Raw genomic sequence first — 43622 nt, 5'->3', positions numbered from 1 at the left:
AAGCCAGTTCAACTGAACTTGGCTTTTTAAAATACGCGATAAACATAAGGGTTGTCAGGCTGTCCGACCTCTTTGACCTCAGTCAAATTAAGGATAGGAAGGCTCTGTTTGAGATTTTGATAGTAATCCACAGTGATGGTACCAGTGACTTTCACCCAGGTATTGTCCTTAAAGGTTTGGTCACTTCCTGTCGTCGCCAGTCCGTAAACACCTGAATCGGCGATACAGTGGATAATTCCGAAACGGAAGATGAACTGATAACCCTTGGTTTGTGGGTCATTGTAAACAAAGCCGGTATAGGTGACCTTCTTGCCTACGAAATCGTTAGGATAGAGGTAGATGAGCTCCATGACTTCCATGTAATTTTCCGTGGTAATCTGGATGGTCTCACGTCCCTTGTACTTGGCGAGCTCTCTGGTCATTTCCTTCTCATAAGCTGAGGAGGTGAAGTAGGAGCTGGTGTCTGGCTTCAAGTACTGGATAGTCGTTCCCTCTTGGTCGGCCTGATTAGGATCGCTCCCTGCCGCCAGTGGAAAATGATAGCCCTTAGCTGACACGGTATTGGCATCCAAGGTTACTGTTGGCACCAAGAGCCCCGTGAGGACTGGAAAGGCCAAGAGAACGATGCTGGCTACCTTGGCTACTCGACCTGACAAATGTGAGTGAACCTTCATCTGCTTCATCCAAACGATGAGTTGAACCACAGCAAGGATAAAGGACAGCACCATGGAAATGTAGGCCAAGTAGGAGTAGTGGATGTTAATGTACTGGTTGAGCTTGCCAGAAACTTGCAAGTACATGACCAGCTCAAAATACCCAGATAAGATGAGAAAACGTAACATTAAATCACCCCCAATAGCAGACAGTAAATGATTGTCACCAGACTAGCAGTTCCTACAAAGAGACCGACAAAGCGTGTCTTAAACTGGTGTTTCATCATAATCAAGTTCTTGATATCAACCATAGGACCAATGATGAGAAAGGCAACCGTTGGTGCCACTCCGAAACTAGAGAGCAGCGAAGCCCCGATAAAGGCATCGGCCTCTGAACAAAGCGAGAGGATGAAGGCCAAGAGCATCATGATCAGGATAGCTGTCACTGAATTATGACCGATGGTTGTGAGGATTCGGGTTGGTAGGTAGGTCTGCATACTTGCAGCCACCAAGCTCCCGAAAATCAAGTAACGCCCAGTGTCGAAGAACTCGTCAACCGCATGAACCAGAGCTTGAAAGACTTTCTTACCAGCTGACAAACCACTATAGTCGTGCACATGACTAACCTTACGGTTGTCCTTGAGAATCTGGTCATCCACCACAAAGCCCAGTAAAATTCCCAAAATCATGGCAATCAAGAAAGCCCCGACGAAACGTAAAATTACGTAGTACCAAGAGTTCCCAAAGGCTGTGTATGTCGCAAAGAGAACAACTGGATTAATGATAGGAGCAGTTGCCATGAAAGGAATAGCCGTGTAGCTAGGCACTTTTTTCTCTAAAAAGCGCGTGATAATTGGAACAATCCCACACTCACAAGAAGGGAAAATAAAACCAATCAGGGTTCCAAAGAGAATAGCCAGGACCTTGTTTTTAGGAAGGAAGTTTTGGACCTTTTCAGGAGTCACAAAGACCTCGATAAAGCCAGACAGGATACTTCCCAGCAAAACGAAGGGTAAGGCTTCAATAATAATCGATAGAAAAACTGCCAGAAGCTGCAGAACGCTATCTGGTAGTTGATGAAAAATAGCCATAAAAATTATTTCTTCTTATCTTCTTGAAGACGTTTGTCTTTCTTAGGATCAGTTCCCGCCTTTTCAAAATCAGGGATAGCCGCAAAAGATGCCATCATGCTTTCAAGTTCATTTGTTTTTTTCTGAATAACTGCCATAAAAAGCCTCCGAGTTAATTAAGATACTAAGGGCGTTATTTCTGACAGAAAAGAGGGCATCAGACGAAGAAGCTCTGCTTCTAGGAGGATGCATCTATTTTCCGAAAGAAATAGCCCCTAACAATAGGTTTACTTTTCTATTATACTACCTCTTGCTTAAAAATTCTCGCTTCAGCTACAAGGTTTTCTGCCCAAGCAAATCTCCTCTCGTGGTATAATAGAACTTATGGAAAATCGTAATTTAGAGACTTTGGCTCAGGAATTGGGCCTAAAAAAACAACAAGTTGAAACTGTTTTGGAATTGACCGCAGAAGGCAATACCATCCCCTTTATCGCCCGTTACCGTAAGGAAAAAACAGGCAATCTGGATGAAACGCAAATCAAGGCCATCATTGATATGGACAAGTCCTTGACTGCTCTTCAAGACCGTAAGGAAACAGTTCTGGCCAAGATTGAGGCTCAGGGCAAATTGACCGACCAACTCAAGGCAGCTATTGAAGCTGCTGAAAAACTGGCAGATGTGGAAGAGCTCTACCTTCCCTATAAGGAAAAACGCCGCACTAAAGCGACGGTTGCCCGTGAAGCAGGTCTTTTCCCCTTGGCTCGTCTTATCTTGCAAAATAGTCCAAACCTCAAGTCTGAAGCTGAAAAGCTGACATCTGAAGCCTTTCCAACAGCTGATAAGGCTCTTGCTGGTGCTGTGGATATTTTGGTTGAGGCCTTTTCTGAGGACAATAGCTTACGCTCTTGGACCTACAACGAAATCTGGAACAACAGTGACATCACTTCAACCCTCAAGGATCAATCTTTGGATGAAAAAGAAACTTTCAAAATCTACTATGATTTTGAGGACAAGGTGTCTAAACTACAAGGTTACCGTACCTTAGCCCTTAACCGTGGGGAGAAACTAGGCGTTATTAAGGTGGCCTTTAAGCACAATCTTGAGAAAATGCACCGTTTTTACAGTGCTCGTTTCAAACAAAAAAATGATTATATCGAAGAAGTTATCAACCAATCTCTCAAGAAGAAAATCATTCCAGCCATGGAGCGTCGTATCCGTAGCGAGTTGACTGAAGCAGCAGAAGATGGTGCGATTCAACTTTTCTCTCAAAATCTTCGCAGCCTTCTTCTAGTATCGCCACTTAAAGGTAAGATGGTTCTTGGTTTTGATCCTGCCTTTCGTACAGGGGCTAAGTTGGCCGTGGTTGACCAAACAGGGAAACTCATTACAACGCAAGTTATCTATCCAGTGGCTCCAGCTAGTCAGGCTAAAATCGCACAGGCTAAGAAAGACTTGGCTGACCTCATTAAAAAGCATGCCATTGAGATTATCGCTATTGGTAATGGAACAGCCAGTCGTGAAAGTGAAGCTTTTGTGGCAGAAGTTCTCAAGGATTTTCCAGAGACTTCATATGTCATTGTCAATGAAAGTGGTGCCTCTGTTTACTCTGCTTCAGAGTTGGCCCGTCATGAGTTCCCAGACTTAACGGTCGAAAAACGCTCTGCTATTTCCATTGCCCGTCGTCTCCAAGACCCATTGGCTGAGTTGGTTAAGATTGACCCTAAATCAATCGGAGTAGGCCAATACCAGCATGATGTTAGCCAGAAGAAACTCTCTGAAAATCTTGACTTCGTCGTCGATACCGTGGTTAACCAGGTTGGTGTTAATGTCAATACGGCAAGTAGTACCCTCTTGTCACACGTGTCAGGACTCAACAAGACCATCTCTGAAAATATCGTCGCCTACCGTGAGGAGAATGGTGAGATTGCATCGCGTGCTGAAATCAAAAAGGTCCCACGTCTTGGTGCCAAGGCCTTCGAACAAGCTGCAGGTTTCCTTCGTATTCCAAATGCCAAGAATATCTTGGATAATACAGGGGTCCACCCAGAGTCTTACCCAGCGGTAAAAGCCCTCTTCAAGAAGTTGGCTATCACAGACTTGGACGACTCTGCCAAGGCAAAATTGAAGGCCCTTAATCTTAAAGAAACAGCAGAAGAGCTGGGACTTGGACAGGAAACCCTCAAAGATATCATTGCTGACCTTTTGAAACCAGGCCGTGACCTCCGTGATGATTTTGAAGCACCTGTGCTTCGCCAGGATGTTCTTGAACTCAAAGATTTGTCAGTAGGACAAAAACTTGAAGGAACGGTCCGTAACGTTGTGGACTTTGGTGCCTTTGTGGATATCGGTGTCCATGAGGATGGTCTTATCCACATCTCAGAGATGAGTAAGAGCTTCGTTAACCACCCAAGTCAGGTTGTCTCTGTTGGGGACTTGGTTACCGTGTGGGTATCAAAAGTTGACTTAGAGCATGAAAAACTTAATCTCTCCTTGGTGAATCCGCGTGAATCTAACTGATTATGTTAAGACTGTTTCTATAGAAGATTTTGGTTGGGAATTTAAGCATCAAGCCTTGTGGAACAAGCGTCTCCGAACCACTGGAGGTCGGTTCTTTCCCAAGGATGGTCATTTAGATTTTAACCCAAAACTCTATGAGGAACATGGTCTTGAAACCTTTCGAAAAATCGTCCGCCACGAACTCTGTCATTATCACCTCTATTTTCAGGGCAAGGGCTACAAGCATGCGGATAGAGATTTCAAGGACTTACTAGCTAAGGTCGATGGCCTTAGATACGCTCCAAAGATGCAAGGTCAAGAGGAGAACTACTACCTCTATCAATGCCAATCCTGTGGTCGTATTTACCGTCGCAAACGCCGTGTCAATACACGGAAATTTGGCTGCGGTTTGTGTCGAGGAAAGCTCATTTTTCTAAATCAGTCCTAGGGCTGATTTTTTTAGTTTAAAAAAATCATATAATTAAATCAAAGAAATGATGGGAGAAGAAGACCATGTCAAATCGTTTTTATAAGACACGAAAAAATAGACTCGTCGCCGGTGTTGTTGCAGGTTTGGCAGATAAGTTTGGCTGGGACCTAGCTCTAGCTCGTATCTTGGCTATTATTCTCATGGTTTCAACGCAGTTTGGAATTTTTCTATACTTGGTTTTAGCCTTTCTCCTTCCTTACAAAGAAGATATTTATCCCGAAATCAAACTCAAGGATGGACGCAAACGTAAAAACGCTGAACCTGTCGAAGACGAGTGGAACTGGTAAGTAACTGTTAATATGACCTGTGATTGGCCCTGGTGCTTGTCACAGGTCTTTTTTGTTTTGAGAACCGCATTGAAAACCTTTTTATGATACAATAAAACTAGTAAATAATCGGAGGAAATAACATGACAGTAACCGTTAAAATGTTGGTTGACAGGCTTAAACTCAAGGTTGTCTATGGGAATAAGGAGCTTTTGGCAAAACCGATAACAACTGCTGATATCTCTCGTCCTGGTTTAGAAATGACAGGTTATTTTGACTATTATTCACCGGAACGACTGCAGTTGGTTGGGATGAAGGAGTGGTCCTACCTTAAAACCATGACTGAAAATAACCGTTATTCTGTTTTTACTAATATGTTTAAAGAAGAAACTCCAGCTGTTATCGTGGCGCGTGGTCTTAATATTCCGGAAGAGATGCTTCGAGCTGCTAAGGAAAATGGCGTAGCAGTTCTTCAAGGACGAAACGGCACATCGTCACTTTCAGGGGACATGTCTTGGTATCTTAACTCACAATTAGCTGAACGAACTAGTGTCCATGGTGTTTTGGTAGATATCTACGGGATGGGTGTTCTTATCCAAGGAGACTCTGGAATCGGTAAGAGTGAGACAGCGCTCGAGTTGGTGAAACGTGGGCACCGTCTAGTCGCTGATGACCGTGTGGATATCTATGCTAAAGATGAGGAAACTCTCTGGGGAGAACCTGCAGAAATTCTTCGCCATCTTCTTGAAATCCGTGGGGTTGGTATCATTGACGTTATGAGTCTTTATGGAGCCAGTGCTGTCCGTAATTCATCTCAAGTTCAGTTGGCCATCTATCTAGAAAATTTTGAAGACGGTAAGGTCTTTGATCGTCTTGGAAATGGGAACGAAGAAGTTGAATTGCAAGGCGTTAAGATTCCACGTGTCCGCATTCCTGTTAAGACAGGCCGTAACGTATCAGTCGTTATCGAAGCTGCAGCAATGAACTACCGTGCTAAGCAAATGGGATTTGATGCAACCAAAACCTTTGAGGAACGTTTGACTAACCTCATTAGTAAGAATGGTGAAGACTAATGTTAGCTACTATTGACCCTATTGCTCTAAGACTTGGCCCCATTAGTATTCATTGGTATGCCATCTGTATCGTATCTGGTCTCTTACTTGCCGTTTACCTGGCTCAGCGTTGGGCTCCCGAAAAGGGAATCGACCCTGAAAACATCCTAGATTTTATTCTTCTTGCCTTTCCTATAGCCATTGTTGGTGCTAGGCTCTATTATGTGATTTTCCAGTGGGCTTACTACAGTCAAAATCCTTCAGAAATTTTTGCGATTTGGAATGGTGGGATTGCCATCTATGGTGGCTTGATTGCTGGAGCAGCTGTCCTCTATTGGTTTGCTAAACGTCATGCCATTGCTGTCTTGGATTTTCTAGATATCGCGGCACCTGGCGTTATGATTGCTCAGAGTATCGGTCGCTGGGGAAACTTTATTAACCAGGAGGCCTACGGAAAAGCAGTTAGTCATCTGAATTATGTCCCAGAATTTATTCGCCAACAGATGTATATTGATGGTAGTTATCGTGTACCGACCTTTCTTTACGAAAGTCTCTGGAACTTGGTCGGATTTATCATTATCCTAGGACTAAGACGCTTTAATAAGAAACTGCGTCAAGGAGATGTGACCTCATTTTACCTTATCTGGTATGGTCTAGGACGTTTTGTCATTGAAGGCATGCGTACGGATAGCCTCATGTTTGCTGGCTTGCGTGTTTCTCAATGGGTCAGCATCGCCATTATCATCTTAGGTGCTACCTTGCTCTATTTGCGAAAGCAACGCCCAGAGGCAGATTATAAAATGAAAAACTAGTCATACCGCTCAGACTTTGTTATAATATAATGAAAATTATCATAACAAAGGTTACTGGAAACTGAAGAATCTATTTCAGTTTTCTTGTAGTGACCTTTTAAAAAGGTCAAAGGAGTCCTAAACTATGGCAGAAATTGCATTTCTTATTATCGCAATCGCACTTGCTGCGTTCCTCATTGCATTAATCCCTACCCTACTTCGTACCCGTCATGTGGTTAAAGAAGTTGAAGAAACAGTTGCTGTGCTTCGTACAGATATTAATGTAACCCTTCATCAAACAAATGAAATCTTGGCTAAGGCAAACGTCTTGGTTGAAGATGTTAATGAAAAAGTTCAAACCATCGATCCTCTCTTCGTAGCAGTAGCTGAGCTTTCAGAAAGTGTTTCTGACTTGAATACTGAAGCTCGTTACCTCGGTGCTAAAGCAAGTGCAGCAGGAGCAAGTGTCGGTAAGGCAGGTTCAGCCTTTGCTATCGGTAAGGTTGCTTCAAAACTATTTGGTAAAAAAGACAAGAAAAAATAAGGAGGTCTTTTCATGAGTAAATTTTTAAACACCCTAATCATTGGTGCAGCTTCTGGAGCTGCAGCAGCTTACTTCTTTACAACTGAAAAAGGTAAAGCTGTTAAAGCACGTATTGATGAAGAAATCGCTTCATTCAAAGAAGATCCAAAAGCTTATCAAAATCAAGTGGTGGAAAAAGCTAGCGACTACAAAGATTTGGCAGTCGATACTTTCCAAGACTATAAAACAAAATTTGAAAATGGCGACATCACTGCAGATGATTTGACAAAAGCCGTTCAAGAAAAAACAGCTCAGGTTGCTGACTTCGCAAAAGAGAGCTTTGAGCTCATCAAAGAAAAAACAGCTCAAGTAACTCCTGAGCAAGCAGATGTTGAAGCAGAAACAAAAGCTATCGTTGATGACATCGTGATTGATATCAAAGACATCTCTGAAGAAGCAGCAGAAGCAAAATAAAAAAGAAAGCCCTTGAGGCTTTTTTTAGTACGAAAAAAACGTTGACTCGAAAGTCAGCGTTTTTGTGCTTTATAATATTCGATTAGGACATAAATGCCTATCTGACCAATGACGCTGATGGTAATTGCCCAGAAGAAGGCCCAGAAGGTAGCCACCTGTGCTACCAAGAAAAGGAAGGCAACTAGGACTGTTGAAACACAGAAGCTTGAGATACGTCCAAAGAAAATCATATCTTGTAGCTTAATACTATTACTATTTAAACCTTGATAATCTTGGTAATTCGTCGTTTGAAGACGCTCAGTCTCGAAATCTTCGATGTGATCAAATTGACGGTGTAAGTTGTCAGCCATGTCTGCCTCCTTTCTATATAAAATATCTAAATCACTTTTTCGTGTAGGTTAAAATACTTAGTCAGTATTTCACTATTTAGAATCTCATTAATAATACCATAAAAAATTTATATTGCAAAGTTTTTTTTGATTTTTGTGAAAATTATAGTATTTAAAAACTAATTTAAAATATTGAGATACATAGTTTTGAACCTAAAAATTCTAAAAAAATCAAATCATTTGTGCTATAATGTGAGTTATGGAAAAAATTGTAATTACAGCGACTGCTGAGAGCTATGAGCAAGCACGTGAGCTCCTAGAACTTGGCGTAGATCGTATTTATATCGGCGAAAAAGCCTTTGGCCTTCGTTTGCCTAAGCCTTTTTCATTCGCAGAAATGCGAAAGATTGCAGAGCTGGTACATGAGTCAGGCAAGGAATTGACTGTTGCCGTTAACGCCCTCATGCACCAAGGTATGATGGATGCTCTTCCAGACTACCTTGATTTTCTTGAAGAAATCAAGGCAGATTATATCACGGTTGGTGATGCAGGAGTTTTCTACATCTGTAACCGTGACAAACGTCCCTTCAAAATGATTTATGATGCTTCAACCATGGTAACCTCTAGCCGTCAGATTAATTTCTGGGGCAAACAAGCTGGAGCTTCTGAAGCTGTTTTGGCTCGTGAGATTCCGTCTGCGGAACTTTTCGTCATGGCTGAAAATCTTCAAATTCCAGCTGAAGTTTTGGTTTATGGTGCAAGTATCATTCACCACTCAAAACGTCCGCTTCTTCAAAATTACTACAACTTTATCAAAACGGATGAAGCTGTTACCAAAGAACGTGACCTCTTCCTTTCTGAGCCAGGAGATCCAGATTCTCACTACTCAGTTTATGAAGATATGCACGGGACACATATCTTTGCCAACAATGACTTGGATATGATGACTAAACTTTCAGAACTCGTTGAACATGGTTTTGACCACTGGAAGTTGGACGGCGTTTATTGCCCAGGTGAAAACTTTGTAAAAATCACTGAGTATTTTGTGAAGGCTCGTGACCTCATCGAGGCTGGCGAATTTTCACAAGACCAAGCCTTCCTTTTTGATGAGGCTATTCATAAATTACACCCAGCCAACCGTGGTTTGGACACAGGTTTCTACGACTATGAACCTGACCGTGTAAAATAAAAACCCTTCCTCCTTCGTTTGAGAGTTTTCCATTTTCAGGGAACGAAGGAGCCTTCTAAAAACTAAAATCGACAATCTTGCAAATTGGAGAAATTATGACTACAACTAAAAAACGCCCAGAGGTTCTGGTACCTGCTGGGACTTTGGAAAAATTGAAAGTCGCTGTAAATTACGGCGCAGATGCTGTTTTCGTTGGTGGACAAGCCTATGGTTTGCGTAGCCGTGCCGGAAACTTTACCATGGATGAGCTTCGAGAAGGTATCGAATATGCTCACGCTCGTGGCGTTGATGTGCACGTTGCATCAAACATGGTTACCCATGAAGGAAATGAAAAAGGTGCTGGTGAGTGGTTCCGTGAATTGCGTGATATGGGACTCGATGCTGTTATCGTATCTGACCCAGCCTTGATTGAAATCTGTTCAACCTACGCACCAGGACTTAACATCCACTTATCTACACAAGCATCTGCGACAAACGTTGAAACCTTCCATTTTTGGAAAGAGTATGGTTTGACCCGTGTCGTTTTGGCACGTGAGGTTACCATGGAAGAGTTGGCTGAAATCCGTAAGCGTACGGATCTTGAAATTGAGGCTTTTGTCCATGGCGCTATGTGTATCTCATACTCAGGTCGCTGTACCCTTTCTAACCACATGTCAGACCGTGATGCCAACCGTGGTGGTTGTTCACAGTCTTGTCGTTGGAAATATGACCTTTACGACATGCCATTCGGCCAAGAACGTAAGAGTATCAAAGGTGAAGTTCCTGAAGAATACTCTATGTCAGCCGTTGACATGTGTATGATTGAAAATATCCCAGACCTTATCGACAATGGTGTTGACAGCCTTAAAATCGAAGGTCGTATGAAATCTGTCCACTACGTATCAACAGTTGCCAACTGTTACAAGGCTGCTTGTGACGCTTACATGGAAAGTGCAGAAGCCTTTTATGCCATCAAAGATGATTTGATTAACGAACTCTGGAAAGTTGCCCAGCGTGAATTGGCAACAGGTTTCTACTACAAGACACCAACAGAAAACGAACAACTCTTTGGAGCTCGTCGTAAGATTCCACAATACAAATTCGTTGGTGAAGTCGTAGACTTTGATCCAGCAACTATGACAGCTACTATCCGTCAACGTAACGTTATCCTCGAAGGTGACCACGTTGAATTCTACGGACCAGGCTTCCGTCATTTCGAGTGTGATATCAAAGACCTTCACGATGCCAATGGTAACAAGATTGACCGTGCACCAAACCCAATGGAACTTCTTACAATTACCGTGCCACAAGAAGTTAAACCTGGTGACATGATTCGTTCAACTAAAGAAGGTTTGATTAACCTCTACCAAAAAGACGGTTCAAGCAAAACTGTTCGTGCCTAATGACAAGTCAAATCAATGGGCTCCTGGTAGATGATCAGAGTAGGTGTCAACACTACCATTCTCCACTAGATATAGTTGCCCTAAAATGCTTCGAGTGCCAGAAGTATTATGCCTGTTATCAGTGTCATGATTGCTTAGAGAAACATAGCTTTCGAGCTTATCCTTGTCAATTGAAGCAGGACAAGGTCCTTATCTGTGGCGTTTGTAGGCATGAGATGACAATTGAGGAGTATCAAGATGTAGAAGCTTGTCCCAATTGTCACAGTGCCTTCAACCCAGCTTGTTCAAAGCACTATGATATTTATTTTGAAAAATAAAAAGATTGAAGATTCTGTTCACATGAACAAAGTCTTCAATCTTTTTTAGTTAAAGTAACTATGATTTTTAAGAGCTTTTAAGACTGGCTTAGTCACCAAAGCGACGATGAGACCTTTTAAGAGGTCAGGAATAATAAAGGGTGTCAAGCCAACAGCTACAGCTGCAGACCATCCCATTTTTCCGAGAAAGTGCAGGCTGAGGATACCACCAACAAAGACAAGTGCATCTCCCAAAACAAAAGCCACAAAGATTTTCCAGATAGGAGTCTCAGCATGAGTTAGTTTTGAAGTGACAAAGGCGAAAAATGGATAGGCCAACAAATAGCCAGCTGAAGGTCCAAAGAAGGATTGGAGCCCACCGCCTCCACCTGCAAAAACTGGTAGACCAATGGCGCCTAGAATCAGGTAGAGGGTAGCAGCAAGTGTCGCCTCTCTTGGCTTAAGGATAGCAGCAACAAGTCCGACAGCAAAAGTTTGCAGAGTAATGGGAACTGCACCGATAGGAATAACAATTTGAGCTAGGGCAGCAATGATGGCAGCACCAAAAGCTGGAAGAATAAGTGACAGTGTACGATTTTGTGTCATTTTTAGTTAACCTTTCGTAAATAAATAGTTAACTTATTATAGCAAGTGGTTTCAAAAAAGTCAACCTAATAATAAAACGAGGTTAACTGATAAACTTAACCTCGTTGTGATATGATTTTTAGACGTTTGATTTCATCAAGTTCAATCATGCTGATGATCTTATCCTGCTCGATAAAGATGGCTTGTCGCTCCCTGTCATAACGGTTGATGTAGCCCTTATAGGTCTTCTGATTGGATGTCAGCATGACCATTTGATTATGATCAATAGCATGATAGATATCGTTAATAAGTTGATTCTGCATTAGGTGGACAGGTTTGCTGTGACCTATTTCCACAAACTGATGAAGCTGATGCTTTACGGCTTCTAAAAAGTTTATCATGGTCATTTCCCTCGTTTCTTGATAAAATAATTATAGCATGAAAGGTGAATTTTTGTGGATAACTTCATTCTAAAACAGACAATTTTCACAGAAAAAAACGAATAAAGCTAGTGGAGGTAAGCAAATGGCAGAATTTTCATTTGAAATTGAAGAAAAACTCTTGGTCTTGTCTGAGAATGACAAGGGTTGGACTAAGGAACTCAATCGTGTGAGTTTCAATGGCGCACCAGCTAAGTATGACATCCGTACATGGAGTCCAGACCATACCAAGATGGGCAAGGGGATTACCCTCAGCAACGAAGAATTCCAAGTTCTCGTTGACGCCTTCAAAAACTAAAACAAGGTCAGCATGGCGCTGGCCTTATTTTTTTGTTTAAAACGTATCAAAGATAAGTTTGAGATTGAGAATGGTTAGGACAATAGCGATGGCATAACCAAGGAAGGTATTCCACTTGGCATTGACGTGTTTTCCCATGAGTGATTTCTTAGAAGTGTAGTAAATCAAAGGGAAGATAGAGAATGGCAAGGCAATTGAAAGGAATACTTGTGAATAAACCAAGAGTTGATCCAGGGTCTTTTCTTGATCGCCGTAGAGAATGGCTACAACGATAACAGGAAGCAGTGCAAAGAGACGTGTGAACAAACGAATAACCCACTGAGGTAACCTCATGTGGAGGAAGCCTTCCATGACAATTTGACCAGTTAGGGTACCAGTAATGGTAGAGTTTTGACCACTAGCCAAGAGTGCCAAGGCAAAGAGGGTTGAAAGTGTTGAACTAGCAACCGCACCAGCAATCTTAGAGTCCTGAAGGGCATTGTACATTTGTGAGAAAGCTGAAATATCAGAAGCGTGGCCAAAGAAGAGAGCTGCACCCAAAATCAAGAGGAGGGAGTTAACCACAAAGGCCAAAGTCAACTGAATGTTGGAGTCCCAGGTCATGAAACGGACAGCCTTTGTCACATCTTTACCATCAGAATAGTCAACCTTACGAGTCTGTGACAAGGATGAGTGCAAGTAGAGGTTATGTGGCATAACGGTTGCACCCACAATCCCAAGTGCCAAAGTCAACTGGTTGGTGTGCCCAGCAGCATGTGGCTCAAAGAGCGCTGGCGTAGGGAGATAACCCTCGAGGATTCCCGTAATACTAGGCTCAGACAAGGCTACCAGGTAGACAAAGATAACCAAGATGGTCAAAATCAAGGTTGAAACAATAGCCTCGATTTTCTTGAATCCCAGCTTCATGATGAGTAGGAGTAGGAAGACATCTAGGACTGTCACCAGAATGGCAACCATAATTGGAATACCAAAGAGCAGGTTCAGTGCGATGGCAGAACCAAGCACCTCAGCCAAATCCGTCGCCATTAAGGCAAGCTCCAGAATCACCCAAAGCGTGTATCGCAACCATTTGGGCGAGTGGTAGGCAGTCGCTTGGGCCAAGTCCATTTGGGTCACAATCCCTAATTTCCCAGCCATTTGTTGCAACTGCATAGCGATTAAAGATGAAATTAAGATGACAAAAAGCAGACTATACTTGTAGGTCGCCCCACCGACGACACTGGTAATCCAGTTCCCTGGATCCATGTAACCCACGGCCACAAGAGCCCCAGGTCCCAAGAAAGCCTTAAGATTTTGCCAAAAACGATTATTATTTGGTGTATCTATGGATTGGTTTACCTCAGAAAGGGAAACCTTCTTTGAATATGTCATAAACACCTCTTTCTAAGTCATATCTGCCTAAAAGTGTATTATTTCTAGACAGACCGACATCTTTATTATAGCACCATGAGGAAGATGTGCAAGGTTTTGACTTATCTTACATTGGTGTCATAGAGGACTTTTCAGAATTGCCTTTTTATACTAAACTATATGAGTAGATTATTTCATAAATGAGGGAGAAAAATAATTGAAAACATTTCAACTAACAGCTAAGAAAAAGATTACCCTGGCACTCCTAGTTGTCATTGCGCTTGCTTTGGTTATCTTTATCGTTAACGTGCAGATGAATCAGCCTGATAACCTACCTGCCAATTACATGGAGCGCCTTAAAAATCCTGGAATGACGGGCGATTACATTGGCCTCTGGAAGTCTCGCTGGCATGAAGAAAACAAAGCCTGGCTTTATCCTACGAAACAATACGCTATCTATGCAGTAGTAGCCCTAGCTTGTCTATCAGCTTGGGTCGCAGCCTCAAAAGCAAAATTTTGGAAATAAGAAAATGCTTCTTTCGAGATGAGAGAAGTATTTTTAAATAACAAATTAAAGTTTGCTTGTCGTGATAGCTTTTTGATAGAATACTATCTGGAGGAATGTTAGATGTCTAAAAAAATCATTAATGTTGTGGCAGCAGCCATCGAAAAGGATGGCAAAATCTTTTGTGCCCAACGACCAGAAGGAAAAAGTTTAGGAGGATACTGGGAATTTCCTGGAGGTAAGTTGGAAGAAGGAGAATCACCTGAAGAAGCATTAATTCGAGAGATTCATGAAGAATTAAATTCTCAGATTGAGATTATTTCCTTCGTTAATGAAGCTTCCTATGATTATGATTTTGGAACTGTTGTTATGAAAACCTTTCATGCTAAACTTGTTTCTGGAAATCTAGATTTGTTGGAACATCAGGATTCAGCTTGGCTAGAGCCAAGTCGCTTGAAAACTTTAGATTGGGCACCTGTAGACCGACCAGCTGTAGAATTGTTATCAAAATAAGAGCATCACAAATGTGGTGCTCTTACTTATTAGTTATGTAACGATAAAGAGTATCAGGAACAGGATTATCTAGTTTGAAGTTCATAGTAACAATACTTTCATTGCCGCTTTCAAGTGGACGTACTAATTCTTCAACGGTTGATGGCACGATCGTCAGGTCACCTAAATAGTAAAAATCGCCACCCTCAGCATCATCTTTAATAATAAATAATTTTAGATCTAATCCATTTTCAGGTGAATTGATAATTGCTTTTACATCTGGCGACTCAAGTGTACGCTTGTTCTTAGAGAACCATTTTAGAGTAGTTTCGTTTAACAACTCATCTTCGTATTTAATCGTATCACTGATTTCATCATCTTTATGATAGGTGATAAAGATTGGACAAGTGTTAGTATTCTTATCGATTTTATAGCCACCAATATTAAGAGGAGGTTCATCTTTAGACCAATTGAGTAGTTTACAGACATCACGACGTGAATATTTTTGACCAATTGTAAATATTTCAGGATAATCATTCGCTTTGTAGAGTCCTGCCTCAATAACATCATTAAAAAGCAAGGCAAAATCAGAGTTCTTGAAACAATCTAGGACCTCAGGATTGAGCTTATAAACATTTTTTTCTAGAGTGACCAGAGGTTCAGTACCGAATTTTTTTACCTCTTGAGATTTAAGAAATTGAAGACTTAATACATTTTCAACGGAGGAGATGATTGAGTCTCTAGTAGATAATTGTTCAGTTTCCAGTATCTCAATAAATTTATCTTTCGAGACTTCCCCCTTTTTGATAAGTTTCTGAAGTAGAAGCAGCTCATGTTTTCGTTTACCAGGAAGAAGTTCAAATGTGATAAAACTCAACCAGTTACTCTCAGTGTCAGTGAGTTCTATTGACTTGTTTAAAAATTTGTTAATAACATCTGCATAGTTTTTGAAGCTATTATTGTTAAAAAATACTATTGGATCAATATTATCAAAGGTTAAATGATCGATTAGCATAGGAGTTCTACCAAGTTTATTTTCAAGATCTGTATAAGCATCTTTGAGAATTTTCATGTTAGATAGAACCGTATTTGTAATCGATTTGAAGATTTGTTCTTTAGCAACTTCCTCAAAGTTTACGGTTGTTAAACCACTCAAGATATTTGGTTCACGCAGTTCACGACGGTAATTATCTTTATTCATAGATTTATCACCGAATAATGCAATTGGAATCAGATAGTTATTTTTGTAATTACCAATAAAATCAATAATAGTAACGTAATCTTTGCTTTTATGCTTACGAAGTCCACGACCAAGCTGCTGAACAAAAATGATACTTGATTGCGTGTTACGTAACATAACTACCTGGTTTACGGATGGTATATCTATCCCCTCATTAAAAATATCAACGGTCAAGATATATTCTAGCTCTCCATCTTCTAATTGCTTAACAACCTTTTCACGATAGTTGATATCGTCATCACCAGTCAATGCGATGGTACGTTTTCCATGTTGATTAAGTTTTATTGATAACTCTCTGGCTTCTGCTTTTGATGAGCAAAAAATAAGTCCACGAACTTGATTATTACAAACACCATAGAAATCAATTTTATTTAGAATATGTTTGACACGCTCATCTGATGTAAGGTTTGTGATGTTTGATTTTTCGTCAATAAGTTTCCCATTAATTTCAATGTCTTTAACACCAAAATAAACGAATGGACAGAGCATGTCATTTTCTAATGCATCTTGTAGGCGAATCTCATAGGCAATATTATAGTCAAAAATCTCGTAGATATTTTGGCCATCAGTACGTTCAGGAGTTGCTGTCATACCTAGATAAAAATTGGGTGTAAAATAGCCCATAACTTTTTTGTATGAATCAGCCCCAGCCTTATGCACTTCGTCAATGAGAATATAGTCGAAGAAGTCTTTTGAAAATGCTTTTAAGTTGTCCTCGCGTGACAATGTTTGAATAGTCGCAAAAATATATTTTTTACCAGTTAAATCGTCACCCGAGTGATAAATATGTCCTTCAGATGGATTAAAGCCCAGAACTTTTTGAAAATCTATTAAAGATTTTTTGAGAATCTGTTCACGATGGACGATGAATAACATGCGTTCAGGATTATATTGTTTAACGTCAAAGGCAGATAAAAATGTCTTACCAGTACCTGTGGCACTAATAACGAGTGCTCTATCTTTTCCCTGTTCTCGAATATTTTTGAGCCCTTCTAGTGCGGCTTCTTGCATTTTATTAGGAACAATTTTTTCAGCTGAATAGGGGAGTTTCTCTTCATCATTAATCTTTGTGAGACTAATGACCTTCTTTCTCTTTTTAGCATAGGTATCAATTATTTCGGATGTTAGTAACTCTGATTGTTCCCAAATACGGTCAAATTCTGATTTGGTATTTTGAATGAACTCCCCGTTATGAGTAGAGGTCAGTTTGATATTCCACTCATAATTAATTTTTAGAGCTGTATGTGTGAGGTTTGAACTACCTGAAATCAGTACCTGTTTACCAGTATGTTCGAAAAGATAGAATTTAGCGTGCATCTGCATCTTTTCAGGCGTTAAACGAACTTCAACATTTTTAAGTTTTAGTAGCTCACGCATTGCATCAGGGTCGTTGAAATCTAGATAAGGAGAAATCAAGATTTTTCCTGGTACTTTCTTGTCCATTAAATCTGATAACTGAGACTTAATCATGGCAATTCCATTTTTAGTGACAAAAGCGACAGAAAAATAGAAAGCAGTACACTTACTCAATTCTTCCTGTAGGTCTGTCAAGACATAGCGCTTTTCATCGCTATTGTTCACAAGAATTTGGGGAGAATAACCACCCTCTTGATATTTAATGTTATCAACAAAACCAAACTTAAGTGATTTTATCAAAGTGTCCTGAAATAAATTAATTCCCTCTGGCATTGTATAATCCCTTTCTAAGAATACAAATTACTATCATTATATCAAAAATAAGCTTCTAAATAATTTGTTCAATTAGAAGCTTGCTGACTTATCTAGGTATAGTGATTCATTACGTAAGACTAAGTTATAAAAGTACATCATTTTTGTAATCGAAGAGAGCACTTATCGAGATTTTCCGATGTGAAAAAACATCTGAAATAATGTCTTGCTACTTCAAAAGCAAAATTTTGGAAATAAGAAAATGCTTCTCTCGAGATGAGAGAAGCGTTTTTCATATTAATTGATGTGAGTTTTATATTGACTGAACATCTCGTCGATATCATCTTCAACCAAGTGATAGATTTTCCAGTCAAATTCAGTTCTAGCAACATCATCAACCAAGACTGTATAACAAAAATCCATATAATCTTTATAAAAATCAGAGATGAAGGGGAGGAGTGTGTCACTAATATCAGATGAATAGAGTTTTTCATCAAGATGTTTAAAGAGATAGTCTGTACCCGTAATCGTTTCGTTTTTGAGTTTTTGTGCATCTTCAAGGTTAAATCCATCGCTTTGGGAATTCAGAAAATCATGTTTTGCTAGCCAAGCTACGAAGACACTGAGATGAAAGGCAGCTCTTTTGCTAATCTCTAGCATATCTGATTTGCTTAGTTTTTCTGACGGGATATTATTTTCTTCACAATAGAATACAAGTGCATGATCGAAAAAATAATCTGTGCGGTCTATGGGAAAGTCTAATTGACTTTCTTCTCTCTTTGTCTCAGGCTGTTCAACTACAGTTGATTTTTTCTTAAAAAGGGACTTCAATTTTTTAAACACGTTTATACCTCATATAAAAATATCCCATTATTCAAATAATGGGATATGATTATTATTTCATCGTTGGGAACAACAAGACATCACGGATGGTTGTTGTGTCAGTGAGGAGCATGCAGAGACGGTCGATACCGATTCCGAGTCCACCTGTTGGCGGCATACCGTATTCAAGGGCTTCAACGTAGTCGTAGTCGATACCTGTTGCTTCGTCATCACCGAGTTCTTTAGCAGCAGCTTGTGCTTCGAAACGTGACAATTGATCGATTGGGTCGTTCAATTCGGTGAAGGCATTTCCGTACTCTTTAGTCATGATGAAGAGTTCGAAACGGTCAGTGAAGCGTGGGTCTTCTGGGTTTTTCTTAGCCAATGGAGACACAGCAACTGGGTGACCGTAAACGAATGTTGGTTGAATCAATGTTTCTTCAACGAATTCTTCGAAGAAGGCGTTGATGATGTGACCAACTTCAGTGTAGTGTTTTTCAACTGGAACATTCTTTTCAGCAGCGATTGCTTTGGCTTCATCCAAAGTCATGTCTTGCCAGAAGTCAACGCCAGTGATTTCCTTGATAGCGTCAACCATGTGGATGCGTTTGAATGGTTCGTTGATCTTGATTTCAGTTCCTTGATAGTTGATAGGTCCGTCACCTTTAACAGCTTTAGCAGCGTGTTGGATGATGCCTTCAGTCAAGTTCATGATATCGTGGAAGTCAGCGTAAGCTTGGTAAACTTCGATAGATGTGAACTCAGGGTTGTGAGTGGCATCCATACCTTCGTTACGGAAGATACGTCCGATTTCGTAAACGCGTTCCATACCACCAACGATGAGGCGTTTGAGGTGGAGCTCAGTCGCAATACGAAGCACCATGTCGATGTTTTGTGCATTGTGGTGAGTGATGAAAGGTTTAGCAGCAGCACCACCAGCTTCATTGTGAAGGACAGGTGTTTCTACTTCAAGGAAACCTTGAGCATCGAGGTAGCGACGGATTTCAGAAATGATTTTTGAACGTGTGACAAAGCGGTCAAAGCTTTCACGGTTAGAAATCAAATCGAGGTAACGTTTACGGTAGATTGTTTCAACGTCTGAAAGTCCGTGGAATTTCTCAGGCAATGGACGAAGGGCTTTAGACAAGTGTGTGATATGAGTAGCTTTAATAGAAAGTTCTCCCATATCTGTACGCATAACTTCACCTTCGATACCGAGGAAGTCACCAAGGTCAGCTTTCTTGAAGATTTCGTAGTTTTCTTCACCGACAGCATCTTTACGCACGTAGATTTGGATTTGACCATCGCGGTCTTGGATGTGGGCGAAGCCAACTTTACCTTTACCACGTTTAGTCATCAAACGACCTGCGATAGTAGCAGTTTCGTTGATTTCGTGCAATTCTTCTTTTGTTTTGTCAGCGTATTTTTCTTTTAATTGACCAGATGTAGCTGTGCGTTCGAATCGCTTACCAAAAGGATCGATTCCTTGTTCAGCCAAGGCCGTCATTTTTTCACGACGGACAATCTGTTGATCGTTCAATTCTTCCATGTGTTGATTTGACATGTTAGTCCTCCATAAAATAGTCGTAATTATTGTATCATAAATCATCTTCTAAAGATAGGACAAATGATTAAATGTCAGATAAATAAAGCTAGGATTTGTCTATTTTTAGGACAAATCGCTAACTAGCATTAACCTTTGATTAGAAAGTTATAGAATTTATTGACAAATATAATAAAAAGGGTGTACAATAGCAAAGTAAGTTTCGTATGATATAAGGAGGAAATGCGATGAAAAAGAAAAATTATGTTAGTAAAGCCGTGATGCTTGGCGCTTTACTAGCACCCATTGGGATGCCTACGGTATCTGTGTTAGCAGATAGCTTTTATCAAAATCAAACAAGTGCTCACGCTGCTGATATTACAAACTGGATTGCCAGCACACCTGAACAAATTACAAATAATTTGACAACTCAGAACATCAATCCACAGCAGTTAGATGGCCAACAATACGTGATTCAATGGGGAGATACCTTGTGGGGAATCTCTCAAGCAACTGGAATTTCTATTGAAAAATTAGCCTACGATAACAATATTCAGAATATTGATCTTATCTTCGCAGGTGATGTCCTCATCTTGAAACGTGATGGTGATGTCCCAGCAGGTTACCATGTGACTGGTAACGGTTACCGTTGTGCACATTCTAAGATTGTTATCAACAACTACTACGGTGATAACAACCGAGTGATTATCAATAACAGCACATTTGTCTCTGATGACCATTCTAAGAATACAGTGATTTACGCTCCAGATAATTCTGACAATAGCGTTTCATTCTCAAACAACACGACTAACAATAACAACGATAAAGACAAAGATACTAAAGATTCTAAAGATGGCAAGGAATCATCTTCAACATCATCAGAATCTAAAGATGCTTCATCAAGCTCAACAAGTGGATCATCATCTTCTGCATCAAGCTCAACAGCAAGCAGTAGTGAAAGCAAAGCAAGTACAGAAAGTTCTAAGGAAAAAGAATTGACTGATGATGCTTTCCAAGATAAGGTTCAAAGTGAATTCGAACAAGTATATCAACAAAAACGCTCAGGTAGTCCTGCATGGACATTCTTCTCACATGAAGGTGATAAGAATGGTGCAAATGCTACAGCTAAGAAGGACACTGAAAGCAAAGCCCTTTACCTTGAAGGTGAAACGCCAAAAGCTAAAGATATTGTTGATGGACCTAAAGATGGTGCCAAAACGGAAGCTAATGCGAAAGCTCTCGCTGAAAAGATTTACGACACCCTTAGCAACGGAGGTAAGCTGTCAGATCTTATTAAGGCAAAATATGCTCAAATTCAGGTAAGTTATAAGGGTGATAAGTGGGCTTTCAACGTTGATGTTTACAAGGAAAAAGAAAGTTCATCATCAAGCACTGAGAAATCTTCAGAATCTAAGGCTTCATCAAGTGATGATTCTCAAACAGAAACACGCATGAGTTCAAGTTCATCAAGTGTTGAACGTTCATCATCAAGTTCTTCAAGCCACACTGAAACAGACTCAGAGGCAACTTTCTCTGACCTAACTGGTGACGAATAGAGAGGGGCAAGACATGTCAAAGAGAAATATCATTATTAGTGTTGTTCTTGCTTGTCTCTTGGTTACGGGAGCTGGATTTGGTGCTTTCTATTACTGGGGAACACACCATTTGGATAGTGTTGTACCTGGTAAGGTTTACCAATACTCAAGTACTCTAAACGGTGAGGTCAATAATCGTGTCATGTATGTAGCCTTCCAAGAAGGTGGGAACAAGGCACTTGTGAGTCAAGATCGTACGACAGTGGTTAATGCTGCTAAGAGTCAGACTGACTTTGACAAGGCCTATAATGACCAAACAGCTAAGTGGGAATACAGTGTGACAAAGACAACATTGACTCTTGGTAAAAAAGAGGATGATCAACTGTCACAATGGCAGTACAACAAGGTCTTTGCTTATGGTGACCACTTCACATCAAAAGATTTCTATTACCAGATTGCCAAGGGTGGTCAGGGTGAAGTCAAACAAAAAATGACCTTCAAAGAAATTAAATAAGTGTCTGAATATGACAAGATTCATTAGGTTTGGGACAAAATGTTCCAAACCCTTTTCTATCTTCAAAACACAAATAATCTTTTCTTAAGTGGGGTCAAAAATTGAAAAGAAAGGGCAAAAACGGTATAATAAGACTGTTTGGGCAATTGCATTCAGATAAAAAACAGACGAGTAAGATTGCCACAAGACAGTTGACTTAAAGCTTACTTTTGCAAGACTTAGTATTTCACTAGGAGTGTCTGATGTTTCAGTTTAGTTGTTAGACCCCTTAATTTACCTAAGTCTCTGACAAGAGAATGATATAAGAAAGAACGGACAGATGATTACCTCTATTGTTTTTGACGTTGACGATACTATTTATGACCAACAGGCACCTTATCGTATTGCCATGGAAAAATGTTTCCCTGACTTTGATATGAGTCACATGAATCAAGCCTACATTCGTTTCCGCCACTATTCTGATGTTGGTTTTCCACGTGTAATGGCAGGTGAGTGGACAACCGAGTATTTCCGTTTTTGGCGCTGTAAAGAGACCCTTTTGGAGTTTGGCTACCGTGAAATTGATGAAGAAACGGGCAACCATTTCCAAGAGGTTTACGAGCATGAGTTGGAAAACATCACCATGCTTGATGAAATGCGCATGACCCTTGATTTCCTCAAGGAAAAAAATGTGCCTATGGGGATTATTACCAATGGACCAACAGAGCACCAACTTAAAAAGGTTAAGAAGTTGGGACTTTATGATTACGTTGATCCTAAGCGTGTCATCGTCAGTCAGGCGACAGGTTTCCAAAAGCCTGAGAAGGAAATCTTCAACCTCGCAGCTGAGCAATTTGACATGAATCCATCGACGACGCTCTATGTTGGAGATTCTTATGACAATGATGTCATGGGGGCCTTCAATGGTGGTTGGCATTCTATGTGGTTTAACCACCGTGGACGTAGCCTTAAACCAGGTACTAAGCCAGTCTTTGACTTGGAAATTGATAGTTTTGAGCAACTCTTTGGAGCGGTGAAAGTCCTTTTCGACCTTCCAAATAACAAATATATCTTTGATATCAATGATAATGAAAATCCAGTACTTCAACTAGGTATCAATAATGGTCTTATGATGGCGGCTGAACGTCTTCTTGAGAGCAATATGAGTATTGATAAAGTGGTTATCCTTCTTCGTTTGAATGCGAACCAGGAAAAAATCCTTCGTATGAAATATGGAAGATAATAGAGCGGCCTCGTGTGGCCGTTTTATTGTCTAGAACGTGAGATAAGGAGTTTGAAAATGGTAGAAATCAACAACTTAAAACATGATATTGAAGCACTAAGTGCTGAACGTGAGGCTTTGAGAAAAGAGGTCGAATCACTCGAAGCCAAACGTGACGATCTCTTTGAAGGTGTTAGAGATGCAGAACAGATGAAGTGTCTTGCCTGGGATTCCTATAATGCATTATCAGACCACCTTAATACTGAAGAAAAGCAACGAGAGTTTGCTAACAACTATTGGGAACATGTTCATAGAACTGTCAAAATAGATATGGAATTTGTTTTGAGTCGTGGTCTTCGTTTTAAGCGTTTATTGTCTGAAGGACAGTATGATCTTGTCTTACAGGAACTAGACGTTTTCGAAAAGGAATTAGATGATTTGGCTCGAGGATTTGGTGTTGAATTAGACCGTTTGCCAGAGGAACCGAGTTGGAAATAATGGAAGTGAAGCTCTTGAAGTAGTAGGCTTTAAGGGCTTTTTGAGTGCAAAAAAGCGACCCTTGTTCAGGATCGCTTGTCTTATGAAGTCAGTCGATGATTTAGCTGATCTTGTTTTGTTCATCCATATAAGATGTATCATTCCAACATTTGAGAGTGAAGTGCTCGAAATCATTGGTTTCGAGAATAGTGACAGAAGCATTGTCAAGACCTCCTGCCTTACGAAGAAGACCCGGTTCAAAACCAAGGAGGGTACGGATAGAAGCTGTTAGGTTAGCTCCGTGACCAACAATGAGGACATTTTTAGCATCACTATCTTTAAGTGTTTTGACAAATTCGGCCACACGTTTGGTTGTCTGGTAAACAGATTCAGCTTGGAAGTCATTAGCACGGAAGTTGGCTAGGTTATGACGGAAGGCATCCATTTCTTTTGGATAGATGGCCTGAACGAGTGAAATTTTTTGTCCTTCCAGTTTGCCAAGCTGCCATTCACGCAAAGCTTTAGTGTAGGTAACTTTAGCTTTAGGTTTTTGAGACTCCATGATGAGCTCTGTAGTTTTTTTAGCACGTGGTAGGTCACTTGAGAAGACCAAGTCAAAATGAGTGTCACTAAGATAGTGACCTAGCTCACGTACTTGTTCAACAGATTCTTTAAGCAAAGGCGAGTCTCCCTTGGCGCCTTGAAGTCGGCCTTCCAAGTTCCACTCAGTTTTACCGTGACGTACAAAATACAGTTTCATGATTACTCCTTAATATCAGCAAATTCAGCATTAACAAAATCAGCAAGTTCTTGACTATTGATACGGATAGAGCGCCCAATTTCTCCCGCTGAGACAATAAGGAAACCAGCTTCTTGGGCAGACTGATCGATGTAAATAGGGAAATTGTGTTTTTGGCGAATTCCCACTGGGTTGTTGGCTCCGTGAACATAGCCAGTCGTTTTTTGGAGATCCTTTTGTGGAATCATTTGAACTTTCTTGTTCCCTGAAATTTTAGCTAATTTCTTTTCAGACAGGTGCTCGGTGATAGGGACGATGCCGATGACTGGTCCTGTCTTATCTCCCTTAAGGGCGAGGGTTTTATAAATGCTCTCACGTGCCACATCTTCTGGAAGCTCTCCTTCTAAACCATTGAAGGATAAGCTATCATGGTCAATTTTAGCTTTATCAAGAATTTGGTCAACCAAGGTTTTCTTGACTTTGCCTTTCTTAGCCATTGTCATATCTCCTTTTAAAGTTATACATTTCTACCATCCATTATAACACATTCGTCCGAACACGCCTAAACCAATTTGACAAGAAGAAAACCAGTGCCTTAGACACTGGTTTTTACTGACTACTAGATGAACTTGTCGAAGTAGTCTTCTTATTTTTAGTTGGTTTTTGCTTAATCTTACCAAAGAGTTTTTCAAAGGTTTTACGTTTGTTTTTCTCTGGATTGATTTGGTTAAGATCTAGGATGTTGTCGAAACCTGGAAGGCTTCCTTGAGACGTATACTGGTGAAGGTCATAGTCGATTTCAGTGTTTGGTAAAGCCTCGTAATAACCAGAATCGGTACCGTAGGCTGGAATCCAAACAGCGTCGAAGTTTTTAGTTGAAACTTCTTGCTCGAGCATGAAATAAGCACCAATATAGAGACCAACATTTTCAGCTCCAAGTCGTTTGAGCTCAGCGAGAAAGGCTTGGACACCTTGCTCCATGTTAGACATGGTTTCCTCTTCGACGTCAATCCAGTAATAAGTCGGTTTGTATGGAGAAGCATTTTTGTAGAAAATACGAGCTTCTTCCTTCATCTCCTTGACAGAAGTACCTTGAGCGTAGGAATAGACGGCAACTGGAACGTCACGTTTTTTGAGTTCTTTAATATGTGTTTTAAAAGATTTGTCGACCCCATTCGAACTAGCGGCATTGCTATCCTTACTAATCAGTGATCCACCGAAGACGCGGACGATAGCACCAGAAATATGATTTGACAAGACATCGTAATCGATATCCTGAGGTAGTTGCCACCCTGAAAGGTCGATAATGGGATTGAGTATCAGCTCCTCGTCGGAACTGCTAGATGTACTACTGGTTGTTGTTTTTGGTGTAGTAGCATAAGGAATAGCAGATTTCACGTTTTGAAGATGCGCCTGTTGTTTGGACGTATTGTGAATATTTGCAATAACTAATGCTAATCCTAAAAGAGCTAGAACCACGTAAACAACGATCGGTTTTATTCTTTTTCTCATTACTCCCATTCTACCTTAAATAGCGCAAAAATGCAAAATAGAATGTTTATAAATTCTGTGAGAGATATTAAAGTGACTGATTTCCAAAAAGCCTTTGTAGTGCTGACTTAGGCACATTTTATGAATAAAGGTGTTTTGAGCTATCCTTGAATTAAGTGAATTTTTCATTTATTAAAGCAAGAAATTTAGCTTAAAAGTCAGTTTCCTCCTTGAAACTAGCGCCACTAGTGGCATCAGACCAGGCGACAAGAGCTTGAGCAGAGTTATCCAGATAGGTCTTGAGAGGTTGCTTCAAATCATAAATGGTTTCCCAAAATCCTAGTACCTTTCCTTCGTTGTCGATAGCAGCTTGGTAGGTTTGGATGAGGACTTGATCAAAACTGTCTGTTGGAATCTGATAACTTCTTTCTTTGGTAGGAGAGGCTAGCACTTCAGACATGATCCAATCAGGCAGATTTTCAGACTCACGGGGGAAGAAACTACCGTCAGCGCCACCATTGTCATAGAGAAAGTTTCCTTGGGCATCATAGGCTGCTAATTTATAGGGCAGGTGATTCAGTAGTGTTTTTAAATCATTCATACTTTCATCATAGCTTCTTTCATGCAAAATGGCAATGCATTGGATTGGAGACAATACTATCGTAGGATAGTATCAGTTTGTCCAAGGATAGTAGTATCTCCTGTAGCAGTATCAGGGTATAATAAAGTAAAAGAAGACTCGAGGTGAAAACATGTCAAAACTTATTTTTTTAGATGTTGATGGGACCTTGGTGGATTATCATAACCGCATTCCAGAATCAGCAATCAAGGCTATTCGTCAGGCCCGTGAAAAGGGCAATCTGGTCTATGTTTGTACTGGTCGTAGTAAGGCAGAAATGCAGCCAGAATTATGGGAAATTGGCTTGGATAGGATGATTGGTGGTAATGGCTCTTATGTAGAGCATCATGGCCAAGTCCTCATGCATGAGCTGATTTCTAAGGAAGATGCGGCTAAGATTGTGGATTGGTTGACCCAACGTCATCTAGCTTTTTATCTTGAGAGTAATAACGGTCTCTTTGCCAGTCCTGATTTTTGGGAGCGGGCACGTGAGACGCTTAAGACTTACGCTATTCAAAAGGGGCAATCTGTAGCGTCTGTTGAGGGGAAAGAACCAGAAGATTTTCTTCATGGCCTTCAGTATGGTAGAGAACTCTACCGTGATGACCTAAACAAGGTCAGTTTCGTTTTAGAATCCTATCAGGACCATTTAGATTCAAAAGAAGCTTTTCCACAGCTTGAAGCCCATACTTGGGGAGGTCGAGGTGAAACAGCCTTGTTTGGTGATCTAGGTGTTAAGGATATTAACAAGGCCAATGCCATCGATGTCCTTTTGGAACATTTGGGGGCTGAGCGTTCGGAGACCATTGCTTTTGGTGATGCCAAGATTGATATCCCTATGTTGGAATACTGTGAGGTTGGGGTTGCCATGGGAAATGGTGGGCCAGAAATCTTGGATATGGCAGACTTTGTGACAGACGATGTTGAAGCTGATGGCCTCTACAAGGCTTTTGAGAAATTGGGTTTATTGCAATAGAAAAAACTGAGTTCCTTTTGGAGCTCAGTTTGTATTTTATGCTGGTTTACGACCGATAAATTTTTTCAAGAGATATAAGAGATAGCCAACAGCGATATACCCAGCACTGATGACTAGGACATTTACCAAGACCTTGTTCCAACCAAATTTATTGACATTGATAAAGAAGTAGGCGAAAGGGCTATCTTTGGCACCTGGGATTGGGAGTTTTAGAACCAAGCCATTTAGAAGGGCAAAGGCAAAGTAAGACAGAGGGACCACTGACCAGTAAATTGGTTCACGGAGACGGTAGGCTTTCTTAGCATCGAAAATGAGGGTATCAAGCACCAATCCCCAAGGGACAATATAGTGAACCAAGAAATTGCGGAGGGTCCAGAATTTCTCAGGTTCTGTAATAGGAGCCAAGAGGATGTGATAGATGACTCCAGTGATGAGGATGGCCATGGTTACGCCACCCTTGTAACGCAAGAGTTTTGTGTTAGTCGTCGCATCTCCTTTTTTGAAGTCATAGATGATAAAGAAAATCAAACTAGAAAAGACGAGGATATTGGACAAAACGGTGTAATAGAGTAGCATGCCCCAACCATCATCATGGATTTGGATAGAGACTCCTACCAAACCACAGAGAGCTAGTAAGATACGGTAAAATCGTGAAATAGTCATAAGCTTCCTTTTCCTAATAAATAATCTCTCTTATCATATCACATTTTTCACTAACAATTTATTGAAAATTCTAGTAAAATCAAAGTAAGAAAGACTTTAAGGAGTAATGATGTCCAATTTAATCGATTATCTTGATAAGGTTAAGGATTTGCCTTTCGACCAAGAGCCTCTTAATATTTTGGATAAGGTTTGCATCAATGAGATTGGCTACCTGACTTATGAAAAATGGCTCTCAGCAAGTGATTTGAAGGAAACCATCAATTTACATGACTATGCTGAAGGGAAGGACTTAAATCCAGACTACAGCTTCATGGTGACTAAGGAACGGGTAGATTTGGCTGAAGCCATGGTCAGGTCTAGGCGTTTCGCTGGACTTAATCTAAGTGACTACTGTAGTGTCTTGGACAAGGAAGTCGAAAAGCAGTTTGCAGCCATGATTTTTAGTCTGCCTGAACTGGACTACCAGCAGATTGTTTTTCGTGGGACAGATGATAGTGTTATTGGCTGGAAGGAGGATTTTCAGCTGACCTACAGTCGGGAAATTCCAGCCCATCGCTCAGCTATTGCCTTTCTGTCTGAGCACTTGCCAAAACTCAGTGGCTATATCGCTGTTTCTGGACATTCCAAGGGTGGTAATCTTGCCCTCTATTCGGCTGTTCAAAGCTCGACTGCTCTACGTGAGCAAATAGCAGAGCTTTTGCTCCTAGATTCCCCAGGCTTGATGAAGTCCCTCTTAGAGAAGCCTTCTTACCAAGAGTTAAAAGCCAGGATGACAGTTATTAGACCTCGAGATTCTGTTGTGGGGGTTATGCTCTATTGGGATAGGCCTGCCCAGCTAGTCGCAGCAGAAGGCATTGGATTTGCTCAACATAACGCCTTGACTTGGGAGGTTGATTTAGTGGCAAATGATTTTGTTTATGAGGACCAGCCAACAGAGTTGAGTCAACGTTTGGAAGAAACCTTCCAAGAGTGGATTGAGACCTTGCCCAATCAAGAACTCAAGCAAGTTTGCGATTTGGTTTTTGATACCATCCTTGATTCAGGTATTGAAAGCCTCGATGATATTGGCATCCAAGCCTTGCCACAGATAGGTCAGATGCTGCAAGAATTTGGCAATCTCTCGGACAAACAAAAGAAGGTCTTGCAAGACGGTTTCAACCAGTTACTCTGGATATTTTGGAAGTCAGGAAATAAAAAATCTACCCTGCCCAAGCTTGAACTTCCTGATTTTATCAAGAAGTTGGGTGAATTGACAAATAACGATTAGGGGCAGCTGAACTATAGGAGTGGAGGATATCATGCCTAAAAACGTACTTATTACAGGGGCAACATCAGGAATTGGCGAAGCAACGGCGCGTGCCTTTGCCAAAGAGGGAGAAAATCTCATCCTAACAGGTCGCCGTGTAGAGCGTTTAGAAGCTCTAAAAGAGGAGCTTCAAGCAACCTATCCAAATCAAAAAGTTTGGACCTTTGCTCTGGATGTCACTGATATGTCCATGGTCAAGGATGTTTGCCAAGCTATTCTCAAAAGTGTAGGTCAGGTCCATGTCTTAGTCAATAATGCAGGTCTGGCACTAGGTCTAACAGCTTATCAAGACTATGAGGAGTGGGACATGCTGACCATGCTCGACACCAATGTCAAGGGCTTGATGATGGTGACACGTCAGATTTTGCCAAGCATGGTTGCCGCCAATGAGGGCCATATCATCAATATGGGCTCTACGGCGGGCATCTATGCCTACGCAGGGGCAGCCGTTTATTCAGCTACCAAGGCCGCAGTAAAAACTTTCAGCGATGGCTTGCGTATCGATACCATTGCCACAGATATCAAGGTGACGACCATTCAACCTGGTATCGTTGAGACCGACTTTTCTCAAGTTCGTTTTCACGGTGACAAGGACAAGGCGGCGAAAGTTTATCAAGGGTTAGAAGCCCTCCAAGCCCAAGATATTGCGGATGCAGTCCTCTACGTCACCAAGCAACCACGACGCGTCCAGGTTTCAGACATGACAATCATGGCTAATCAACAAGCCACAGGGTTTACCATTCATAGGGGGGATAAATAGAAGATAAAAACATGGCACCAAGCTGTGTTTTTTTGTTTGAATTTTCCCAAAACTATGAAAGAAACCGTGAAAATGCTATAATGTAAGGGATTACGACAGGACGGAGAGGTGAAACAATGGTTTCTAGAAGAGAGTTTTCAGAATTAACTAGGGTTCAGATTCCAGCAGCCTTACACTTAATGCGTTTGGGGTATACATATCTTGCTCATAATGGTAAGGAGATTATGGGAAGAGATCCTGAAACAAATATTTTAATTTCAATCTTTAGAGAGCAATTTTTAAAGTTCAACAATTATGCAACTGATTTGGATGTTGAAAGAGAACTCAATAATATCAAGATTGAATTAGATCAAAATGATTTAGGCCGTGCTTTTTATAAACGTATAGTAAGTAATAGTGGTCCAACTTATATTGACTGGGAAAACCCTAAGAATAATACATTTCACCTTGCTTTAGAGGTAACCTGTCAAAATGGAGGAGACGAGTTTAGACCTGATATTGTCATTTTTATAAATGGCTTGCCACTTTCATATATTGAAGTGAAACAACCTAATGCCATTCGTGATGGTAAGACCGCTATTCAATCTGAGCAATCACGAACAGCTGTTAGATTTGAGAATAGGAGATTTCGTCGTTTCAATAATATTACCCAATTGTTTTCATTCTCAGATAATTTACCTTATATCAGTGGTCAAGGTCAACAAAAGCAAGGGTCCTTTTACTGTTCAAATGCATTCTCAAAAACTAAATTCAATGCATTTAAGGAAGAAAGAGAAGAGGAGCTAATTTATTCAATACATTCTTTAGGTGAAGAGGAGATTGATGCAGTATTAAAAGATGTTAATCGATTTGCCTTGAAATCTCAGCCAGAATTTAAGACCAATCAAGATCCAAGTACACCTTGTAATACATTTATCTCATCACTCTATCAAAAGGAAAGATTATTGTTTTTGCTTCGCTATGGATTAGCTTATGTAGAAGAACGCTCAAAAGATGGCACTATTCAGCTGCAAAAACATGTGATGCGTTATCCACAGTTTTTTGCAACAAAAGCAATTAAGGATGCAATTGGAAAAGGAGTGAAGAAAGGTGTCATCTGGCATACACAAGGGTCTGGAAAAACTGCCTTGTCTTATTTTAATATCAGGTACCTTACAAATTATTTCTCAAAACAAGGAATCGTGCCTCAGTTTTATTTTGTAGTTGATCGCTTGGATCTTGCAGATCAAGCTACGCGAGAGTTTACTAAACGTGGTTTGAAAGTAAAAAGGATTAACCGTCCACAAGAATTGAATGAAAAACATGATTCTTATCAAGTTGCTGTCGTTAATATTCAAAAATTTAAGGATAATTCAGATTTAACAGATCATTCAGGCTACGATTTAAATCGTCAAAATGTCTATTTTATTGATGAAGCTCACCGTTCATATAATGAGAAAGGCTCCTATCTCCCAAATCTATACAATGCAGATAAAAATGCTATTAAGATTGCACTGACTGGAACGCCCCTAATAACATATAAAAAAGATGGTAAAACCAAGGAAAGTCATGCAACGACTCGTGATATTTTTGGTGATTATATCCATAAATACTACTACAATCAATCGATTGATGATGGTTTTACACTTCGTCTGATGCGTGAAGATATTGAAACCTCTTATAAAGAGACTCTTCAAACCATCAATGAAGAAATTTTGCGTGGAGATCTTTCAAAAGATGATATTTTTGCTCATCCACGTTATGTCTCACCAATGTTGGATTTCATTCTGGAAGATTTCAATAGAGCACGTGATGTTGTCTTCAATGATGATTCCATCGGTGGAATGATTGTTTGTGATTCATCTAAACAAGCACGTGAGATTGAAAAGCAATTAGAAGAACGCAGAAGTCGTGGGGAGACAAATATCACATCAGCTTTAATCCTTCATGATGAAGGAGACAAAGAGTACAAGAAAGATCGTGTAGAAAGCTATAAAGAAGGTAAAATCGATCTTGTTATTGTATATTCGATGTTACTAACAGGATTTGATGCACCTAGGTTGAAAAGATTGTACTTAGGTCGCAAAATCAAGGCTCATAACTTACTTCAAACATTGACACGTGTGAATCGTCCATATAAGGATTATCAATTTGGATATGTGATTGACTTTGCAGATATTTCGAAAGAATTTGATAAAACCAATCGCGCTTATTTGGAGGAGCTTAATCAGGAATATGATCTAAAAAACACAGGAGAAGATGTTGAAAATGTTTTTGGTTCTCTCTTTGTTTCAGCAGATGAAATTAGTAAACAGCTTGAAAAATCAGAGACAATCTTGATGAATTATCCAACTGAGAATCTAGAGTTCTTCTCTCAAACTATTGATGAAGTGAGAGATAGACATCAACTTATCGAGTTACGGAAAGCGCTAGAAGCGATGAAGCAATTTTATAATGTTGCTCGACTTTTAGGACATCGTGAACTTCTAAGTAAGATTGATATTAACCAGGTATCGACTTTGTTGAACGTGATTTCAAGACGTTTGTTGAATCTTTCACTTATGGAAAAACCTGATGAATTCTCGAGTCGAACCTTGCTTAATCTAGCAATGTCTGATACGACATTTAGTTTCGTTAAAATCGCAGAAGAGGAGTTACGACTAGCAGCGAATGATCTCTACGAGCTTCGCAAACGAGTTGCAGGTGGGATTAACGGTCGTCCAGATGAAAAAGACCCTGAATGGGTAAATCTCTATGAGGAATTTCGTAGAATCATGAAGAAACATATGATTTATGAGCAGGAAGGCCTCACAATGGAGAATATCAAAGAAACTCAGACTGAGTATCAAAATCTGTTCGACGCATTTGAAGATTATAAGAGCCGAATGCGACGACTAGCTATGAATTTCAATGGCGATGAAATGGCAGCTCGCTCTTTCAAACATGTTACCAACTCAACCGTGGTAAGTGAATTTCCAGTTATCTTCCATGTGATCAAAGGATCAAAAGCTAATTTAGATTATCAAATTGGTCTAAATCAAGGTGTCCTTGATAACAATGATTTTTTGAAACGAATGATTCGTGAACAAGCACGCAAAGAAATGAAAAACACAGAATCAACTGGAAATGAAAGGTTGACAAAACAAGACTTCAACAATCTTGTTGAATCTTTATTTGAAGAATACGAACAGGAATATCAAAACTAATGAATGAACAATATAAGGTCCAAGTCCAAGACTTGGTAGACGATTTGAAAGCAGTCTTTACCCACGCTGGTTTAGGCGGTGAAGCAGGAGAGTACAAGCTCCTTACTCAATCTTTCTTGTACAAATTCTTGAATGACAAGTTTCTCTATGAAGCACAAAACGTCGATTCAGAAAACACTTATGACCATCTAGTATCTATGAGTGACGAGGATTATGATTGGCTCCTAGAGGATATCGGGACGTCAACAGCTTGGATGAAGCCAAATCAATTCATCGAAACGCTCCATCGCAAGCAAAACGAATCCGATTTTTATGAGACGTTTGAAAACACACTCAATCAAATTGCCATTGACAACAATGATATCTTCTCTGTCCATACAGAAGGAGATACAACTGTTCGTCTCTTTAATGAGCGCCTGATTACTGATAACATTTCAGATAGCAGTAAGCGTAACGAGGTTGCAAAATCTATCATCAATCTCCTTGCTCGTGTCAAGTTCGATGAGGCTATTTTTTCCCAAGGTTTCGACTTTTTCTCTACCATCTTTGAGTATATGATTAAGGACTACAACAAAGACGGCGGTGGGACCTATGCCGAGTATTACACACCTCACTCTGTCGCTAAGATTATCGCTTATATCTTGGTGGGAAATGATAAACCTCAAAACGTGCGTATTTATGACCCGTCTGCTGGTTCTGGAACTTTGCTCATGAATCTTGCGAGTCGTATCGGTGTGGATAAGGCGACTGTCTACAGTCAGGATATCTCACAAAAGTCATCCAATCTCCTTCGTCTCAACCTCATCTTGAATGGACTTCAACACTCCATCCATAATATCGTTGAAGGCAATACCATTTTACGTAATCGTCATCCTGAAAAGATGGACTATATCGTGTCCAACCCTCCTTTCAAGTTGGATTTTTCAGAGTGGCGTGACCAAGTGGAGACCTTGCCAGAAGCTAGTGAGCGTTTCTTTGCAGGAGTGCCTAAAACACCAAAAAATAAAAAGAATTCGATGGCGATTTATGAACTATTTGTTCAGCATATCATCTATTCTTTAAAACCAGATGGTCAAGCAGCAGTTGTATTACCGACAGGCTTTATCACGGCTCAGTCAGGGATTGATAAGAAAATCCGTCAACACTTGGTTGACAATCAAATGCTGGCTGGTGTCGTTTCCATGCCGTCTAATATCTTTGCGACGACAGGTACCAACGTTTCTATCCTCTTTATTGATAAGAAAAACAAGGGCGATGTCGTCCTCATCGATGCCTCGAACCTCGGAACCAAGGTCAAGGAAGGCAAGAACCAAAAGACTGTCCTTTCTCCTGAGGAAGAGCAGAAGATCGTCGAGACCTTTATCAAGAAAGAAGCCGTCGAGGACTTTTCTGTCACTGTTTCTTATGAGGATATCAAGGAGAAAAACTACTCTCTCAGCACAGGCCAATACTTTGACATCAAGATTGACTATGTAGATATCACAGCAGAAGAGTTTGAAGCCAAGATGACCGCCTTTCAAGACAAACTCTCAGACCTTTTTCAGCAATCACATGCATTGGAGCTGGAGATTGAAGAGCAAATGAAGGGGTTGAAGTATGAGTGAGTGGAAAGAAGTAAGTTTATCAGAATTAGGGAAAACAATAACTGGGAAAACACCATCGTCTCAATATCCTGAGGATTTTGGAGATGAAGTACCTTTTATTACTCCGTCCGATTCCTTTGAGAAAAAATACATAAGTAGGTCAGAAAGATACTTATCACGTTTAGGTTCAGACCGTCTAAAAGATAAAATCATTTCTTCTGATAGTATTATGGTTACTTGTATAGGCTCAGCTATGGGAAAAGTGGCAAAGAATAGTTTGCCTTCAGTTACTAATCAGCAGATAAATTCTATTATAGTTAATGAAAATTTTGATTCTGACTATATTTATTATCTTTTTAAAAATAACTATGCTGTATTTAGAAATGCTGCATCAGGTAGTACAGCAATTCCAATTCTAAATAAAACTTATTTTGATAATTTGAGATTTAAAGTTGAATTGGATTTAAACCAACAACGTAAAATGGTTTCAATACTTTCAAAAATTGATGCCAAGATTGAAATCAACAACCAAATCAACCAAGAGTTGGAAGCCATGGCTAAGACTCTCTATGATTACTGGTTTTTGCAGTTTGATTTCCCAGACCAGAATGGCAAACCCTACAAATCATCAGGCGGAAAGATGGTCTATAACCCAGAACTCAAACGCGAAATCCCAGAGGGATGGGGAGTGGAGAAGTTGGGAGATATTGCTAATATAACAATGGGACAATCTCCTAAAGGAACTTCTTATAATGAAGTTGGAGAGGGAATGTTATTTTTTCAGGGTTCGACAGATTTTGGTTGGAGATTTCCTGTGGCAAGACAATACACAACTGAACCGTCTAGGATAGCTGAAGAAGATGATATCTTGTTAAGTGTTAGAGCACCTGTGGGGACTTTGAATATCGCTGATACAAGATGTTGTATTGGTCGAGGTTTAGCGGCTATTAATAGTAAAGTAGGAGTAAATAGCTATATTTTTAATGTTATGCAAGATTTTAAAAAGCTATTTGATATGAGGAATTCTGTAGGGACTACATTTGGTTCAATTACTAAAGATGACCTTTACTCATTACAATTAGTCTATCCGCCAAATGAACTATTGATGAAATTTGACCAATCAGTAAAATCGTTTGATAGAGAAATCAAAAATAGAAGTAGACAAAACCAAGGACTCACTCAACTTCGTGATTGGCTCTTGCCAATGCTGATGAATGGACAGGTGAAGGTGAAGTAGATCATTTATAGCTAAGTAAATAAAGGAGAAATGATGATTACCGAATTGCAACTTCCTTCAGATCGGTTTTTTAATGCTACATATAGCGGTTTAAAGCAAAAAAATTTTATTTACGGAAAAAACGGAACAGGGAAATCAACTATCACTCAGACAATATCTGATTTATTCCACGCTACTCATGATGTAAGAATTTTTCAAGGATTTGATTCTGTGGCGGAAAATTCAGTATTGAATGCGATTTCGTTAGGTAGAGAAAATGCTAGTATACAACCTCAAATTGATCAGGTAAGTCTTCAAATTTCTGAATTAGAGAAAGACCTTATTGCTAATGATAGTAGACCAGATAATCTTTATGCGAGGTATCAATCTAAGGAAAAAGAATATAAAGAACAAGAAAAATCTATAAATAATAATTTTAGCTCCTCAGCTAGTAAACTAAAAAGAGAGCACACTGATTTAACTGGAGTTTATTATGATATTCGAAACTTCAAAAAGGATATAAAATGTATTGAAAACAGTGTTTCAAGTGTTCTCTTAAGTGATACTGAGACAGAACAGCTTCAACAATTAATGAATCAAGAAGAGATTAAGATTGAAACAAAACAATCATTTCCAAATGTTGATGTAAGCGGATTTTTAGAAGCTACAAATGAAATTATCACAACAGAGCTAGTAAAAAGTATCATACTAGAATTTTCAACAATTGAGGAACAAAACTGGGTTAGACAAGGTTTGAACTATCATGAGAAGGGAGATGTTTGTGCGTTTTGCAACAATCCAATTTCTGAACAACGTTTGGACCAATTAAATCATTATTTTAGTGATAATGTTAAAAAGTTTGAGACAAGGTTATCACGTGCTATCGAACATTTAAGATCTAAAAAATATGAGATTAGTAAAATAAACGTGATTGAACCTTCTCAGTTCTATCCTATTTATCGTGAACAAATTTCAGTTTTGAATACTTCTATCTTGAAATTGATTCAAGAGTATACTCAATTCCTAGATTTTCTTATTGAAACTTTGGAAAAACGTAAGTCTAATCTTTTTACAACTATGTCTGAAATATCTTATAAAATACCGGATAGTTTTGAATTTATTAAGGGACAGTATGGTAAAATTTATGTAGAAAATAAAAAATACGGTCAAAATTTAACCATAAAAAAAGAAGAAGCCAAAAATAAGTTGAGACTCAATTTGGTAAATATTGAGTTATCTGGAATGGACTATAGTCAGGAGATTTCTGATTTAAAGGATTTAGGTAAAGAAAAGGAAAGACTGGCAGATGAGTTTCAAATCAATCAGAATAATTTGATTGCTTTAAGGAAACAAAAAGCTGACCTTATCTCACAGACTATAGACGAAAGTATCGCTGCAGAGAGAATTAACAAAGCATTAAGAAGTTTAGGCAATCATTCGTTTCAGTTAGTCTTAGTTTCAGGTGAACAAAAAGGGCAGTATACGATAAAAAATATTGATGGTAGCACTCGAGATGTAGATACATTAAGTACAGGAGAAAAGAATATTGTATCATTTTTGTGGTTTTTAGCAGATTTGGATAATCCATCCAAAAATACAGAAAACCCACAAATTATTATTTTCGATGATCCGATGAATTCAAATGATGATACAACACAATATTTAATAATATCGTATTTACAAGATTTGATAAATAATTTATCTGAGAATCAACAATTATTTATTTTAACTCATAATATTCATTTCTACCTAAATGTAAGATACGATTGGTGGAGGAAGGCACCTAAGACTAAGTTGACTTTACATCTTAAAAAGATTGATGGGAAAAGTAAGATTTTACCAATCGAAACTCAAGATAAAGATTTAAAAACTAGCTATGATGCTCTATGGACAGAATTGAGATGGCTTTATCAACAAGATAAACCAGATTTTATGTTAAATCCTATTCGTCGAATTTTTGAAACTTTTTCGAAGTTTAATAACATATCTCCTAGTGTTTTATTTAAAAATGATGCTGAAGCTAAAAAATTATTTGATGTTAATTCACATTCAATCGACGATTTAGAAGCTGACCTTAATGGTAAAACTAAAGAAGATATTATTGCTAAAGTAAGAGTATTATTTAGTAATAATAACGCACAAGCACATTTTGAAAAGTATTGGGACTAGTATCACTCCTTGACATGCTTGGTCAGCTTCATGGAACGACACCAGAAGCAGACGAAGAACTCAAGGCTTTTGTGGAAGCATTTAAGGGGTAGTTTATTAGTTAAATGATAAAAGAAGGATCAGTCAAATGAAGTTTTAACTGGTCTTTTTTCTATGAATTTGATAATATTAAATTACCAAAAAGGTAATTTAAATCGAACAGAAAGGAATTTATGAAGCTTATCTATACCAATAAAACTGTTGAGAAACAGTGCACTGAGCTGAGGCGAGCGAAAAAGGATTTTTCGGATAAGGTTGCATTAAAGTTACACCAGTTGATTAACCTTTTGGAAGTATCGGATTCTTTGGCTAGTGTGACGGCTTTTCCTAAGTATCATTTTCACCAATTAAAGGGAAAGAGAAATGGACAGTTTGCTTTAGATATAGATGGTCGAAGGAGTTCCTATCGTTTGATTGTAGGATTTCGGGAGGAAGATCTTGAGAAGGTATTTTCTAGTCCGGTAGAAATCGAAATCTTGAAAATAGAGGAGGTAAGCAATCATTATGAGTAAAAAAGTGGTTGAGTACAAAGACCTGGTTGCTTTTCATCCGGGTCAGTATGTTGAAGACTTAATTGAGGACTATAACGTAACTCAGAAAGAATTTGCGGAGCGTTTGGGAGTCTCTGCCAAGACTGTCAGCAAGCTAGTTAATGCTGAGGAGTCTATTAGTAAGGAGACAGCTCATAAGTTAGCCAAGTTAAGTGGTGTTTCTATGCAGACTTGGCTCAACCTTCAAAGCATTTATGATGTGAAAGTGGCTGAAATTGTAGAACAAAGAGAGCTTGAACAAGGCCGAGAGAAGGAAATCTGCGAGATGATTGACTTTAAGTATTTTAAGCAAAAAGGCTACGTTCCAGAGAAGCGCTATAGTATCGGTGAAAAGATTACAGAGCTTCGGAAGATTCTAGAAGTATCGAGTCTAGAATATCTCCTGACTTTTAACCATTTAGTGAGTTATCGTAATACACGTGACTTTACCGAAAAGAGTATCGTTAATTCCAATATCATGTTAGAGTTAGCATCTAAAAAAGCTCGTAATAAAACGACTACGAAGCTTAATCGCAGAAAGTTAGAGAGAAGCTTACCGACTTTGAGAGAATTGACGAGACAAGATCCAAAGGATTTTGCTCAAGAGTTGACCGATATCTTGCTAGAGTGTGGAGTTGTCCTAGTGGGCCTTCCTGCTTTAGCAAATGCTAATTTAAATGGTGCAACAAAGAAATTTGGAAACGGTAGTGTCTTGTTGTTATTAACAGATCGTAATAAAGCATCAGATATTTTTTGGTTTTCACTTTTCCATGAGATTGGTCATATTCTTCAGAATGACTTTTCGTCTGATGATGGAGATATTGACTCTTATAAACGTTCTGAGGAACTAGCAGACCAGTTCGCAAAAGATTTACTTATTGACCCGAATGACTATCAAAGATTTATAGATGAGGCTTGCTTTGATAAACAAGCGATTAAGAAATTTGCTGATGAGATTGGTATCCATCCTAGTATTGTTTTAGGTCGTCTTCAGAACGATGAGTATTTGGGTTATGATCAATTTAGAGACTTGAAAGTGAACTATTATTTGGTTTCTTAATGGCTTTTATAGGTACTATCTAAAAACTTTTCCCGAATAGATAGAAGTAGAGGGGCCAACCCTCTATTTTTTCTTAAGGAGAGGTAAATGGAAAAAAGACACAAGCATGTCTCACCGACCTTGGATATTATGGCTAAAAAGATTTTCAGCTTGCCTGAGGTGACGGTGGCTTTTATTCGAGATATTTTGGATTTGGATGTTGTGGATGCTCAGATTTTGGAGGGGACACAGCTTCATAAAAAGGACTTTGATAAGGATGAGCTCTTTTCAACCTCGGTGGATGTTCGGGCTAAGTTGAATGATGGAACTGAGGTCATTATTGAGATTCAGGTGCGTAAGCAGCATTATTTTCTCAATCGTTTTCATTATTATTTGGCTAACCAGCTGGTGGAAAATGTACAACAAATACGCCAACAAGGACAGACGCATAAGATGTACGAGCAGATGGAGCCAGTCTATGGCATAGCTATCTTGGAAAAGACCTTGTTGCCTGATGAGGAGTCCCCGATTAATACATATTGGATGGCCAATAGTCGGACGGGCAAGCCTTTGAATTCTTACTATAAGGACGGAAAACGTCAGGACCTTCTTCAGATTGCCTTTTTAGAGTTGGATAAGTATAATAAAGATAAACATATTACGGATGAAGGGCGGCAGTGGCTAGAGTTTTTTGGAAATCTCCCATTTTCTAAGGAACCTAGTCAAGCGGTCACGCATGCCGATTCATTACTGGATTCATCCAGCTGGACACAGGAGGAAAAGGCGATGATTGATGAACGCATACGTATTCAAGAAAATTATGACATGACTATGGAAACAGCTATCGATGAAGCACGTGAAGAAGGCTTGGAACAAGGGTTAGAGCAAGGACTAGAGCGTGGACTTAAACAAGGGTTAGAACGAGGTCGTTATGAGGGACAACTAGAACTGATTCGTAAGATGCTGTCAAAAGGTCTGTCGTTAGAAGTAGTATCGGATGTGACTGGTTTATCGGTTGAAGAATTAGAGACATTGTTATCGTAAGAATCAGTTAGGAATAAACATTTATTTGAAAAGTCAGAGGCAGTTTTTGTCTCTTTTTTTATTTTTGGGTATTTAACATTTGTAATACTTAAACATTCGGAAAATAATACTTTGAATCGTAAAATTAAAAAAGACTGTCAAACGTTTGACATAAATCTGAGAAAACAGATTTAATACAATTTGATTGTTTTAGCCGATAAATCTTGCTAAATAAGCCTTTATGGAAGTTTAGAGTTTTCTCTTTCTTACACGTGAAAGAAATTACCTTTTTGTGCGACATTTTTAGACTATAATTTAGAAATGAATAACTGAACTTTCTAATATGACATTTTTGTTAAGGCCTTGTTAAAATGGATTACTTAGCCTTTTATTTTGTGTTCTCATGACTTATAATTTGTTTTGGTTTGTTTTGGATTAAAGAAACAACAGCATCATTAAGTACATCAAATATTTAAGAGTCTCTGTTTTTAGTTCGAGAATAGCTTAAAACTAAAATGGAGAGATTGTGAAAAAAAGTATCGGGAGAATTAACTTGTTTAGAGAAAGTAAAACAAAACCAAAGTACAGCATCCGAAAATATTCCATTGGGGCAGCATCGGCTTTGATTGGCTTCATGGCCCTTGCCAATGGGCAAGCAGTTCAGGCTGACGAGGCACAATCGATTAGTGACTTGACTGATGCTTCAAATCAAGCGCAGGCCCCTCAAGCGGTTTCAACAGCTCAGTTGGCGACTTCAGAGCTAGCATCAGAGAGTGTGCAAGCTTCTCAGCCTGCCAATATTATGCCGTCTCAACCTCAGGTAAGGACTGTTCAAGCAGCTGAGCAGACTCCGACCATCGATCAAGTGATTGAGACAGGCACCTCTCAAAATCAAGGAACGTCAGCAAATGTCTTAACCAATGCGACTGAGGGTCAAGGACAAGGCAAGGAGTATAACACAGATGCCTACGGTGCCAAAATGCCTTACACGACTCATGAAGCAGAAAATGCGACTATCGAAAATGGAGCTACAATCCAACAGTCAACTGACATGGAATCTACGGCCGTGGAAGCGACGAACCAAACTTATGTCGAGCTTCCTAAAAAAGATGCAGCAGTTACTTTCAATGTCACCGAGCCAGCCAATGCTTTGAATGTGCGTTATACAATACCTGATGGTGCATCAGGTCAGTTGGATGTGCAGGTTAATGGTTCAAGCGTTGGTAATCTTGATTTGTCATCTCACTCAGCATGGCAGTACCTTAAAGGTGACCACGAATATGATCAAGTCGTTGATGGATCAAGTGCACGCTTCCGTTTTGATGAGACACGTCTTCTCCTCAAGGACATCCAATTGAAATCTGGTGATAAGATTTCTTTGGTTAAGAAGAAAGATGACAATGTCCCTTATGGTATTGATTTTATTGAGCTAGAACAGGCTCCAGCGCCAGTTGCCCAAGGTGAAAATAGCATCAGTATTGTGGATAAGGGTGCATCTGCCAATGATGATAGTGATGACACAGCTGCCCTACTTGCGGCTGTTGAGGAAGCTAAAGCTAGCGGAAAATCTGTCTATATTCCAGAGGGACGTTTCAATTTCGACAAACAAGTTAATATCGAAGCTGATAATCTAAAAATTTCAGGTGCTGGTGTTTGGCATACACAACTGCACTTTACAAGTGATAAACGCTATGGTGGTGGAATTGTCTTCGGTCATAATAGTAATGGTATTGAGTTGAGCAATCTTTATATGGATTCCAACTTGACCTCTCGTTATAACGAGGATGCACAGTACAAGGCTATTTCGGGAACACTTGGCAAGGATTCGAAAATTCATGACATCTGGGTTCAGCATTTTGAAGTTGGTATGTGGATTGGAGACTACGACCAGACGGGAAATATGAAGTATACGGACGGTCTTGTTATTGAAAACGCTCGTATCCGTAATAACTTGGCTGATGGTATTAACTTTGCTCAAGGAACCAAGAATTCAACGGTAAAAAACTCTAACATCCGTGGGAATGGTGATGATGGTTTGGCTATCTGGTCAAGTATTTCAGATGGGACAAATGCCGCAGCCGAGGAAAATAATAAATTCCTCAACAACACCATTGAATCAGGCTGGCGTGCGGCTGGTATCGGTATTTTTGGTGGTAAGGGTCATGAAATCTCAGGAAACCTCATCAAGGACGTCTTTGCTGGAGCAGGTATTCGTGTGAACACAGTCTTTGCAGGTCACAATTTTGACCTCAATGATGCTGGAATTAAGATTCATGACAATACCATTCTACGTTCAGGGACAACTAATGACCTCTATAACCTCCATCGTGGTGCGATTGATTTCCAACAAGTTCGTGGAACAATCAAGAATGTCGATGTCTACGATAATAAACTATTGAATACCTTGGCTGATCCAGTGATTACTAAAAACTTTGAGATGGGTGACAATGGTAATGGAGAAATCCGTATATCAAATAATACGATTGACAATAAGGCGACGATTGTTGGAGCTGTTTCAACAGTTTCTCCAACAAAGTCTGAGCCAAAGCCAGTCAATAATCCAGTCTCTGAGACTTCAGCATCAGAAACACCAAAGAGTGAAG

Annotated in this window: 43 protein-coding genes; 28 read left to right on the top strand and 15 right to left on the bottom strand. The window is 39.6% G+C overall.

Annotated elements, in window-relative coordinates; genetic code table 11:
- Positions 1-26: 26 nt before the first annotated feature.
- Genes HMPREF2607_RS06810 through HMPREF2607_RS10635 form a run of 3 tightly spaced genes read right to left on the bottom strand, consistent with a single transcriptional unit; the run spans position 27 to position 1881 of the window.
- Positions 27-842 carry a TIGR03943 family putative permease subunit gene (locus HMPREF2607_RS06810; RefSeq protein ID WP_003093491.1) on the bottom strand — a complete coding sequence of 272 codons (816 nt, stop codon included), beginning with the start codon at positions 840-842 and terminating at the stop codon, positions 27-29.
- Positions 842-1744 (bottom strand): permease, encoded by a 903-nt coding sequence (locus HMPREF2607_RS06805; protein ID WP_070476427.1) that lies wholly within the window; start codon positions 1742-1744, stop codon positions 842-844. The genes HMPREF2607_RS06810 and HMPREF2607_RS06805 overlap by 1 nt, the downstream gene beginning before the upstream one ends.
- A gap of 5 nt (positions 1745-1749) precedes the next feature.
- A complete protein-coding gene (locus HMPREF2607_RS10635; RefSeq protein ID WP_002885949.1) occupies positions 1750-1881 on the bottom strand; it encodes an SPJ_0845 family protein in 132 nt (43 codons plus the stop codon).
- Between the two features lie 226 nt (positions 1882-2107).
- Between HMPREF2607_RS10635 and HMPREF2607_RS06800 the strand changes: the two genes are divergently transcribed.
- The 7 genes from HMPREF2607_RS06800 to HMPREF2607_RS06770 all read left to right on the top strand — a co-directional run bounded on the left by HMPREF2607_RS06800 (position 2108) and on the right by HMPREF2607_RS06770 (position 7815).
- Positions 2108-4240: a Tex family protein gene (locus tag HMPREF2607_RS06800; protein ID WP_064520515.1), complete on the top strand. Its 2133-nt coding sequence runs from the start codon at positions 2108-2110 to the stop codon at positions 4238-4240.
- Entirely contained in the window at positions 4227-4667 is a 441-nt protein-coding gene (locus HMPREF2607_RS06795) for a SprT family protein (protein ID WP_048674383.1), read from the top strand. Before HMPREF2607_RS06800 ends, HMPREF2607_RS06795 begins: the two co-directional genes overlap by 14 nt.
- A gap of 65 nt (positions 4668-4732) precedes the next feature.
- The gene (locus HMPREF2607_RS06790) at positions 4733-4996 is read left to right on the top strand and encodes a PspC domain-containing protein (RefSeq protein ID WP_002885986.1); all 264 of its coding nucleotides are present in this window, start codon (positions 4733-4735) and stop codon (positions 4994-4996) included.
- A gap of 122 nt (positions 4997-5118) precedes the next feature.
- A complete protein-coding gene (hprK, locus tag HMPREF2607_RS06785; protein ID WP_037603912.1) occupies positions 5119-6048 on the top strand; it encodes an HPr(Ser) kinase/phosphatase in 930 nt (309 codons plus the stop codon).
- Positions 6048-6839 carry a prolipoprotein diacylglyceryl transferase gene (gene lgt / locus HMPREF2607_RS06780; protein ID WP_070476425.1) on the top strand — a complete coding sequence of 264 codons (792 nt, stop codon included), beginning with the start codon at positions 6048-6050 and terminating at the stop codon, positions 6837-6839. The genes hprK and lgt overlap by 1 nt, the downstream gene beginning before the upstream one ends.
- Before the next feature lie 124 nt (positions 6840-6963).
- On the top strand, positions 6964-7362 hold the full coding sequence (locus HMPREF2607_RS06775) for a DUF948 domain-containing protein (protein WP_002885965.1): 399 nt from the start codon (positions 6964-6966) through the stop codon (positions 7360-7362).
- Between the two features lie 12 nt (positions 7363-7374).
- Positions 7375-7815 carry a YtxH domain-containing protein gene (locus tag HMPREF2607_RS06770; protein ID WP_002885903.1) on the top strand — a complete coding sequence of 147 codons (441 nt, stop codon included), beginning with the start codon at positions 7375-7377 and terminating at the stop codon, positions 7813-7815.
- Between the two features lie 53 nt (positions 7816-7868).
- Here the strand turns inward: HMPREF2607_RS06770 and HMPREF2607_RS06765 are convergent, their stop codons facing one another.
- Complete coding sequence (locus HMPREF2607_RS06765; RefSeq protein WP_060971548.1) at positions 7869-8165, bottom strand: DUF3270 domain-containing protein; 297 nt, start codon at positions 8163-8165, stop codon at positions 7869-7871.
- 238 nt (positions 8166-8403) lie between these two features.
- Between HMPREF2607_RS06765 and HMPREF2607_RS06760 the strand changes: the two genes are divergently transcribed.
- The 3 genes from HMPREF2607_RS06760 (at position 8404) to HMPREF2607_RS10200 (ending at position 11032) form a co-directional block, all read left to right on the top strand.
- Positions 8404-9333 carry a peptidase U32 family protein gene (locus tag HMPREF2607_RS06760; RefSeq protein ID WP_002890572.1) on the top strand — a complete coding sequence of 310 codons (930 nt, stop codon included), beginning with the start codon at positions 8404-8406 and terminating at the stop codon, positions 9331-9333.
- Between the two features lie 95 nt (positions 9334-9428).
- Entirely contained in the window at positions 9429-10715 is a 1287-nt protein-coding gene (locus tag HMPREF2607_RS06755; protein ID WP_002885971.1) for a peptidase U32 family protein, read from the top strand.
- Complete coding sequence (locus HMPREF2607_RS10200) at positions 10715-11032, top strand: CHY zinc finger protein (RefSeq protein WP_014634209.1); 318 nt, start codon at positions 10715-10717, stop codon at positions 11030-11032. The genes HMPREF2607_RS06755 and HMPREF2607_RS10200 overlap by 1 nt, the downstream gene beginning before the upstream one ends.
- A 45-nt stretch (positions 11033-11077) precedes the next feature.
- Here the strand turns inward: HMPREF2607_RS10200 and HMPREF2607_RS06750 are convergent, their stop codons facing one another.
- Positions 11078-11617, bottom strand: coding sequence for a biotin transporter BioY (locus HMPREF2607_RS06750; protein WP_014634210.1), 540 nt, complete (start codon positions 11615-11617; stop codon positions 11078-11080).
- 95 nt (positions 11618-11712) lie between these two features.
- Positions 11713-11997 (bottom strand): hypothetical protein, encoded by a 285-nt coding sequence (locus tag HMPREF2607_RS06745; protein ID WP_037603900.1) that lies wholly within the window; start codon positions 11995-11997, stop codon positions 11713-11715.
- Between the two features lie 124 nt (positions 11998-12121).
- Here HMPREF2607_RS06745 and HMPREF2607_RS06740 point away from each other — a divergent pair, with 124 nt between their 5' ends.
- Complete coding sequence (locus HMPREF2607_RS06740) at positions 12122-12334, top strand: YdbC family protein (RefSeq protein WP_002886106.1); 213 nt, start codon at positions 12122-12124, stop codon at positions 12332-12334.
- A gap of 36 nt (positions 12335-12370) precedes the next feature.
- Here HMPREF2607_RS06740 and HMPREF2607_RS06735 read toward each other — a convergent pair whose 3' ends face one another.
- Positions 12371-13705, bottom strand: coding sequence for an Nramp family divalent metal transporter (locus tag HMPREF2607_RS06735; RefSeq protein WP_037603898.1), 1335 nt, complete (start codon positions 13703-13705; stop codon positions 12371-12373).
- A gap of 196 nt (positions 13706-13901) precedes the next feature.
- On the opposite strand from HMPREF2607_RS06735, the gene HMPREF2607_RS06730 reads away from it, so the two are divergent.
- On the top strand, positions 13902-14210 hold the full coding sequence (locus HMPREF2607_RS06730; RefSeq protein WP_049545283.1) for a hypothetical protein: 309 nt from the start codon (positions 13902-13904) through the stop codon (positions 14208-14210).
- Positions 14211-14312: 102 nt separating this feature from the next.
- Positions 14313-14702 (top strand): (deoxy)nucleoside triphosphate pyrophosphohydrolase, encoded by a 390-nt coding sequence (locus tag HMPREF2607_RS06725; protein WP_049545284.1) that lies wholly within the window; start codon positions 14313-14315, stop codon positions 14700-14702.
- A 22-nt stretch (positions 14703-14724) separates the two neighbouring features.
- Here the strand turns inward: HMPREF2607_RS06725 and HMPREF2607_RS06720 are convergent, their stop codons facing one another.
- The 3 genes from HMPREF2607_RS06720 to lysS all read right to left on the bottom strand — a co-directional run bounded on the left by HMPREF2607_RS06720 (position 14725) and on the right by lysS (position 19975).
- On the bottom strand, positions 14725-17610 hold the full coding sequence (locus HMPREF2607_RS06720) for a DEAD/DEAH box helicase (RefSeq protein ID WP_070476423.1): 2886 nt from the start codon (positions 17608-17610) through the stop codon (positions 14725-14727).
- Positions 17611-17886: 276 nt separating this feature from the next.
- Complete coding sequence (locus tag HMPREF2607_RS06715) at positions 17887-18432, bottom strand: DUF7832 domain-containing protein (protein ID WP_070476421.1); 546 nt, start codon at positions 18430-18432, stop codon at positions 17887-17889.
- Between the two features lie 52 nt (positions 18433-18484).
- A complete protein-coding gene (lysS, locus tag HMPREF2607_RS06710; RefSeq protein WP_070476419.1) occupies positions 18485-19975 on the bottom strand; it encodes a lysine--tRNA ligase in 1491 nt (496 codons plus the stop codon).
- Between the two features lie 227 nt (positions 19976-20202).
- Between lysS and HMPREF2607_RS06705 the strand changes: the two genes are divergently transcribed.
- The 4 genes from HMPREF2607_RS06705 (at position 20203) to HMPREF2607_RS06690 (ending at position 23702) form a co-directional block, all read left to right on the top strand.
- Positions 20203-21510, top strand: a complete 1308-nt coding sequence (locus HMPREF2607_RS06705; protein ID WP_070476417.1) for a LysM peptidoglycan-binding domain-containing protein — start codon at positions 20203-20205, stop codon at positions 21508-21510.
- 13 nt (positions 21511-21523) lie between these two features.
- Positions 21524-22003 (top strand): hypothetical protein, encoded by a 480-nt coding sequence (locus tag HMPREF2607_RS06700; RefSeq protein ID WP_002885961.1) that lies wholly within the window; start codon positions 21524-21526, stop codon positions 22001-22003.
- Positions 22004-22322: 319 nt separating this feature from the next.
- On the top strand, positions 22323-23225 hold the full coding sequence (locus HMPREF2607_RS06695) for an HAD family hydrolase (RefSeq protein ID WP_002890593.1): 903 nt from the start codon (positions 22323-22325) through the stop codon (positions 23223-23225).
- A 57-nt stretch (positions 23226-23282) separates the two neighbouring features.
- Positions 23283-23702 (top strand): hypothetical protein, encoded by a 420-nt coding sequence (locus tag HMPREF2607_RS06690; RefSeq protein ID WP_014634219.1) that lies wholly within the window; start codon positions 23283-23285, stop codon positions 23700-23702.
- Positions 23703-23802: 100 nt separating this feature from the next.
- Here HMPREF2607_RS06690 and HMPREF2607_RS06685 read toward each other — a convergent pair whose 3' ends face one another.
- The 4 genes from HMPREF2607_RS06685 to HMPREF2607_RS06670 form a co-directional block, all read right to left on the bottom strand.
- Positions 23803-24441 carry a histidine phosphatase family protein gene (locus HMPREF2607_RS06685; protein WP_014634220.1) on the bottom strand — a complete coding sequence of 213 codons (639 nt, stop codon included), beginning with the start codon at positions 24439-24441 and terminating at the stop codon, positions 23803-23805.
- 2 nt (positions 24442-24443) lie between these two features.
- The gene (locus tag HMPREF2607_RS06680) at positions 24444-24917 is read right to left on the bottom strand and encodes an aminoacyl-tRNA deacylase (RefSeq protein WP_014634221.1); all 474 of its coding nucleotides are present in this window, start codon (positions 24915-24917) and stop codon (positions 24444-24446) included.
- Between the two features lie 112 nt (positions 24918-25029).
- Positions 25030-25932 carry a glycoside hydrolase family 25 protein gene (locus tag HMPREF2607_RS06675; RefSeq protein ID WP_037600402.1) on the bottom strand — a complete coding sequence of 301 codons (903 nt, stop codon included), beginning with the start codon at positions 25930-25932 and terminating at the stop codon, positions 25030-25032.
- Between the two features lie 190 nt (positions 25933-26122).
- Positions 26123-26512: a hypothetical protein gene (locus HMPREF2607_RS06670; RefSeq protein ID WP_021144402.1), complete on the bottom strand. Its 390-nt coding sequence runs from the start codon at positions 26510-26512 to the stop codon at positions 26123-26125.
- 151 nt (positions 26513-26663) lie between these two features.
- Here HMPREF2607_RS06670 and HMPREF2607_RS06665 point away from each other — a divergent pair, with 151 nt between their 5' ends.
- Positions 26664-27506, top strand: a complete 843-nt coding sequence (locus HMPREF2607_RS06665; protein WP_070476415.1) for a Cof-type HAD-IIB family hydrolase — start codon at positions 26664-26666, stop codon at positions 27504-27506.
- 36 nt (positions 27507-27542) lie between these two features.
- Here the strand turns inward: HMPREF2607_RS06665 and HMPREF2607_RS06660 are convergent, their stop codons facing one another.
- Positions 27543-28169 carry a Pr6Pr family membrane protein gene (locus HMPREF2607_RS06660; RefSeq protein ID WP_002890606.1) on the bottom strand — a complete coding sequence of 209 codons (627 nt, stop codon included), beginning with the start codon at positions 28167-28169 and terminating at the stop codon, positions 27543-27545.
- Positions 28170-28278: 109 nt separating this feature from the next.
- Here HMPREF2607_RS06660 and HMPREF2607_RS06655 point away from each other — a divergent pair, with 109 nt between their 5' ends.
- The 10 genes from HMPREF2607_RS06655 to HMPREF2607_RS10630 form a co-directional block, all read left to right on the top strand.
- Complete coding sequence (locus tag HMPREF2607_RS06655) at positions 28279-29436, top strand: Mbeg1-like protein (RefSeq protein WP_070476413.1); 1158 nt, start codon at positions 28279-28281, stop codon at positions 29434-29436.
- Between the two features lie 31 nt (positions 29437-29467).
- Complete coding sequence (locus tag HMPREF2607_RS06650) at positions 29468-30235, top strand: SDR family NAD(P)-dependent oxidoreductase (RefSeq protein WP_070476411.1); 768 nt, start codon at positions 29468-29470, stop codon at positions 30233-30235.
- Between the two features lie 116 nt (positions 30236-30351).
- The gene (locus tag HMPREF2607_RS06645) at positions 30352-33420 is read left to right on the top strand and encodes a type I restriction endonuclease (RefSeq protein ID WP_070476409.1); all 3069 of its coding nucleotides are present in this window, start codon (positions 30352-30354) and stop codon (positions 33418-33420) included.
- Positions 33420-35024, top strand: coding sequence for an HsdM family class I SAM-dependent methyltransferase (locus HMPREF2607_RS06640; RefSeq protein WP_070476408.1), 1605 nt, complete (start codon positions 33420-33422; stop codon positions 35022-35024). Before HMPREF2607_RS06645 ends, HMPREF2607_RS06640 begins: the two co-directional genes overlap by 1 nt.
- Positions 35017-36240: a restriction endonuclease subunit S gene (locus HMPREF2607_RS06635; RefSeq protein WP_070476406.1), complete on the top strand. Its 1224-nt coding sequence runs from the start codon at positions 35017-35019 to the stop codon at positions 36238-36240. The genes HMPREF2607_RS06640 and HMPREF2607_RS06635 overlap by 8 nt, the downstream gene beginning before the upstream one ends.
- 33 nt (positions 36241-36273) lie before the next feature.
- The gene (locus HMPREF2607_RS06630) at positions 36274-38388 is read left to right on the top strand and encodes an AAA family ATPase (RefSeq protein WP_070476404.1); all 2115 of its coding nucleotides are present in this window, start codon (positions 36274-36276) and stop codon (positions 38386-38388) included.
- Positions 38389-38600: 212 nt separating this feature from the next.
- Positions 38601-38939, top strand: a complete 339-nt coding sequence (locus tag HMPREF2607_RS06625) for a type II toxin-antitoxin system RelE/ParE family toxin (protein ID WP_070476402.1) — start codon at positions 38601-38603, stop codon at positions 38937-38939.
- Positions 38932-40017 carry a HigA family addiction module antitoxin gene (locus HMPREF2607_RS06620; RefSeq protein ID WP_070476400.1) on the top strand — a complete coding sequence of 362 codons (1086 nt, stop codon included), beginning with the start codon at positions 38932-38934 and terminating at the stop codon, positions 40015-40017. The genes HMPREF2607_RS06625 and HMPREF2607_RS06620 overlap by 8 nt, the downstream gene beginning before the upstream one ends.
- A gap of 87 nt (positions 40018-40104) precedes the next feature.
- Entirely contained in the window at positions 40105-41040 is a 936-nt protein-coding gene (locus tag HMPREF2607_RS06615; protein ID WP_070476398.1) for an Rpn family recombination-promoting nuclease/putative transposase, read from the top strand.
- 505 nt (positions 41041-41545) lie between these two features.
- A partial coding sequence (locus tag HMPREF2607_RS10630) for a YSIRK-type signal peptide-containing protein (RefSeq protein ID WP_398584103.1) occupies positions 41546-43622 on the top strand: 2077 nt, incomplete at its 3' end.

The sequence above is a fragment of the Streptococcus sp. HMSC078H03 genome (assembly GCF_001808655.1).
GTDB classification, from domain to species: Bacteria; Bacillota; Bacilli; order Lactobacillales; family Streptococcaceae; genus Streptococcus; species Streptococcus salivarius_G.
This window is presented reverse-complemented; position numbering and strand designations above follow the sequence as displayed.

What these genes read in the sequence shown, in the direction of transcription:
- HMPREF2607_RS06720 (WP_070476423.1), bottom strand. Translation starts at nt 17,610, where the DNA reads ATGCCAGAGGGAATTAATTTATTTCAGGACACTTTGATAAAATCACTT.
- HMPREF2607_RS06660 (WP_002890606.1), bottom strand. Translation starts at nt 28,169, where the DNA reads ATGACTATTTCACGATTTTACCGTATCTTACTAGCTCTCTGTGGTTTG.
- HMPREF2607_RS06655 (WP_070476413.1), top strand. Translation starts at nt 28,279, where the DNA reads ATGTCCAATTTAATCGATTATCTTGATAAGGTTAAGGATTTGCCTTTC.
- HMPREF2607_RS06695 (WP_002890593.1), top strand. Translation starts at nt 22,323, where the DNA reads ATGATTACCTCTATTGTTTTTGACGTTGACGATACTATTTATGACCAA.
- HMPREF2607_RS06625 (WP_070476402.1), top strand. Translation starts at nt 38,601, where the DNA reads ATGAAGCTTATCTATACCAATAAAACTGTTGAGAAACAGTGCACTGAG.
- HMPREF2607_RS06735 (WP_037603898.1), bottom strand. Translation starts at nt 13,705, where the DNA reads ATGACATATTCAAAGAAGGTTTCCCTTTCTGAGGTAAACCAATCCATA.
- HMPREF2607_RS06775 (WP_002885965.1), top strand. Translation starts at nt 6,964, where the DNA reads ATGGCAGAAATTGCATTTCTTATTATCGCAATCGCACTTGCTGCGTTC.
- HMPREF2607_RS06675 (WP_037600402.1), bottom strand. Translation starts at nt 25,932, where the DNA reads ATGAGAAAAAGAATAAAACCGATCGTTGTTTACGTGGTTCTAGCTCTT.
- HMPREF2607_RS06645 (WP_070476409.1), top strand. Translation starts at nt 30,352, where the DNA reads ATGGTTTCTAGAAGAGAGTTTTCAGAATTAACTAGGGTTCAGATTCCA.
- HMPREF2607_RS06770 (WP_002885903.1), top strand. Translation starts at nt 7,375, where the DNA reads ATGAGTAAATTTTTAAACACCCTAATCATTGGTGCAGCTTCTGGAGCT.
- HMPREF2607_RS06755 (WP_002885971.1), top strand. Translation starts at nt 9,429, where the DNA reads ATGACTACAACTAAAAAACGCCCAGAGGTTCTGGTACCTGCTGGGACT.
- HMPREF2607_RS06705 (WP_070476417.1), top strand. Translation starts at nt 20,203, where the DNA reads ATGAAAAAGAAAAATTATGTTAGTAAAGCCGTGATGCTTGGCGCTTTA.
- lysS (WP_070476419.1), bottom strand. Translation starts at nt 19,975, where the DNA reads ATGTCAAATCAACACATGGAAGAATTGAACGATCAACAGATTGTCCGT.
- HMPREF2607_RS06750 (WP_014634210.1), bottom strand. Translation starts at nt 11,617, where the DNA reads ATGACACAAAATCGTACACTGTCACTTATTCTTCCAGCTTTTGGTGCT.
- HMPREF2607_RS06680 (WP_014634221.1), bottom strand. Translation starts at nt 24,917, where the DNA reads ATGGCTAAGAAAGGCAAAGTCAAGAAAACCTTGGTTGACCAAATTCTT.
- HMPREF2607_RS06810 (WP_003093491.1), bottom strand. Translation starts at nt 842, where the DNA reads ATGTTACGTTTTCTCATCTTATCTGGGTATTTTGAGCTGGTCATGTAC.
- HMPREF2607_RS06700 (WP_002885961.1), top strand. Translation starts at nt 21,524, where the DNA reads ATGTCAAAGAGAAATATCATTATTAGTGTTGTTCTTGCTTGTCTCTTG.
- HMPREF2607_RS10200 (WP_014634209.1), top strand. Translation starts at nt 10,715, where the DNA reads ATGACAAGTCAAATCAATGGGCTCCTGGTAGATGATCAGAGTAGGTGT.
- HMPREF2607_RS06760 (WP_002890572.1), top strand. Translation starts at nt 8,404, where the DNA reads ATGGAAAAAATTGTAATTACAGCGACTGCTGAGAGCTATGAGCAAGCA.
- lgt (WP_070476425.1), top strand. Translation starts at nt 6,048, where the DNA reads ATGTTAGCTACTATTGACCCTATTGCTCTAAGACTTGGCCCCATTAGT.
- HMPREF2607_RS06665 (WP_070476415.1), top strand. Translation starts at nt 26,664, where the DNA reads ATGTCAAAACTTATTTTTTTAGATGTTGATGGGACCTTGGTGGATTAT.
- HMPREF2607_RS06630 (WP_070476404.1), top strand. Translation starts at nt 36,274, where the DNA reads ATGATTACCGAATTGCAACTTCCTTCAGATCGGTTTTTTAATGCTACA.
- HMPREF2607_RS06790 (WP_002885986.1), top strand. Translation starts at nt 4,733, where the DNA reads ATGTCAAATCGTTTTTATAAGACACGAAAAAATAGACTCGTCGCCGGT.
- HMPREF2607_RS06745 (WP_037603900.1), bottom strand. Translation starts at nt 11,997, where the DNA reads ATGATAAACTTTTTAGAAGCCGTAAAGCATCAGCTTCATCAGTTTGTG.
- HMPREF2607_RS06650 (WP_070476411.1), top strand. Translation starts at nt 29,468, where the DNA reads ATGCCTAAAAACGTACTTATTACAGGGGCAACATCAGGAATTGGCGAA.
- HMPREF2607_RS06640 (WP_070476408.1), top strand. Translation starts at nt 33,420, where the DNA reads ATGAATGAACAATATAAGGTCCAAGTCCAAGACTTGGTAGACGATTTG.
- HMPREF2607_RS06685 (WP_014634220.1), bottom strand. Translation starts at nt 24,441, where the DNA reads ATGAAACTGTATTTTGTACGTCACGGTAAAACTGAGTGGAACTTGGAA.
- hprK (WP_037603912.1), top strand. Translation starts at nt 5,119, where the DNA reads ATGACAGTAACCGTTAAAATGTTGGTTGACAGGCTTAAACTCAAGGTT.
- HMPREF2607_RS06725 (WP_049545284.1), top strand. Translation starts at nt 14,313, where the DNA reads ATGTCTAAAAAAATCATTAATGTTGTGGCAGCAGCCATCGAAAAGGAT.
- HMPREF2607_RS06805 (WP_070476427.1), bottom strand. Translation starts at nt 1,744, where the DNA reads ATGGCTATTTTTCATCAACTACCAGATAGCGTTCTGCAGCTTCTGGCA.
- HMPREF2607_RS06690 (WP_014634219.1), top strand. Translation starts at nt 23,283, where the DNA reads ATGGTAGAAATCAACAACTTAAAACATGATATTGAAGCACTAAGTGCT.
- HMPREF2607_RS06765 (WP_060971548.1), bottom strand. Translation starts at nt 8,165, where the DNA reads ATGGCTGACAACTTACACCGTCAATTTGATCACATCGAAGATTTCGAG.
- HMPREF2607_RS06620 (WP_070476400.1), top strand. Translation starts at nt 38,932, where the DNA reads ATGAGTAAAAAAGTGGTTGAGTACAAAGACCTGGTTGCTTTTCATCCG.
- HMPREF2607_RS06670 (WP_021144402.1), bottom strand. Translation starts at nt 26,512, where the DNA reads ATGAATGATTTAAAAACACTACTGAATCACCTGCCCTATAAATTAGCA.
- HMPREF2607_RS06740 (WP_002886106.1), top strand. Translation starts at nt 12,122, where the DNA reads ATGGCAGAATTTTCATTTGAAATTGAAGAAAAACTCTTGGTCTTGTCT.
- HMPREF2607_RS06615 (WP_070476398.1), top strand. Translation starts at nt 40,105, where the DNA reads ATGGAAAAAAGACACAAGCATGTCTCACCGACCTTGGATATTATGGCT.
- HMPREF2607_RS06800 (WP_064520515.1), top strand. Translation starts at nt 2,108, where the DNA reads ATGGAAAATCGTAATTTAGAGACTTTGGCTCAGGAATTGGGCCTAAAA.
- HMPREF2607_RS10635 (WP_002885949.1), bottom strand. Translation starts at nt 1,881, where the DNA reads ATGGCAGTTATTCAGAAAAAAACAAATGAACTTGAAAGCATGATGGCA.
- HMPREF2607_RS06635 (WP_070476406.1), top strand. Translation starts at nt 35,017, where the DNA reads ATGAGTGAGTGGAAAGAAGTAAGTTTATCAGAATTAGGGAAAACAATA.